Genomic DNA, 57,671 nt, shown 5'->3' with positions numbered 1-57,671 from the left:
CGGACGAGGGATGACGGGATTCGTCTGCTCGACTTCTTTGACCGGAAGGGAGAAGAGAGAAGTGGAGAGAATTCTTCTTACGATGGGCGACATAGTTGAGGTCCGTGAAAAGGACCTCGCAGCTGTAACGGCTTTGAGTGGAAGCGGTCCTGCATTCGTCTTCGTGATAGTGGAATCGCTGATCGATGTTGGTTTGAAGATGGGCCTTTCCTATGATGTCGCTAGAGAGCTAATTTTAGGAACTCTCGGAGGGTCTGTTGAACTCCTCAAAGTTAAAGGCAATCACCCGGGCGAATTCAGACATCTAGTAACTTCCCCAGGAGGAACAACCATCGAGGGAATTTACTCCTTGGAAAGGGAAGGACTTAGGGGAACCATAATGAAAGCGTTGTTTGACACTTACCTAAGAGCAAGAGAGATAAATTCCGAACTGGAGGTGACCGAAGATGGATCTGCTAAGTAAGGGAGAGAGAGTTAGGAATGCCTCCAGAAAACTCAGGCTGATCACCACACAAGAGAAGAACGCTGCAATTTCCATGATTGCTAAAGAGATTGAATTGCATAAGGATGTGATTCTCAGAGCAAATGCTGTCGATGTCTCCAACGCCAGAGAGAAAGGAACGAAGGAATCGCTGATAGACAGGCTAGCGCTTTCTGAAAGTAGAATACAAGCCATGGTTCAGGCTTGTCGCGAAGTTATAGTGCTGCCTGACCCGGTAGGCGAAATAGAGAGTACGCGGCTACAGAAAGACGGCCTTCGAATTTCGAAGGAAAGAGTGCCGATAGGAGCCATCGGAATGATATTCGAGTCAAGGCCCAATGTAACTGTTGATGCATCGATCCTTGCCATAAAATCGGGAAATTCTATCCTTTTGAAGGGAGGAAGCGACGCTATTAACTCGAACAAGGCCATAGTACTGATAATGAAGAAAGCACTTTCTCTGGCCGGGCTTCCGGATGGTTCCATTGAGTTGGTTGAAGATACTTCACGCGAAGTAGTGAAAGAGATGTTGGAGATGAACCAGTACCTTTCTCTTATAATCCCAAGAGGTGGCGCTGCTCTCATCAAGTTCGTTGTTGACAATTCCAGAATCCCGGTTATAGAAACCGGTACTGGTAATTGTCACATCTTCGTCGATTATAGTGCTGATTTGGAAAAATCGGTTTCGATTGTCGATAATGCGAAGACTCAGAGGCCAGGCACCTGCAATGCAGTCGAGACATTACTTGTCCACAGAATGATTGCGGCCGAGTTTATTCCTCGGGTCGCCAGTGTTCTTACCGCAAAGGGAGTAGAGCTCAGAGGTTGCGCAGAATCGATAAAACACTGGAAAATGAATCCTGCGACCGAAGAGGACTACTTCGATGAGTTTCTCGATCTAATACTTGCAATAAAGGTCGTAGAGAACGTAGAAGAAGCTATACAGCACATTGAGAAGTACTCATCGGGACATTCGGAATCGATACTAACAAATGACTACTGCAACTCCAGGCAATTCCTTAGATGCGTAGATTCTGCTGTTGTCTACGTAAACGCTTCAACAAGATTTACGGACGGTGGAGAGTTTGGGTTCGGGAGTGAAATAGGTATCAGCACCCAGAAGCTACATGCACGCGGTCCGTTTGGCCTGAAGGAACTTACAAGCTACAAGTATACGATACTAGGGGATTACCAGGTGAGAAAGTAATGTCAAGAATCGTGTTGAAAGTCGGATCAAACCTCCTGGTAAAAAGAGATGGCGAGATCGACAAGAAGTACATAACAGAGCTAGCAAGGGAAATAGCTATTCTGAAGTCGTCAGGTAATCAGGTTGTTCTTGTCTCTTCAGGGGCTAAAGCAGCGGGCTTCGGTTATCTTGAAGGGAGAAGAACATCTAGCGATTTGTACATGAAGCAGGCTCTTTGTGCTGCGGGTCAGGTTCAGCTAATGAAACTATACGAAAACGTGTTTGATCTTTTTGGCGAGAGAATAGCTCAGATCCTGGTCAACAGAGACGATTTTGGAGACAGGAAGCGATTTCTTAACCTGCGGAATACTCTTATAGGGCTGATAGAATTGGGTCTGATCCCTGTAGTGAATGAGAACGACACAACATCTACCGAAGAGATAATGTTTGGAGACAATGACATTCTCGCCTCGATGTTTGCAATAGGATGGCAGGCCGATCTTCTGATACTGATGTCCACTGTAGAGGGAATCGTAGACGAAAACGGTGAAGTGATTTCGGTGTTTGATACATCTAGGAGACTAAAGAACATAGAGAACTCCTCGTGGGGTACAGGAGGCATTAAGACCAAAATAAGAGCTGGACGGGCCGCATCTGCAAGCGGTATTAGAAGCTGCATCTGTAATGGGAGAGACTTGAATAACATAGAGAGATTTGCAAAGGGTGATGACATTGGAACCGTATTTCCCTCGATAGAATCGCCAGGTGCCCGGAAAACGTGGATTGGATTTCTCTCTACTCCGAAAGGGAGTATTAAGATCAACCGAGGCGCAGAAGGCGCAATTGCAAGAGGAAAGAGTCTCTTGGCCATAGGCGTGGAAGAAGTATCTGGAGACTTTTCTGAAGGCGAGGTGGTTAGTATACTCTCGGTTGATGGGTCGGAAATTGCGAGGGGAATCTCTAACTTCACCTCGCTTGAAGTCGATAAGATAAGGGGAGTTAGAAGCGACAGGATATCATCGATTCTCGGTCACGACTGCGCAAAAGTTGTGGTCCATATTGATAATTCTTACCGTATCTGATAGCTCTGACTGAGCAAAGATTAGCTGCCTTCTACAGAGGGAAGGAAACCGGGATCAGCGAACTATCACTGTAATAGTAAACCGCCTCATGAAATGCTTGACGACAGCTTTCTAGCTTTGTTTTCCGGTCAAGCCGGTGAGAATCTGTGAGAGACGCTTATTTGGCGCTAAGCCGAGAGCAATTGACTTGTTTCTATTGACATCGTTATATACTCTTACTGAAATAGTCGCTGGAGGTGAGATATGTTTGATTTTCCCGAATATGTTTACTCTGATGTTAGGGTAGAGGAAGTCTCGAATAGCAATATAGTTGTTACTCTAGGAAGAACGGATAACATGAAGGAACAGAAATACGTTGCGGCTTTCATCAGGATTTTCGATGGAGAGAGGTGGTATTTCAGTTCTACTACGGACCTGAACTCTGTTCAAGGTGAGATCTACAGGCTAGCAGATCTTGCTAAAAAGAATCCCTCTATCGAAGCGAACCAGATAGTTCAGAAGTTTCAGGTAAACAAGGGTTCGTTTTTGAGATTCGAGAAATCATCGGATATCTCAACTATACCTCTTAAGGAGAAGCACGATATTCTTTCTACCTATTTTCCCATAGTCGAAGAAAGTGGTCTCGTGAGATTTTGGAGGGGCCAATACATAGACCAGAGAGTTGTCAAGAGCTTCTTCTCAAGCAAGGGAGCAGATTTGAAATTCGATTATCAAAGGGTGGGCTTCAGAATGCTCTATCAAATGGCCGATGGAGAAGAGCAGCTTATGGACAGATTCGACCTTGCCGGTAACGAGTTAGAATCGATCAAAGAACTTGCCGAGGACGTCAGGAAGTCAGTTGAAGCTTCTGAATACTTCATAAGAAACGCAAAGTCTGTGATCCCTGGAAGATATCCGGTGGTTCTTTCTCCAGAGGCGGCAGGTGTGTTTGCGCATGAGAGTTTTGGTCATAAGAGTGAATCAGACTTCATGCTCGGAGACGAGACGATGATGAAAGAGTGGAAAATAGGCAGAAAGGTTGGCAGCGAAATCCTTTCAATAGTAGATGATGGAAATAAACCTGGAGTAGGTAACGTTGTTTTCGATGACGAGGGAACAAAAGCTGAAGAAACTTACTTGATAAAAAACGGTTGTCTTTCAGGGAGGCTTCATAGTGCCGAGACTGCTGCCGCTCTAGACGAGGAGTTGACGGGAAACGCCAGGGCCGTGAGCTTTGAGTTCGAACCTGTGGTTAGAATGACGACTACCTACATCCTGCCGGGAAGGCTCTCCTTTGATGAATTACTTTCAGGTATCAAAGAAGGACTCTATGTCGATTCACTAAACCATGGTTCAGGAATGTCTACATTCACTCTCGCTCCCTGCAGAGCTTATATGATCAGAGATGGAAAGATCGCTGAGCCTGTGAAGATTTCTGTTGTGACGGGAAGTGTTTTCCAGACTCTTAACGAAATAGAGGGACTAACCGAGGAATTCAAGCTTCTGTCATTTGCGCTTGGAGGATGTGGAAAGATGGAACAGTACCCTCTTCCCGTTGGATTCGGCGGACCGTACGTGCGTGTACGTTCGTTGAATGCTCACTAGGAGGTGCTGACTATGACTAAAGAGAGACTTGTCGTTCATTATACAGAGAGTGCTGTGAAGATAGTTCAAACTCGGGTTACTTCAGTAAGAAAGAAAGACATTCTTCGAACTTCAATTCGTCTTTACGATGGTAAGTCAATGGGTGTTGCCGGTGCTTTTGGAAATTGCGATGAGCGAGAGCTCATAAAAAAAGCAAGAGAATCTCTCGAGCTTGGAATTCCTTATGCTTGCGAACCTTGCAAAGAACTAAAGAGAGAAGAACAGCACGAATCAGATCTTCAGAACGAGGCGGAGCTTCTGGAAGCTGCAGAAGATATCCTTGAGAGACTGAGAAGAGATCAGCCACAATTCAGTTTCAGTCATTTATTCAAGTCGGCTAAGGTAGAGTCTTTTCTGGAGAATGATCTCGGTCTTGATCTGAGATCGTCTCGAGAATCTCTCAGCATGGAACTAGTCATAAAGGACAAACAGTCATCTAACATTATCGATGCAATGACAGGATACGAAGGAAGAGAGTTCCGAAAGGATTCGTTTGTAGGACTGACTAATATGATTTGTGATGCATACAAGAACCAGCTCCACGACATAGAAGAAGGAGTATATCCGGTAGCTTTCATGTCGGGCGACATGACGTATTACAAGAAACTCTATGAGTCTTTGAATGGGATGCTGTTTGGTTCTGGCGGATCCCTTTTGTCAGGGAAAGTCGGTGAGAAGATCTTTTCCGATAGAGTCACTCTCTTGCAGACGCGTAACGTCGATGATGGTTTCTTCGAACCGTTTTTTGATCTAGAAGGGACTGTAAATCAGTTGGATAGATTTGCTCTTATTGAGAGCGGAGTGCTAAAGTCGCCATATACGGATAAGAAAACGGCTACAACTTTTAATCTACCTCATACTGGTTCTGCAGGTGGAGAGTACGATGGTTTGCCGGAGCTGGGGATACCGAAGCTTAAATTCGCTGAATCACAGGAAACTGCAAAACAGCTTCTCAAAGGTGAGAAGGCTATCTTCATTCTTATTGCCAGTGGAGGAGACTTCACACAGGACGGGCGCTTTGCAACCCCGGTTCAACTTGCCTTCCTGTTTGATGGAGAGAGGTTTGTCGGAAGGCTCCCCGAGCTGAGTTTGAGTTCTCATATGTATGATATGTTTGGCAAGGACTTTCGCGGGGTCTCAAACGACGATTTTCTGGGAGCGGAGAATTCGAAGATGACGATAATAGATATGAAGGTGAGCAAACTGTAGCGTTTTTCTTCCCAATAGTACTGGAGGTGTGATGTGCGCCCGACAGCAATAGTTGGAGCCGGAATGATGGGAAACGTTCATGCTCGGTCATATAGAACGATAGATGAAACGAGTCCCTTATCGATAGTCGATCCAGTTGGAAGCAGAGCGAAGGTTATCTCCGACAAATATCGAGCAATCGCTGCAAGTTTTGATGAAACCCTTGCAGATGACGAAATAGAAATAGTTGATATCTGCACGCCGACTTTCACCCACAGAGATCTTGTAGTCAGAGCTCTCGAGGCGGGCAAGCATGTCTTCTGTGAAAAGCCGGTAGCACTGAAGATTGAAGACGCCGTGGCAATGGACAAGGCGGCCAAAAAAAAGCGGCAGAGTATTTATGGTGGGCCACGTCGTACGCTTCTTTCCGCAGTATGTTAAGGTTAGAGAACTCGCTTCCTCAGGTGACGTTGGCGAAATCGTAATGGCTAGACTTTACAGAGGAGGATCCTTTCCCTCGCACGGTATAGATAACTGGTTTGCAGATATCACCAAAAGCGGCGGGGTCTTCATCGATCTCTCCATACACGATTTTGATTTTCTTAGAAAACTGCTTGGCCCGGTGAGAACCGTCGAAGCGAGGTCCGTAGAACTGAGCTCGACAGTGAAAAAGCCTTCTTTCGATCACGGCATGGCGATTCTGAGGTTCGAGTCCGGCGCACTGGCCCACATCGAAGGCAGCTGGGCCGAACCGGCCGACATGCCGGTTGGATTTGGAACATCTTACGAATTCATCGGCACTAAGGGAATGATCACGAACAGCTACGAGAGAGAAACTACGCTTCGCCTTCAAACCTCAATCGACGGCAAGCCCCTATACTCTCAAGAGAATCCGATCTTGAATGATCCATATACCGAGGAGCTGAAATCGTTCATACTATCGATAGAGGAAGGCAAAGAAGTCCCGGTGAGCTGTGAAGAGGCTACAGAATCGTTGAGAGTTGCACTGGCAGCCAACCTGTCGGCGAGACTGTTGAGACCGGTAGAACTCTCGGAGGTGTCGTGAGACGACGAGAATTTCGATTCTTGGAATAGCTCACATGCATGGCTACAGCTACGTAAAAGCGTTAAAGGGGAAAAGAGATGTTGAGATTGTTGGGATATATGACCACGACAGGTCAAGGATGGCAAGAGCGAGCACTACTCTTGAGGTTAAATCGTACGACCACCCCGAAGAGCTTGTAGCTGCAAGTGACGGAGTAATAGTTGCAAGCGAGAACTCAACTCACAGAGAGTTCGTGGAAATCGCTGCACGATGTGGAAAACATGTATTGTGCGAAAAGCCGATTGCCACATCTGTTGAAGATGCCGAGGCTATGATAGACATTTGTCATATAAATAACGTTAGGCTTCAGATGGCTTTTCCGGTGAGATATAGTGCCTCCGTAAGAAAGGCCAAAGAGTTGATCAAGAATGGTCTTTTGGGTGAAATCGTCAGCCTTGTTGGAACTAACCACGGGAGAATGCCTGGAGGCTGGTTCGTAGATCCCGAACTTAGCGGTGGCGGCGCTGTCATGGACCACACCGTTCACGTTGTTGACACCGTAAGATGGCTCCTCGACTGCGAGTTCAAACAGGTTTACGCCGTATATGACACCCTGATTCACGATACACGTGTCGAAGACTGCGGACTGGAGATGTTCAGACTTTCAACGGGCCAGTACATGACGCTTGACTGCAGCTGGTCGAGACCGAGAATCCATCCTTACTGGGGTGATGTGACTATACACATTGTGGGAACCAGAGGTACTCTCTTTCTGGATATCTTCAACTCTAAGATTGAAGTAAGTTCCAGCGAGAAAGGAAATCGCTGGGAAAACTACGGAGATGATCTCGATCTGCTTTTGACGAGAGAGTTTCTTGAAGTGATTCATTCTGGGAAGGAACCTTTTACTAATGGAGAAGACGGGTTGAGAGCTCTTGAAGTGGTCTCTGCTGCCTACAGGAGCTTTCGGGAAGGAAGGGAGATCGAGATTGTTTGATTCGATCTTCTTTTTTCGCCTTGCTTATTCATAAGGCGTATAATCTAGGTGATATGATAACAGTCATGAGGTGAGTTGTTTGGAGCAGCAGTATGACCGTAGAAAACTTGAACAGGAGTTTGACAGCCTTCCCGAAGCTTCGCCTATAGCAGATATCGACCCATTCAAGGGAGACATAATCGCAATGGTGGGAGCTCTTGCTCTTGATTTTCTTGAGCTTGGAGCGGATGACGTTCTGCTAGATATTGGAACCGGGCGAGGGAGGTGGGCCGTGGCAGCCAGTCCGTACTGCAAAAAAGTAATAGGTATAGACATAAGTAAAAGGATGCTCGAAGACGCAAGAATGAACGTTGCAAGCGCGGGAGCAGAGAACGTAGAGTTCTTTAGAGGATCTTTTGAGGACCCGTGTGAAGAGACTGATATTTCGCAAAAGAATGTGAACAAGATAGTCGCTATATACTCTCTTCACCATCTTACTGATTCTATGAAGGCCGAGGCAATCTCAAAGCTTTCAGCGATGCTTAAACGTCCTGGGCGGATTGTTGTCGGCGACATCATGTGGTTCGATGATCCTGGCAAGTACAGGGACGATTGGGATGAAGTCTATTTTGATGACAGCGAGACAGATCATCCGGCGAGCATCTCGTTCATGCGAGAGATCTTTGAAAAATCTGGTGCAGAAGAAATCGAGATTCTTCAAATTCATCCGTTGGTGGGGTTGATATGCGCCTCCTTTTCCTAGCGGTATCTTCAAGATAAGTATATTCTGAAAGTCTTAAAAAGCCTTGAACCGCGAAGCTTTTATGAAAACTGGAGCTTCGCTTTTTTGTGCCAAGTCGAAGAATTCATGCATAAGAGAAGTCTTGATCAATGAATCCGATTTAGGTGGTATCTTATACCCGGATTCTTACCTCATCGCTGCCCACATCATCATCTTTGGAGTTCAGTCACCTTATTCCTGAGTTCCTGAACTAGTAATCGTTATCAATAGACCTGATGTCGCATTTCTGCGCTATTGATTATAAGTCCCCGCAGAGCTTGAGAGACCGCTTGCGGCTCAAAGACCCGCTTGTCAATAAACGCTGCACGCTGAGCGCTGCGAAAAGCCAAGAAGCAAAAATAGAGACTGACCGGTTTCTGTGGTCTATACCATTCTTCGCCTCTTTTGTTCTGTCATTCTGCAGTGATACTATACAGGATCTGCTTTCTCTCCTTGCTTATGGCATCTCGAATATGGTTTTTCTCGAAACGAGCTCTCGGTGTTGGTCCCTCTTAGTCTTGCACTCGTTCCTTCAGAGACACCCTCCGCCAATGCGTAGTCCTCCCTCAAGGGAGGACTTAGGATCTCAGGATCATCAAGAGCCAAATACAGCATGTATTGTCGAGGGCGAAGGAGCATGATATGATTTCTCACTTACTCCCTAACCTATGGGTAGTGATGAGGACATCGTACGGGTGGAAACTTCTGCAACAAGTACTCTATATTTCTATTCCTTCGTCGTTACTTTCGTTCCGTAGACTCCTGCCCCAGGATCGAAACCCCGGTTTCTCGCTATCTCTTCAACGGACTTCTGAAGAACATTCATCATCGGAATTGGGGCAAGCACTTCGTCTAGACCTTCGGAAACATATATGGACTCTACACTCTCTTTCTTTAAATTCGTTAGCGTTATTAGGTCACACTTGTCTGAAATATCTCTGTGTAGCTCCTGCATCAGGTTTTGGGTTACACCTTCCGGATTCATAGTGAGTACAACCGGTCTGTCAATCAACAGATCAACAGGGCCATGCCTGAAGGCTGCTCCTGCGTAGAAAATCAAGCTAATCTTAGCGACTTCGGCAAACATAAGTCTTGCCATGCTGCCAACTCCGATGCCGTATCCTCTTGCGACAAGAATCTTCTCCCTCTTCTCAGAAAGAAGAGTGGCGAGCCAAGACAAATCAAGAGAAATCGCCTCTTCTATTCTTGAAGGCAGTTCAGAGAAATTCAACGATCTTCCCGTCTTTGAAGCAGCAATCAACAACATTAAGACTACGCTGTTTACGAAAGTCTTGGTAGCACCCATAGATCTTTCATTTCCGGCCTCGAGGAGGAAAACCCTTTCACCTGGAAAAAAATTAGCGGCACTGCTCTGTTCATTGTTCGTGATCAATACCATCACTGGAAGTAGTTCCGTGTTATCTTCAATGAACCTCAGCAGCTCAGCGCTTTCACCAGACTGACTGATCAGGAAGATGGTGGAATACAGTTTGAGGAGCTCCCTGGATGAGTAAGATATAAGTTCGGACATTTCAAGACTTGCGGCGTCTACCCCTGATGATTTTAGAAAGGAAGCTGCCGTCTCCGCCGCATGGAGTGAAGCTCCCATCCCTGTAAAAAGTACCCTCTCGAAATTAAGACTCTTCGCCTTCTTCGAGATAATGTCAGAAGAGGAAAGGAGTCTTCTAACGGCATCTGGTTGCTCTAGCATATCCTGCATGAATTTCGACATGTTTATCATCCTTTCATTGTGGGAATTCTCGATCCTAAAGGACTTGATAATAGCTCACCATTAAGAGTTTATCATCACGGAAGAGTGTTTTGACTAATCGGTGGTATTGGTGCCATAATTAGTGCGGAGGTGAAGCTATGTCGTTACTCACAACAAAAGATGGTACCCGGATATATTACGAAGAACATGGAGATGAGAACAGACCATCGCTTGTCATTCTTAACGGGATAATGATGTCCACGCATTCATGGGCAACTTTTCTGACAGATTTCTCCAAGCATTTCAGACTGATACTCATGGATTTCAGGGATCAGGGACGATCCGAAAGGAAGCAGTCACAATACCATATCTCTGTTCACGTGAATGATCTTGTCGATCTACTTGACTTTCTGAATATCTCTAAAGGAAATATAGTAGGTCTCTCTTATGGTGGACAGGTGGCGGAGATGTTTGCAATAAAGTATCCAGAAAGGGTCAAATCATTGGTCCTCGCGAACACCCCTGCAAGAATCACACCTTACCTTGCTGAGTTGGGCGAAGCGTGGAAGGAAGCCGCAATGCTATACGATGGGGAGAGGTTCTTCAAACTTGCAATTCCGTTTATATACTCCGACTTGTTCTATAACAGAAACCTGAACTGGCTGAAAGAAAGGCAGAAGACCTTTAAGTCAACTCTCAATCGGGAATGGTTTGAAGGTTTCATTAGGCTTGTCTCTTCAAATCCTGATTTCAACGTGCTGGATGAGCTTCACAAGATTGAGTGTCCAACGTTACTTCTTGGTGCTGATAAAGACATTATTACTCCAATTGAAGAGATAGAGATGATTCACGAAAACGTAAAAGGCTCCGAGTTTTTGGTTATTAAAGATGCGGGTCACGGAGCTTTCCTCGAAAAGTCAGGAGAATTCATTACGGCTGTAATAGGCTTTGTTCTAAAGAATTGTTAGTAAACAAGACAATGTAGAAGTTATTCATCTTACTTCGACAATAATCCTCGTTAAACGGCTCAAATCGAACTTAGAATCTCAAAGGGTTTAGTGTATTCTAAAAGTGAGAGATGATTCATCTTTCATTTATGAGAGATGAATCACGCCACGCAAAGTGTGAGGGGTGATCTTGGTGAGTTCAGTTCCGGTAATTGGCATAGCGGGAATCGGGACATACATACCCGACAGTTACATGACGCCCGACCAGATAGCTGAGGCGACTGGAATTCCTCGAGACGTGATAGAACTGAAGTTCGGGGTGAAGAGGAGATTGCTTCCAGGACCAGAAGACACAACGAGCAGCATGGGAATAAGAGCCGCAAAGAAAGCTCTCGAAAACTCCGGTACTCATCCCAAAGATGTCGATTTGATAATCTGGAATGGAGCTCAACACAAGGATTATCCTTGCTGGTTGGCCGGATTAAAGGTGGCCGACGAGATTGGGGCAACAAATGCCTGGTCGTTCGATATGGAAGCCATGTGCGGCTCGATGATGGCTGGCATGGATATCGCAAAGAGTATGATGATAGCGCGAGACGACGTGGAAACAGTGCTCCTTGTAAGCGGCTATAGGAATGTTGATCTGATGAATCTCTCCGAGCCCTCTACTTCTTTTATGCTGGATGTTGGAGCAAGCGGAGCGGCAGTAGTCATGAAGAAAGGGTATAACGAAAATGTCGTTCTCTCTTCCGCATTCAAAGGTGACGGCTCCTTTTCCGAACTTTGTGTCGTCCCGGTAGGCGGAACAAAAAAATGGCCGATGAGCAGAGAAGATGTGTCGGAATACCATTTTCGTGTCCAGGGAGACACGGCAGAATTCAAGAAGCGCCTTGGAGAGACGACAATGCCCAACTTCTATTGGGTTATCAGAGAGTCTCTAAGAAAGAGCGGTTATTCAGAAAGAGACATTGACTATCTGGCGATATTGCATTTCAAGAGATCAGCCCATTTTGCTGTTCTTGAGGAACTCGGACTCAAAGAAGAACAGAGCACATACCTCGATGACTATGGCCATCTTGGACAAAATGATCAAATTCTCTCAATTGAATTGGGTTTGAGAGAAGGAAAGATCAAAGACGGTGATGTGATCGTTATGGTCGGCGCCGGATTAGGCTTCGTCTGGGCCGCAACAACCGTAAAATGGGGCAAAGTTTAGGAGGCGCAAAGGTGAGAATGGAAGGTAAGGTTGTCATCATTACTGGTGGCGCAAGAGGTATTGGTAAAGCAGCAGTTGAGAGATTCACGAGAGAAGGGGCGATAGTCTATGCCTGCGATATGGATATTGAAGGTCTTGAAGGCTTGAAGAATGAATTCGCTGAGCTCCCGGGAAAGGTAATACCAAAGAAGCTGAATGTGACGGATAGAAAGGCAATAGCTGATTTGGTCAACGAAATCAAGAGTGAGTATGGTCACATTGATGGGCTTGTTAACAACGCCGGAATCACTAGGGATGCACTGATCCAGAGAATGACGGAAGAAGATTGGGATCTAGTTATCGACGTGAATCTGAAGGGTGTATTTAACATGACACAGGCCATTGCGCCTGTGATGCTTGATCAAGGTTATGGTGCAATTGTCAACACCTCTTCAGTTGTCGGAGTGTTTGGAAATATCGGTCAGTCAAACTACTCCGCCTCCAAAGGAGGAGTAATAGCCATGACAAAGACATGGGCAAAAGAGCTTTCTCGAAAAGGAGCCAAGATCAGAGTTAATGCTGTCGCTCCAGGTTTCATTAAGACTCCAATGACTGAGAAAATGCCCGAGAAGATAATGACAGCGCTCGAAGAGAGGATACCGTTGAAGAGAATGGGTCTTCCCGAGGAGATTGCAAATGTGTACTTCTTCCTGATTTCTGACGAAGCAAGTTACTTAACCGGTCAGGTTATCGGTGTCGACGGGGGACTCGTGATTTGAAGATCTCTCGAAGTGAGAGAACAAGATTACAGATAAAGCAGGCGGCTGAAGAGCTGTTCAGTCGTCTTGGTTTTGAGATGACGTCTGTTGCCAATATATGTAGGACCTGCGGATTGTCTAATGGAGCCTTTTACAGACATTACGCAGGAAAAGAACAGGTGTTTAAGGAAATTGTGCAGGACATTAAGGCTGAATTCGAGGCCGCAACAACCTCGATAACCGGTCGTGATTCCAGAGAAAGACTCTTCAATCTGTATAGAACTGTCTTCAATATTCTTTGGGGATCGAGGAAGAAATTTATCGCATTCCACGAAGCCGAGTATAGATTTCCCGATGTTGAGAGTTCGGTCGACAAGATCTATAAGGATTCTCTTCTTTCAACTGTCTCTATAGGCAAGTCCACACTTTCAATGCCCGAGTTGTGGTTTCTTGTTGGTAGTTCGAGATTTACTGCTATCTACTGGATTATCTACAACGGAACAAGGGTTCCTGATTCCACTGTAGAGTCGTTGGTTGATTTTACTCTGGGTGGATTTGTTAAATCTGAGCAATTTGACAGAGAAGCACTTGATTTCACTTTTGACAGAACAAAGGCAAGCGGAGGTACCAAGGCGAAAGAAGTCATTCTTCTTGCTGCGGAAAGGCTTATGGGCGAGAAAGGGTATTTCGAGACTTCGATTTACGATATCACGAGTAGGGCAGGTTACGGTCAAGGTACATTCTACTTGCATTTCGAAAGCAAAGAGAAACTCCTTCAGGAGCTTGTTTATCAGGCAAACAGGAATCTCAGGAGAACAATGAGAGACGCCGTTTCCGGCGTTGAAGGAAGACTAAACAGAGAGATCAGGTCTTACAAGGCGTTTCTTCTGTTCATGGATGTTCACAAGGAGCTCTACAACATCGTGAGAGAGTCGGAATTTGTGCAGCCGGAGACAGGCCGCTTCTACTATGAAAGACTCCTCACATCATACATAAGTTCGCTTGAAGAGGCCAGGTTCAAGAATGAGATTAGACAGATTGACTCGCGAGATCTTGGAGTCTTCTTGATGGGGATCGGACATTTCATGGGTCTGGATCTTCTCTTTAGGAATGAAAAGGAATACGAGAAATGGGACGAGCATCTGATAGAACTTGCTTCGCTAATGGCAAAAGGGTACGGAGGTGCTTTTAGTTGAATTGGAAGGATGAATATAAGAAGAAGAGAATTAGCATAGAAGAAGGCCTCAGGAACGTAAGATCTGGTACAAAAATCGTGACCAGCATGGCCGCTATGGAAGCTCGGGGTCTTCTTGAAAATCTCCACAGGGTTGATGGTGTCGAAAACGTAGCCGTAGCAACTTGTTTGAACATTGGCGAGTACCCCTTCTTTGTTAACAGAGAGTACGAAGGAAGATTCCTTAATGAATCATGGTTCCACTCGACGGGTGCTAGGAAGGCAGTTAGCAACGGACTGAGGACTGTAACCTACATTCCGAATAATCTACATACTGCTGGCGTGGAACGTATTATGGCCAACAAACCCGACATATTCTGGGGAGTCGCATCTCCCATGGACAAGAATGGTTACATGACAGTTTCCCTTTCTACCGTTTACGAGAGGGACATGGTTGAGAACGCGAAAATGGTGATCCTGGAAGTAAACGACAGGGCTCCAAGAACCCATGGGGACACACATGTTCACATAAGTGAAGTTGACTATGTGATAGAGAACAGTTTTGATATTCCTGAGCTTCCCGATACCGAACCCTCGGAGACGGAGATGCGAATTGGCGAGCATATATCGTCATTAGTTGTAGATGGCGCCACTCTGCAGATCGGAATCGGCGGTATTCCAAATGCCGTTGCCAAGTTGATGGAAGACAAGCATGAACTTGGAATACATACCGAAATGTTCACGGAGTCCATGATTCATCTCTTCGAAAAGGGAGCGATAACGAATTCGAGAAAGAGTCTCTGGAAAGGAAAGTTCATTGCTACTTTCGCCCTTGGAACGAAGAGAATGTACTCCTTTGTGGAAGACAATCCTGGGGTTCTTTTGCTTAGAGGGAGCTATGTGAACGATCCATACGTCGTTGCGCAAAACGATAACATGGTATCCATAAATACTGCCATATCCGTTGATCTAACAGGACAGGTGTGTTCGGAAGCAATCGGAACAAGGCACTATAGTGGCACAGGAGGACAGCTTGATACTCACAGAGGGGCCTCTATGGCGAAGAACGGAAAGGGGATAATTGCTCTGAGGTCCACCGCCAAGAAGGGAACCGTTTCCACAATCGTTCCTCTTCTCCCTCTGGGTTCTCCGGTAACTGTGCCTAGGCAGGATACTGATTATGTTGTCACTGAGTTTGGAATCGCGAGGTTGAAGGGTCTAAATGTCTTCCAGAGAGTAGAGTCTTTGCTTAACATCTCTCATCCCGATTTTAGATCTGAGTTAAGAAAACAGGCCAGCGAGGTTGGATTGATTTAGGAGGTTTTTGATGAAGAAGGTCTTCATAGTTGGTGCAAAGAGAACAGCAATAGGTACTTTCGGAGGGGCTTTGAAAGATGTTCCGGCGGTCGAGCTTGGTGTTACTGCATCAAAGGCTGCGATAGAACAATCAGAGGTAGACCCCAAGAACATCGAAGAAACCATAATGGGTTGCATATTGACTGCCAATCAAGGTATGGGACCGGGAAGGCAGGTCTCAATCGGAGCAGGCGTACCTATCGAGAGTCCCGGATATCTAGTGAACATGCTATGCGGATCCGGAATGAAATCGACGATGATCGGGGCCCAGGATATCCTTACGGGCGAAGCCGATCTGGTCTTGACAGGTGGTATGGAGAATATGTCTATAGCCCCTTACATGCTGGACAAGGCAAGGTTTGGTTACAGGATGGGCAGCGGCTCCATAACGGATCACATGATAAGAGATGGGCTAACGGATGTTTTTAACGATTATCACATGGGCGTTACTGCGGAAAATCTCGCAGCAAAATACAGCATAAGCAGACAGGAGCAAGACGAATTTGCACTTGAAAGCCAGAAGAGGGCAAAAGAAGCAATCTCCGCAGGAAAGTTCAAGGATGAAATCATTCCCGTTGTCATAAAGCATAGAAAGGGAGACATTGTATTTGATACCGATGAGCATCCTAGAGATACAAGCATGGAGATTTTGGCGAAGCTGAGACCTGCATTCAAGAAGGATGGTTCAGTAACGGCAGGGAATTCATCGGGAATCAATGACGGTGCAAGTGCAACCGTCCTGGCAAGTGAAGAAGCAGTAACGAAGTACGGGCTTAAACCGATTGCAGAGATAGTCTCATTTGCTCAGGCGGGAGTCGATCCAGCATATATGGGATACGGTCCTGTTCCAGCCGTTGAAAAGGCTCTCAATAAAGCTGCGATGACCATCAAGGATGTAGGGCTTATCGAGCTCAATGAGGCTTTCGCTTCTCAGGCGCTTTCCGTGATTAGAGGACTTATGGAGATCTACGGAGTCACAAAGGAATGGCTGATTGAAAGAACCAATGTTAATGGAGGTGCAATTGCTCTTGGTCATCCCATTGGAGCCTCAGGGAACAGAATCATCGTTACGCTCGTCCACGAAATGGAGAAGAGAGATCTCGAATTCGGGCTTGCTTCCCTTTGCATCGGCGGAGGAATGGGAACCGCAGTAGTTGTCAGGAGAGTCTAATTTCTGAATCACAGGTAATGCCGCTTTTTGGGAAAGAGTTTTCTTGTTCCAACGTTCTTTTGAAATCATCTGGAGTACAACCTACGTAGGAGGTGGGAAAGTGAAAAAGGTATTTTTGGTTCTACTTATGGCTGCTGTAACTTCACTAATCGTTTTTGCAGCTACTCCGATCAAGATCGGTGCTGTTCTTCCCTTGGGTGACATCACCGGAGATCAGGCTGCAAAGGCAATGAGACTTGCAGTAAGTGAAATCAACGCAGAAGGCGGTTTACTAGGACGACCTCTGGAGTTGATAGTAATTGATGACGAAATGACACCGGAGAAGGGTGCGGCAGCGATCTCCAGGCTTGCTACCGTTGATAGAGTGGACTTTTTTGTCGGTGGTATGAGCACTGGAGTTCACTTCGCGCAGATTCCTGTTATGAAGAGCTTTCAGAAGGTCACAATCTGGATAGGTGCTGCCGGTTCACAATGTGAGGTTGCAGTCGGTCCGGACGCAGACTGGTATTTCCATCTGCATCCATGGGATTATCAGCAGGGAGCCAGCTACGGCCAGGGTTGGACGGATCTAGCCGAAGCCTATCCTGATATTGAGATCAACAAAGTCTTCCTGGCGTATGAAGAAGGAGCTTTCGGCACCGGTTCTCATGAAGCATATTTGGTCCTTCAGGCACTGGCTGCAGAAGGCCAGGGAGCTTGGGCAGAAGTCATGAGCGACTACATGGGAGTTTCGTTCAAGAGTGCTGCACTTGGCGGAGGAGATTACCGAGCGATGCTTCAGCAGGCGAAGAAATATGACCCGGATCTTTTCGTTTGGGCGGGTTATGACGCGGATGCTCTTCCAATGCTCCAGCAGGCAAAGGAAGTCGGGTTCTCACCAAAGTTCTTTGTTGGAGCACCTCCAGGATGGCCGGCACATTTCGGCGACTCTCCCCTGGCAGAAGGAGTTACCCTATACGGAATGTGGGCTCCAACGATCAACAGAATCAGCCCCGTAGCCGAGCACTTCTGGAATGCCTACATTGAGATGTTCAAGGAAGAGCCGGCAACTTACTTTGCTCCTCTCGGTTACACGAACATTTACTTCCTTGCAGAAGGAATCAAGGCTGCTGGTACTATTGAGAAGTCTGCACTTATCAAGGCCCTAGAGCAGGTGGAATATGCGTCTCCAATCGGTGATGTCTTGAAGATTGCGCCAAGTAACGTCATAAAGCACCAGGGCTTCACTGCTCAGAAGATACTTCAGTGGCAGGGTGGCGAACAGCACGTAATATGGCCTCTAGAGTTAAAGACAGCTGAACCTGAATATCCATTCCCTTCCTGGGATGGGAGATAGTCTGATTTAGGTCGGGCAGCAATGCCCGACCTTATTATCTGAAAAAGTTGCTACCAGGGTGGTGAAAGACTTGGAAAAGATCTCTTTCTTGAGAAAGCATAGAGGCATTTTGATACTTGTCGCGATACTTGTGGTTGTCGCGATCTGGAGGCCGCTAGCCGCGATTTATGGCGTTCAGAGAGGTAGTCTTTATGCACTGATAGGGCTTCCTCTGGCTCTAACTCTCGGAGTAGTCGGAATAATGAACCTTGCCCACGGCGATTTGCTATCGCTGGGAACTTATATTGTTTATCTATTTGCAGTCAATACCGGTATGGATCCTCTTGTTTCGATAATCCCCGTGTTTTTCCTGCTATTCATTCTAGGAGTTGTTATCTATAAGCTTACGGTAACCAGGGTTCTTAAAGCAGGACACCTTAACCAGCTGCTTCTCACTTTCGGGATATCGATGATAGTTCTGGAACTCATGAAGGTTATCTGGACTACCCGGCCAAGAAGCGTCTATGTTGACTATTCTTCGTCCTCAACGACGATTGCCGGCGTTAGATTCGGTACTTACGAGTTGCTTTACGTTGTGTTAGCGTTTGCAGTGCTAATCGCTCTTCAACTCTTTCTAAAAAAGACAAGATTAGGGCAGGCTACCTTTGCAGTCGGTCAGAATCCTCGCGGAGCAAAGATTGTAGGGATAAACACCGATTTCGTCTATCTCTTTGTTTTTGGTTTATCGGTCGCCATACTTGGTATTGCAGCAGGGGTAATGGTGCCGAGATTTGCAATCTTTCCCTCTGTGGGCGCGGCATTCACTATGAAATCATTCAGTCTAGTTGCAATGGCAGGTCTCGGTAACCTAACCGGGATTCTGATAAGTGGTATTGTTCTAGGAGTGGGAGAGGCAATCGTTCAATCGATTCCCGGATATGCCGGTTGGTCTGACATCGTGTTCTTTGGAGTACTGATAGCAGTTATCATGATTAGATCCTTAAGGAGGCAATCACTATGAAGATTATTAAACCGATTCTCCTTCTGATTGTTCTCGCAGCGGCTGTGATGCTGCCACTGCTCACGGAAGCATACTTCATAAGTGTTGCCATAACGATACTTACGTTCATGACTCTTGCATTAAGCTGGGACATGATGTTACGAACGGGTCAATTGTCATTTGGCACAGCAGGCTTCTTTGGTCTGGGAGGATACGCAGGAATCATCGCTGCAGCTGATCTTGGAGTAGATCCTATCACAGGAATCATAATCGGTGGACTTGTCGCCGGAGTTGTATCGCTGGTTCTGGGTATGGCAATCCTCAGACTTAGAGGTCTTTACTTCGCTATTACTACAATGGCTCTAGCGAGCGTTTTTATGGTCATCATCAGGAACCTTCACAAGATCTCGGGTGGTCCGAGCGGTAAAGTCGTTTTGAGCACCCTCTTCAACTACGATTCGAACAAGGTCTACTGGTTTATGCTGGGTGTTGCCTTGATTACAATAGTAATTTCAGAAGTATTCCAAAGAACCAGAATACACTTCGCCATTGACTCTATCAGGGCGGATGAGACCGTTGCTAAATCTCACGGAGTGAACATATACAAGTATTTGATATTCGTCTTTGTTGTAACTTCGATGATTCAGGGTGTGGTCGGCGCGACATACGCTCTGCAGTATGGCTTCGTTTTCCCCGAGAGCAGCTTTTCGGCTCATTATCTTCTCTTGCCGATAGCGATGGCCCTGGTTGGGGGAATCTACTCAACAATAGGTTCAGTAATTGGAGCGATAATTCTTGGGCTATCCTCTGAGTATCTTAAACTGATCATGCCGTACGGCCACCTGATAATCTACGGTGTGATTATTGTTGTGGTAGTCCTCTTCTTACCCAACGGTGTATATGGCGCAATCAAAGATGTTCTTGGTTTCAGAAAACGCCGTCTGGAGGAACGATAACATGAGTATACTCAAAGTTGAAAAAGTAACTAAGCGCTTTGGCGGGCTTGTAGCTGTAGATGATGTCACAATGGAGATTCGGCAGGGCGAGATTCTAGGGCTAATAGGTCCCAATGGCGCAGGAAAGACAACGCTTACAAATGTGATATCGGGACTACATACTGTGAGTGAAGGCAGAATATTCTTTGATGGTACGGATATTACTTTTCTGCCTACTCACAAGAGATGCCATTTGGGTATAGCCAGAACTTTCCAGATTGCGCGCCCCCTTAAGAATCTCACCGTAGCTGAAAATGTTATGGTTGGTGGGCTGTTCGGAAACGGAGAAAAGCTAAAGGATAGTCGAAAGAGCGCAATTAAGCTTTGCGAAACGATCGGTCTTGCTAAACCTAACGAAGTCCTTGATAAGATAACTGTCTTGGATATCAAGAAGATCGAAATCGCCAGAGCTATGGCAACAAAGCCAAAGCTTCTTTTTCTAGACGAGGTTATGTCGGGTTTGAATATGGATGAAACCAGAGAGATGATAGACACTGTAAGAAAGATTAGAGATACAGGTGTGACAATCTGCATAATAGAGCACGTCATGAGTGTAATTAGAGAGATTACTGAGAGAGTTATTGTGCTAGACAGAGGAGCAATTATCGCTGAAGGTCCATATAGTGAGGTTTCACAGCAACACAACGTGATCACCGCTTATTTGGGGGAGGATGCCTGATGCTTGAAGTCAAGAACGTAAACGTCTCATACGGGAGAATTCAGGTTGTAACGGACTTCTCTTTTTCCGTTGGAGAAGAAGCCGTTGGACTTTTCGGCCCCAATGGAGCGGGAAAGACCACCCTGATAAACTCAATCATTGGTTTGGTTAAACCTACGAGCGGAGAAATACTGTTTGAAGGGGAATCTCTCATCCCGTACGAAACCCATACGATAATAAGAAAAGGTATATCTGTAGTGCCTCAGGACGGTGAGCTCTTTCCTATTATGAACGTTCTCGAGAACCTGAAGATTGGAGCTGCCTACATCAAGGAGGCGAGAGATAGAATTGAAGAGAGGCTTGATTTTGTATTCAAGATCTTTCCGATTCTTAAGGAACGCGCTTATCAGCTGGCGGGAACTATGAGCGGAGGTCAGCAGAGAATGCTTGCAGTGGGCCGTGCTCTGATGGCGGTTCCTAGACTTCTGATTCTAGATGAGCCTTCAGTGGGACTCCAACCTTCTCTGGTTTCAGAGCTCTTTGAGAAACTCTTAGCCATAAAATCTGAAGGAGTCTCTATGATTCTCTCTGAGCAAAACGTTAGGCAGGGTCTGAAAGTAATCGACCGGGGTTACGTCATAGAGAACGGAACTCTTGCAATCGAGAGTACTGCGGAAGACCTTATGCATAATGAATATGTCAAGCGCTCTTATCTTGGTTTGTAGGGTAGACTAAGAGGCTTCTTAGAAGTGATTTGAAATGCGAGAGAAGCAGTTGGCAGTGGTTCTGATGACCTACCTGGTCTTCATGACAATCGGTTTTGAGAGAAATGCTTTTGCGCTGGAAGTTGGTGAAAGTGCTTCGATTGTGTTCAAAGATGTTAATACGAAAGATAATGATCGAGAAACCAACTTGCTAGACGGGAGGGAGTTATTCATGAAGAGGCAGATTGCTAAGAAGTACGTTAAAGTTGTCGACAAGAAGATCTTCTATCTTGAAACCGTGGATTCTGAAGGAATTCCAGTGGTCTTTGTCCATGGAAACTTCGCCTCGAGCAAATGGTTCGAGCCTTCTCTAGAGATTCTTCCGCGGAGATTCAAAGGTTATGCAATTGACTTGCCGAATTTCGGAAGGTCGGATAGGCTTGAAGAAGTAAGTATTGAAGATTACGCGAACTATGTTATTGATTTCATACTTGAGATGAAAGTTGACCGAGTAGTATTAGTCGGTCACTCTTTAGGTGGAGCGGTTGCTCAGAGCGTGGTTGTGAAGAGACCCGATCTGATCGACCGGGTTGTTCTTGTCGATCCGGCTCCGCCTGACGGACTTACTACACCTGAAGAGGCCTATCCATATCTTGAGATGTATAAGGGCAACAGAGACCTCCTGAAGAAGGCTCTTGTTGGGGTTATGCCGACAAGAGCGGAGGACGAGTTTCTAGAGGCTCTGGTTGAAGAGGCGCTCCTGATGGACGGAAGGTGTTTTGTCGAAAATGCCAGGGCTCTTGACAGATACGATTTTACTCAAGAGCTAAAAGGGACCGAAGTTCCCTTTCTGATCATCGTGGGAAAGCTAGATCAGATAATCTCAGAAGAGATGGCGAGGAGATTTGAAAGAGTCATTAAGAATGTGCAAGTAAAGGTCCTTGAAGAGTATGGACACAGTATTATCGTTGAGAACACGGAGCTGTTCATGGACTTGTTCATTGATTTCGTTGGTAAATGATTCTCTTTCAAATGATTACGGGGCCTCTGGCCCCGTTTGTTTGGAGTGAAAGTTCATAATCGATATTCATTCGGTCTTTTCCTTGAGTAGTCTGTCTAGTCTATCGCTGGCCAATCTCTTAATTTCGTCGGCCCTAACGGTGTATTTCACATGTTCACCATCATAGACACTCTCCAAAAGCCTTCACTTCTTCAGTTTTTCGAGGTGGTTGCTTAGATCTCCGGCGGAGATCTTCAGTTTCTTTGCAAGCCTAACTGGACGATGTGGCTCTCTGCTCAGTTCTCTCAAAATAGCAAGTCTCTCCTTGCTGGCAAGTGCGTCAGAAAAATCTATACACTCCAACGCTCGTCTTTTTCTCTGAATGGTACTTCTATTCTGTCATAGCCAAGAATGAAAAGATACCTGTCTTTATTGATCATCAAACTTGCCTGGTCGAGACCAAGAAAAGGAGAGACACTTAGTTCTAGAGTAGTGACTGTTTCAAGAACATCAAAAGACTGACAACATTTTGACTCTCAAGGTATGATGTCCCATCCTCTTCAACATGTCTTTCGAGCAATCTCAGATATTTACGGTTAGATTTCCTTACATCATCCCTGATCTTAATGAAAACATTTTCAGGAACCATTCAAATAGATATAAGATGTTATATTCTGCAGCAAACAAATAAGAGATCCTCTTTTGTCTGAGACGGGTTTTCAAGCAGTTCAAAGAGATTTGCTTTCTGAACAGATGGTTTTTTTCTGTGTCTTCATTCTTTCCCTCTGTTAGAATTGTCATGCAATAAGGTTGAATTGTTCTCAAACAGTGAAATAAGAACTATCAGAGGATACCAACAGTGAAACTCTTTCTTTTTTTTGCGGCAATAAATAAATTAGGAAAAGACAAGTTAAGAGTGATATTCCTTAACAACCGCCTGTAAATGCTCCTGTTGAGATTTATTCTAATCTGTATTAGGTAGTAAGCTAGAGTAGAAAGGGGGATTTCGCCTTGGTGGGAAAGAAGCTGGATTCAGAAAACATTGGAAGATCTAATAGAAAGCTGATTCTTCATTTGTTGAGGAAGAGTCCTGTCACAACTAGACGAGACCTTGCAACTGCATCGGGTCTGAACCCCAGTACCATAACAAAAATAATAAAGGACTTTTTGTCTGTTGGGCTCTGTGAAGAAGTAAGTGCGGAAGAGACCGGTCGTATTGGAAGAAAGGCCATCGTTCTTCGCCTCAACAGAAAGGCCTTCATGTCTATTGTAATAGATATTGGCGTCGAAGAGACTACAGTAGGTAAAGGATTCTTCGATGGGTCTGTTTCGGTCATGAGCAAATTCAGAACACCTCCCGATTTCTATGAGTTCATGAAAATCCTTGCCGAGAAGGCTTCGGTAATTTCCAAAAATATCCCTAAGTATAGATTTCTCGGTTACTCCGTATCAGTCCCTGGAATTGTCGATGTTGAGAACTCAAGAATAGTATACGTTCCTCATCTGAACTGGAAGGATCTTGTGCTCAAAGAAAGGCTATCCAGACGCTACCCTGTATTTCTTGACAATGAAGCAAATCTCTCTTTGATTGCAGAGAAGTGGAATAACCCCGCTCTTGCAAATGCAGGAGATATCGTTTTTGTATATGTGTCAGAGGGAATCGGTTGCGGGATAATGTTCGACGGGCAGATTTATAGAGGCCGGGACTACTCTGCGGGCGAATTGGGGCACATGACGGTTCAGACAGATGGGAAGCAATGTTATTGTGGAAACTTTGGTTGCTGGGAGACTATAGCTTCTACCGAAGCAATAGTTGGTCGGGCAGAAGAGATGGGATTTGCTCTGAGAGGAAGTAGTAACAACGAGAAGTATCTAGGTGTGTTGAGTTCGTCAGATCCAGAATATAAGTACCTTCTTGAGGAGGTTGAAAGAAGCCTGGGTGTAGGGATAATCAACATAGTTAATTCACTTGATCCCGAAGTTGTCGTTTTGGGCGGCGTCGCGTCAATGCTTCCCGAAAGATCTTTGCGCAACCTTGTTGATCTGGTCAATTCAAGGGTTCTATACGCCACCGGACAGAACATAAGAGTCATAAGAAGCGTACTTCACGAAAAGGGTAGAGCAAGTTCTAAGATGATTGGGGCGGCTCTTCACATAATTGATAAGAAGACCATCGATTTTGTTTAAAGGAGTACGACTATGAGCATTTTCTTAGGAATAGACATAGGAACAAACTCTGTGAAGGGAATAGCGGTCGACGAAAACGGGAGGATTATCGCTTCTTCCACGGAGGAGATCTCAATGGAGACGCCGAGGCCGGGCTGGGCTCAACAGAACCCCGAGATCTGGTGGAATGCAGCCGAAGTCGTCTTAAAGGATCTAGTTCAAAGCAACAGAGTTATTCCCGATGCGATATCAATCAGCGGACAGATGCATTCATTTGTCGCATTAGATGAAGATGGAGACGTTGTGTATCCGGCGATTCTCTGGTGTGATCAGAGAACTGAAAGACAGTGTGAAACAATTACCGAGTTGTATGGCGGGGAGAAAAAGATCGTTGAGAGATTTGGAAATCCTGTGTTGACAGGGTTCACGCTTCCCAAGATCCTCTGGCTTGCAGAAAACGAGCCCGATAAGTTCAGGAAGATACGTAAGTGGATGTTGCCAAAGGACTACATAGTCTTCAAACTCACGGAAAGATCTGTGACTGATTTCTCAGATGCTTCCGGTACTTCTATGCTCGATCTTGAAGGCGGCTTCGACAGAAGTATTATGAAGATCGTAGGTATTGAGGAGTCAGCAAGTCCGGAGTTGATCGAATCGGCCAAGATAGCGGGAACGGTAACAAGCGCTTCGCTTCCTGAGCTGAGAAACGTTCCCGTTGTAGTAGGTGGTGCCGACAACGCGGCATCGGCTTACGGATGCGGTGTCGAGAATCCGGGTGACGCAATGGTCAGTATCGGTACCTCTGGAACTGTTGTTGCACTGACTAGGAAGGGAAGACCCGACCCCAAAGGTGCGGTTCATCTCTTCCGGCATGTTACCGGCAATGACTTCTATCATATGGCCGTGATCTTGTCCGCGACAAACTCCTTAAACTGGTTCAAAGAGAGGTTTGGTGCGGGCCTCTCTTTCGATGCTTTGGAGAATCTAGTAAAAAATGCGCCAGCGGGTTCGAACGGAGTTGTGTTTCTTCCATACCTGAACGGCGATCGGACTCCTCATCGTGATCCGAATGCAAGAGGTACCATATTCGGCTTGTCATCCTTCCACAGCAAGGGGGATATTTTCAGAAGCATCTACGAGGGTGTGGTTTATGCCTTGAGAGAAGGGGCTGAGCTGATTGAGGGCCTAGGGTCAGACATGAATGATGTGAGAATCGTCGGGGGAGGTTCGAGAAGCGATACTTGGTGCCAGATAGTGGCAGATAACCTTGGGAAGACGATTTGGCTTCCCGAAGTCGATGAAGGTCCCGCGTACGGTTCTGCTCGCCTTGCTTCTAAGGCATTGGGTCTGGATTCTTCATCGTGGATAAAGATGAAGAGAGAATACAGACCAAACGAAAACGCGAAGAGTGTATACGACAGGGTATTCAGGATATACAAGGATCTATATATTAGCATGAAAGAACGTTTCGGAGAGATTAGCCGCTTGCAGCAGGAAATTGTCAACTGAAAGGAGGGACTGCAATGAGCATTTTCGACAAGATAGAGAGAATTCAGTACAAAGGGCCGGATAATCGCGACCCGCTTGCGTTCAGTTTCTACAACCCTGAAGAGACAATCATGGGGACCACTATGAGAGAGTATCTGAGATTTGCTGTGGCTTTCTGGCATACCTTCAAGGGTGATGGACTAGACATGTTCGGTCAGCCGACAGCGAGAAGAAGCTGGGACAGCGTTAAGGATCCTATGACTCTGGCAAAGCTTAAGGTCGATGCAGCGTTTGAGTTCTGCGAAAAGCTAAGCATTGACTACTTCTGTTTTCATGATCGAGATATTGCCCCTGAGGGAAATACTCTGCGGCAGACAAACAACAATCTCGATGAGATAGTGAGACATATTTCCGATCATCTAAAAACAAGCAACGTCGGAATACTTTGGGGAACGGCAAACTTGTTTGCGCACCCGAGATTCATGCATGGGGCTGCCACATCTTGCGATGCGGATGTCTATGCCTATGCTGCTGCTCAGGTGAAGAAAGCGATTGAAGTTACAAAAGAGCTGGGCGGTAAAAACTACGTATTCTGGGGAGGAAGAGAAGGGTATGAGACTCTTCTTAACACCAATATGAGTCTAGAGATAGAAAATCTTGCCAGATTCTTTCACATGGCTGTAGATTATGCGAAGGAAATCGGGTTCGAAGGCCAATTCCTGATAGAACCGAAACCCATGGAACCTACGAAGCACCAGTACGATTTCGACGTGGCAAATGCATTGTCTTTCCTGAGAAAGTACGGTCTTGAAGAGCACTTCAAGTTCAATGTTGAGGCCAATCACGCAACCCTTGCCGGACATGACTTTCAGCATGAACTGAGATTTGCCAGGATCAATGGTCTTCTTGGAAGTGTTGATGCAAACCAGGGAGACTTGCTTCTAGGATGGGATACGGACCAGTTTCCGACAGATGTCTACTCCACAACACTAGGAATGTACGAGATAATCAAGAACGGGGGTCTCAATCCCGGTGGTTTGAACTTCGATGCTAAAGTGAGAAGGGGTTCTTATGAAGAGAAAGATCTCTTTTCAAGCCATATAGCTGGTATGGATACATTCGCTCTGGGACTGAAGGCCGCCGCCAAACTCTTGCAGGAGGGCACGCTGGAAGACCTCTTGAAAGAAAGATACAGAAGCTTCGATTCAGGAATAGGAAAGGAGATTGAAGAAGGTAGAGCCAGCTTCAAGTCGCTTGAAGAATACATCATAGATAAAGAGAGTCCCCTTCCGGAGCCTTCTAGACAGGAGTATCTCGAAAGATTAGTCAACTGGTCGATCGTTTCTGCAGGTAGATAATTGGAGAACTCCTTAGCAATCTTGGAGAGCAGCTGCTTGAGGCTGCTCTCCTTTCGGAATGTAGAGGAACCCGCTGAGTTTCTAGAGATGTCAGTGCGCGTTGCTCTAGATCCGAATTTCAGTTCTATAAAAGGTTCACGCGTGAGAATGATTCGCGGGCGTTGACGTGAATCAGCCGGCGCAAGCAAGCATACACAAAGTACTTTTAAATGCCCACAGATTCTGTCAAAGAGGAAAACCGCAACAGCCACATCTTTTGTGTTTCGATTAGTTCAGCTCTTCTTAGGTTGAAACTCATATCTTCGTCTTTCCGTAATCTCGGCAGATGCGGATCTTCCAACCATTCCAGATCGACGTTGATACAGGCAGTTTAGCAAGCGAAATGCCAACAAAGCTCTCACGAGAAAGTACAGAACAAGCGCCTTGCTTAGGAAGTATAACTGCCTCTTTGTGATAGTTTTGTCATCACACACTCGCGATAACTCCATGCAGAATTTACTTGTGAAGGATTGATTTGCGCTGCTAGAGGTGAGAAGATTTCTCCAGCGTGTCTGGAGGAGGAACGTCATTGATAATCGATCTGTCGTTCAAAGACTTATATGGAAAGGCACTCGAAGTACAGGAGCTATTTGATTCAGTTGAAGAGCTAACAAATCAAATCCGGATCGAAACCGGTTTAAGATGCCCCCCTTCCTGCAGAGAATGCTGTAGAACTCGCGGCGATGCTATTCAGGTAACAATCACCGAATTTCTTCCGCTTTCTTTGAAACTCTGGAATGAGGGTAGAGCCGAGCTGTTTCTTTCGACATTGGAGACCGTTTTGGACGACGATAGTTGTATTCTTTTTGAGAGCTCACCAGAATTGAGCAAGGAAGGCGGATGCACAGAATACAGATACAGGCCACTGCTATGCAGGATGTTTGGTTTTTCAGGTGTAATGGACAAGTTCGGTAAGGTAGTTCCGGCGATATGCAGGCTTTTGAAGACAAACTGTCCAGAATGTGTCAGCAAGCTACTTGAAAGGATTTCTGAAGGGTCGCGAATTCCAGTATTTTCCGAGTTCTCCAGTCGTATTCAGGGAGTTGATCCGTATATGGGAACAAGGACTTATTCAATTAACGTGGCTCTGAGAAGAGCGCTTGAGTATGTGGGCATGAGAGTTGACTACACGACAAAAGGTTTCGACAGAACGGCGTAAGTTCGTATTAGGGTCCCGATTTGAGTATCATAAACTAAGCTCTGGTAGTAGAATTCTTCTAAGAAGTCTTTGCGTTTGAGACTCAAAGAAAGAGGAGGCGCACGTATGAAAAGACTGTTCATTATGTTTGTGATGATTCTTGTTGCTGCTACCCTTTCTGCTCAGCTCGGATTGAGGACCCTTACTCCCGAGCCTACAGAAACCATCGAAGCTACTGATTTGGAGGCGGTTCCTCCCGCTCCGGAAGGGTTGCCTGCTCTTACTCTAAGAACTGTAGATTCACTACTGGTAACCTTCAGAGAAGGGTGGAAAGGCCCGGATGATCCTGCGTGGAAGACCGAGACAATTGGCACTTCGAAAATAATGATACCCGATAGTTACTCGATCTTCCAGGAGAAGATGGGTTTGAACTACGACGCTCAAATCTTCGATGAAGACAACGCTTTGTTCGGTAGGCTCTTCTTCTATCAGCTTGAGTCTTATGAGCGTGAAGAGTTGGTTGAGGCGGTGGTCGCTTCTCTTTATGGCGAGAGCGCTTCGACTGACAGGGCATATGAAGAGACAGTAGAACTTGAGAGCGGGCTCGTTGCTTATCTTGCATCATTAAAGGTGAGACCGGAAGCAGAGTATCCATTCATTGCCGTGTACTATCCATCTGAGGAACTGGATGTGACGGAACCGGGACCGGTAACGATGTTCGTTTTCGAGCTCGCGAATTACCAAGGTTCGGAACTCGAAATGGCGAAGGAAATCATTTCCAAAATCGTTGGAAGCTTTATCGATGTGGAAGAAGAATTGGAAGAAGAAGTAGTTGTTCCTGAATTGGAAAAGAGTGAACATACAGATCTTTTCGTCAAGATGATCGACTCACTTCTCAAAGAAGATGATATTGATATCAATATTGATGACTGGCTAGAGGTTGAAGGCGACTATTTCGGATTCTTGATGCCGCCAGAATTCTCAGTGCAGTTTTACCTTTCCGACTATTTTGAGGTGGCCGATTTAGGATTGCGTGGAACTATTGTCGGCAAGCTTTTTGTCGGTGAGACAGACGAACCTGCAAGTACTGAAGGCGTACTTAGTGAGCTTGTTTATGAGTATCTTGGTGGATTTGGTAATTTCGAGGTAGTTGATAGCTATTCAGGAAATATCGGTCGGGAGTCAACAGTAAACGTTTTCGCTCTGGACTTCTCTGGACAACTCTGCTGGATAGCACTGTTCTCCGAATCGGTTGATGCCGAAGTGTTCGGTCCAGGAGAGTACTTTGCTTTGGTTGGACTGGCCGATTCGCAGGATGCAGAAAACTGGGCTAAATGGTACACCGGAATTCTCGCAACGCTAGACTTCTAGTTCGTTTGCAAATGACGATTCGACAGGCGCACCTGAGAAGGGGCGCCTGTCTTTTTGGTTTACTTTCAAGGGAAGTTAGTCAGTTACTGGTCAGTTTTCTCGGCAGTTTCTTTCTCTTCGGTGTCGAAAAGCCACTGTAGGAATTGTAAAAAACCGCTTCCGGCAGACTTTATAGCGCTCTTAAGAGCATCCGCAGCTGTACTTGCTTCTTTTCCGTAAACTGTAATTCCAGAAGAGTTCTTAGTGTGATCCTCAAAGGATGCTAGGTTCTCTTTCAGATAGTTAGTGAGAGACCTCTCTTCCTGAAGCTCTCTCCTAAGCTGTTCGTTCTCCTCTTGAAGGGTGTGAACTCTTTCTCGAAGTTCGGATACTTCTTCGGAGAGAGAACTTTTGGAGTCCGCTTTTCCTGTAGCCCTGTGCGCGGCTTCAACAACTGTCAGACCTTGCGAAGTGAAACCGGGCATCTTCTTGACGACTTCAACCACTTCCTCATTGACTTCATCAATCAGTCCTTCTTCAATGAGGACCTTAACGTAGTTCCTCACCGTTTCGTATTTTATTCCACTTGCTTCAGAGAGTTCTTTGAAATTCACCTTAGGTCCCCCCAACAGAAGCGTCTTTGTTTTCATACTCAGTATATCAGAATTGGGAAGATAGAGCGGAGTGTTGTTGAGTTTGAGCGTTTGACGATATCCTTTTGCCAGTAATTTGATATGATTAGCATAGGTCAAAGAGCAAAGCGAGGAGAGAAGCATGAAAAAAGCATTACTGATTTTCATTTCAACCTTTGTCGTACTTACTGCACTATCAGCAGTCTTCATGGAAGAGGAATTGACTGCAGAACAATTCGGTTTCGTTGGAGATCTGAAGAGTGTCAGAGTCGAAATCGCCAGGTTAGGTGCCCAGTTACTGGTTTCGGAACCCGAGACGCTTTCTTTTAGCGAGTCGGGTTTGCTGATCGCCAGTGAAAGAAGTAGTATGAAGATCATCTACGTTTATGACGAGTTTGACAGGCTCGTCAGGAAGGAATTCATAGACGATGAAGGTGAGGTCTTCCAGACGGTTGAAGTCATCTATGACGATGAATTCTATGAAGCCATTGCCTTTGACGGCACTGGGAATGAACTTGAGAGAACTCGTTACTGGTTGGATTTGGTCGAAAGAACGCTTTCCTTTTCCATATCAACGGAAACAGGGTCTTCAACTAACACTCTCTACTTCGACGACAGCGGAAGAAAGACAAAGAGTTATTCCATTGTTAGAGAGAGCGTTGAAGACCTTGGTACGGATGTGAATATAGTCGTTGAGAGTAGATTCACTTATGATCTGAACGGATTTCTCAAGAGCGAGACTACCATAGTAAGAATCAGAAAAGAAGGCATGGAACACGCCACTGAATACCGAACGAGGGTTGACATACTTCTGAGAGACGAAAACGGCAACCCCGCCCGTGAGCTTAGAAGAACGGAATTTCAAGATGGCTCCAATCCTCCTGAGGAGTTCATTTACTCAAGAGAGTTCATATACTATTGATTCGGATGATGTGTAACATATGTTACCGATACAGCCCTCACAGCGGATGTAAGATAGTTATGATAGCGAAGGAGGGATTCACTTGTTCTGTTTTCAGTGTTCAGAAACGATGAAGGGAACAGGGTGCACCGTCAAAGGTGTTTGTGGAAAAGAGCCGGAAGTGGCAAATCTTCAAGATCTTCTCATCTGGATTCTAAAAGGAACTTCGTTTTGGGGAGTGAAAGCGAGAGAAGTCGGGATAAACGATTCCGACACAGGCCTCCACATCGCTGAAGGACTGTTCACAACAATAACAAATGTCGACTTCGATTCTGTGAGCCTTGGTAAGAAGATCGATAAGGCTCTGGCCGCAAGAGACAGGATCGAAGTGATGTTCAGAGAATCATTCAAGAGAGTACATGGTAAGGAGTTTGACGGAGAAGTTCCAGAAGCCTGCACCTGGAGAGTCTCCGGTGGGCTTGATGTTTACGAAATGAAAGGTGCCGAAGTTGGCGTTATGGATACAAGAGATGAAGACATCCGCTCACTCAGGGAGCTTCTTACTTACGGACTTAAGGGAATCGCCGCTTACACTGATCACGCGTACATTTTGAAACACTCGGAAAGTTCGATCCTTGATTTTCTTCAGGAAGGAATGGCGGCCTGTCTCGACGATTCGCTAAGTGTCGACGACTATGTGTCCCTTGTTTTAAGAGCAGGAGAGTATGCGGTGAAGGCTATGGCCTTGCTGGATGAAGCGAATACGACAAGCTACGGAAATCCCGAAATAACTTCCGTATATACGGGAAAACTTGAGGGACCTGGAATTCTGGTGAGCGGACATGATCTCCTGGATCTCGAAGAGCTCCTGAAGCAGACCGAAGGAAAGGGAATAAACATCTACACTCATGGCGAAATGCTCCCTGCAAATGCCTATCCGAACCTTAAGAAGTTCAATCACCTAAAGGGGAATTTCGGTACATCCTGGTACAATCAGCAGAAGGAATTTGAAGAGTTTGGAGGTCCTATTCTAATGACCACGAACTGCATTCAGAAACCGAGGGACTCTTACAAGGAGAGAATATTCACAACGGGCCTTGTCGGTTGGCCGGGCGTTGCACATATCCCTAACAGGATGGATGGTAAGCAGAAGGACTTTTCGCGGATCATAGAAGAGGCTCTCAAAATCGGTGATATAGGTGCCAGACCAGGTAAGACTATTGTTGTGGGTCTTGCTCATGATCAGCTTTCCAAAGTGTCGGATAAGATAATCGACGCGGTCAAGTCGGGGGCGATAAAGAAATTCGTGGTAATGGGTGGCTGTGACGGTCACTCGAAAGAACGCGAGTATTATACTGAACTCGCCGAGAAACTGCCTGACAATATGGTTATCCTGACTGCAGGTTGTGCAAAGTACAGATATAATATGCTTGATCTTGGCGATATCGGTGGTATACCGAGAGTTGTAGATGCGGGCCAGTGTAATGACTCGTACTCACTAGTGGTGACGGCTCTCAAGCTCAAAGATGCCTTTGGACTTGATGACATAAACGATCTGCCGATAGAGTACGATATCGCGTGGTATGAGCAGAAGGCGGTTGCCGTTCTTCTCGCACTTCTCTACATGGGAGTGAAGGGAATACGTCTTGGACCGATTCTTCCCGCATTCGTATCACCTAACGTTCTCAAGGTTCTTGTGGATAACTTCGATATAAAACCAATTACGACGGCGGAAGAGGATCTCAAAGCTATTGTTGGTTAGTCTGTGGCAAGATAAAGAAGAACCATCCATAACAAGTCTTGAGTAAGATTAGGCTCAATATCTCCCAAGCCGGGCGCCGCTAAGTGCCCGGCTTTGTCGGATCCAACGAAGTGTGGGACGGAACCGATCACCTTGGTAACTTGGGTCTCCCCCCCGAGCCACTCTTGTCCTATGGAAACATGATGTCAATTAAGGGAGTATGTTTATTATTCCCAGAACAAGCGCTGCAAGCGACGAGATAACAGCTACCGTCAACCAGATATTATTCGTCCTTTTCAGTGATGCGATCTCGCGCGCTGTTTCTTCTCCAACTCGCTTAACTGCCTCTTCAGTTATTTCAGTGATCTCATCCCTGGTAACAATTACCGCCGTCAGTTCCGATGACAGACTCCTGAGTTCCTGCGCGGTTGCGGCTAGCTCTTCCTTCGTTTTGGATAGATCATTCTGGAGCCGTTGAATTGCCTTCAGATTACTATCTATTGCAGCAACCGAGCCATCAAAATTCCCCTTCATACTGTCGAGATCTACGGATACAACTCCCAGAGATTCTTCGAGAAGTTCTATCGAACGATCAAGGTCAACCAAAAGGGTTCTTACGTCCGAGAGCTCAGAGTTTAGTTCTCCAATACTCCCGGTCAACTCATCGTATGCTTCTCCAAAAGCCTCTATAGATACTCCTGCAGGCGGAATCGATTCTCCGAGACTTATCAAATCTGAGTTGAATCTCACGAATCCCCTAGACAAACTGTCGACTATTCCGCGGAGCTCAAGTATCTCGGTTTCGAGTTCAGCGAAGTTTATTGCTCCGGTTCCAAATACACCGATTTCGAGATCTTCAATCTTTTCCTCAAGAACCTCCAAAGTACCTTCGATTGAAGAACGATGTTCCTCGAGAGTATCAATTCTATTAGAGAGAGTTTTGGCAGTTGATTCTGAAGCGGTTAGTCTAGCTCTTATCTCTTCTAGAGCAGCTAGCGACAGTTCAGTAGCCGATACTCTCTCTTCGATATACAAGAGAGTCTCAGATAATGAACTAACTCTTTCCATCTGAGCTAGAGAAATCTCTGAAACGTATTTTGACAATCCATCGAGTTCCAAAGCCACTTCATTCAGAAGCTCACTATTATTCAGGATGGCTTCGGTGTTGGACTCAAACATTGTTTCAACAACCTCAAATCGATTATCCAGAATATCCAACTCGATTACTAGTCTTTCGTGGATTGATTCTATTTCGCCCGAGTGTTTTTCAACAGAGTTTTCCAGCTCTTCAAATCCATATTTCATTGCTGACAAGACTTCGGAGATCTCATCAATTTTCTCGTTTATGGATAGAATAACTGCAGAGTCGGTCTGTTCTGCTGCAGAGGCTCTCACATCCTCAATCGAGTCCTGAAGGCTATTCACTCTGTCGTTAAGATGGCTTTGTGATGCTGCAAGCGTTTCTATTCTAGAAATCTCGTCACTCCATTCTACAAGTGATAAATAGAGTCGTTCGAGCGAATCACTGAGTTCTTCGAACTCAATTCTAAGCACAGGATTATCGACAACCGCATCTTCGAGAGAAACAAGCCTGTTTTCTATCGATACTGCGAATTCTTCAATGTCGAAAGCTCCCCTGTCAACCGCTGCTTTGTATTCTGCCAGCGCGACTTGAGTATCCAGAAATAATGTGTTTAGCCTCCTGAACTGTAGGTTCAGTCCTTCGACGTTGTCCTGAAGGAAGTTGAGTCTGTCGTTAAGATCGGCCATGCCTTCAACTATTGAATCGTAATCATATGTCTCCTGGACGTCAACTACCGGCGTTGTTTCATCAAGGGTTACGGGTGCCATCTCGACTATCTTTCCAGGTTCTGTGGTCTTCACTCTCCACGGGAGAAGAATCTGTTGTATTCTTATGTCCATAAAGTAGTCCTGAACTTCTGATTTTGAAGTCAATACCAGAACTCCACCAGATGGAAGGGAAAAGGGTAACTGCAAGGGCACGGAGAGATCTTCAACTTTGTAGATTTGATAAGGGACTCTCTCTTCGCTTTCGCTGTCAATTATCGCAACGTTGTTCACTTCTAAGTCCATCACTCTCGTAGATCTGATGATTAGTATGCCCAGCAGATTCTGATCGGCGATAACCTTTGATTCGGAGTCGGTAGCAGCATAAGCAGGAACGAATCTCGCATCAAAGCCAGCTCCAGAGAATGAAACGAAGTCATCACTCCTTGACAAGAGACTGTTGAACAACTCATCATATTCTTGGGCCAGGGTAACTACCGAGATCAAGACAATTAGAAAGATAAGAACTTTTTTCATAAGCATACCTCCTGCCAGACGGCCGCTTGGCCAGCGAATTCCTTCAAACAGACTGTACTTCCATTTGCTTCGGGACCCAATGTGTTTCACTTCCCTATAATGTTAAGTATAACAACGTGAGCCATATAATTCAGCACTCTACTAATCGAAACTTCCAAACACACACAGTCTATCAGAGACAAACACCCTAAGAAACAGCTAATTTTCGAGCATATTTCGGTTTGAAGTACTGATATTTTTTCACACGTCACCACTGTCTGCATTTTACCATTGCCACCAAATGATTAACCAAGCCTCTTTCACCTGTGATATACTGTCAGTGAGATTTTCAGCGGAGTGTGTCGCTCTTGAATAAACAACCAGCAGAATTTGCACTAAGCGGCGAACGTATCGTCTGGATTGATGTTGCCAGGGGTTTTCTTATGGCACTGGTGATTATGTATCACACTCTCCCCCCTCAGTTAGTTGCTAATCTAATAAACCCGGCGGCCTGCACCTTCTTCTTTCTTTCCGGTCTTTTCTCAAAGGAACTGCCAATTAGGAAGGGCGTAAAGAAGAGGCTTAAGCAGCTAATGGTGCCTTACTACACAATGGCCGGGTTCAACATACTAATCTGGCTGATCGTCAAACTGCTGGTGACGCGAGAAGAACTAAATTTCTCCATTGGCTCAGTTTTGGTGAATGTTCTGACCGTTCGTACTGCCGTGGGGATAATTCCACTGAACATCATTCCATTATGGTTTGTTCCTGCCGTTTTCGTCACGGAGATCTACTATTCAGTTCTGAAGAAGCTGAATATTCTACCGATTGGAATTGTTCTGGGTTTCGTGTCGATGTTCTTCTTCTACGGGGCTCTGCCCTTCAAAATTGATGTTGCGCTTGCCGTGCTTCCATATTTTGCCGTTGGTAAAGTGGTGAAGTCATTGGGACTTTCTTCAAAAAGAATCCCTGTTCTCCTTACGGTAACTGCATGTGCATTATTCGTTTCAACAGCTGCTTTTTCTAACGAAGTCTATCTGATGGAAGACTACTTCGGCTCGTCACCTCTTCTATACGTAATTGCTGCACTGGTTGGGATAATAGCTGTATGCGGTCTAGCTCAGATTCTTGAGAAGGTCAAGCTTGCGAGGTCTATCCTCTCTCTCTTTGGCAAACATACTCTTTTCATACTAGGTTATCACATAGCCGCAGGTTTTCTCGTCTATCCCATATTCGATGTGTTCGGGAATCCGATTGAGATCATGCAAAGGTTTTGGTATATATACTGGTTTATGAACATGGCTCTGATCTATCTGATGATCAGATTAATCCCCAAACCGGCTATGATGATTATGTCAGGCACCTTCCTCGTGAAACGCAGGAGTCTTTCCACAGAATTAGTTTAGTGAGAATGATGAGATGAATTGCTTCAGAGTATGCGAAGAGTCAGTTTCGACTTGCAATTTTCGAGACTTATTTGATAACACACAGCGGGACGCTGTGCACATCAGATTCCGTTGTAGAAGACGGGAAAGTTCATGTTCCTTTAAGGGCTATTTCCTTTAGTTTGTTCAGTCTGAATGATAACAGATGATCGCTGGGAATGCTTTATAAATTAAAGAGATTCTCCACCAAACGGAATCCACTCGTAGCGAATGACATTCCGGTGACTGTTGTTCTGTTATTCCTAGCCAATAACTAGCCTATTGGAGGTCGAGCTTTCAGAGAATCTGAGAGTGCTGTCAAAGAGAGTCCTGTTTAGAAAAGGTGATTCTAGCTCTTATACTATTTGTTGATCCAACAGTAAAACTTTACTCTGCATATCGCCCTCTGTCCGGTGACTATCAAAAAATGGTATCATCCTATTTGAAGGCGTGTTTCGGGAGGGATTCCTATGACTGCGTTACTGATCATTATTGCTGTTTTGTTAGGCTATGTTGCTTATAGGCTTATCCTGAGAGAGGGGGGTATATTCCTTGGACCTTATGAGTTTAAGTTCAGGAAAGACCCTGGTCCCGACGAGTTTCTACAACGTTTGAAAGAGCTTCAGCAGGGGAAACAAGATTTCGAGAGTAGGTTGGTGTTGAGTGCAGCCACCAGTAAGTTTCCTAATAACATTGAGTTTTTCAGGCTTGCAATGGACAAAGTCTTCACAGATCTCAAGACGGCCCAGACAGAGAAAGAAGTAGAAGAAATATTCACGCGTGGGGAAAGCCTCATAAAGGAATTTGGAGCGGCTTCCGGCACAGACTCCATATCGCTTCTAACTGAGTATTCGAAGCGACTGGTACAGGCACAGGAAGAGTTTTACTCTTTAAGAAAGGAAAGAGATCTTGAGATCGAGAGAAGACAGCGGGAGAGAAATGAAGCGATTTTGAAAGAGCTCGAGAACATTCTGGAAGGTATCAGAGCGTCAAATGATGAGATGGCCATAAGGGATGCTATGAACAATGCCGCAAGACTTGAAACGGGTATGGACCTCTCGCTGGTCGATGAAAGCCAGAATGAAAGATACAGAGATGTGAAAAACGGCTTCTACAAAATGGCTGAAGAAAAGGTTGAGTCTCTGAGAAGTGCAAGGTACTCCAGATACAACAGAAAAGCGATAGAGAGGTTGAAGAAGCTCCTTGATGAGTTCACTGAGAATGAGAAGGAACTTTCCAGAAGCGGGAGTTCACTCCCTGTAACCTTGAAAGAATACATTGGAACACTGAACACCTCTTATTTCGATGGTCCAACTATGCAGTACTTCAATTACGTCTACGGTTATATTTTCTCGTTGATAGATGAAGATCTGAAGTTTGAAGTAACTAGAATCATGGCCGAGACGGAAAAGGATACTCTTGATATATGAGCGGTGAGAAGAGGATTCGGCTCAAGAGTACTGGAATCCAGCCTCGCTTCGATTTCCAGATGGAAAGGAAAGGTCAGATCCCCGAAAAAGACGATCTTAAAGGCGCGCTCGAGATTTTCGACAGCTCTCTTCCTCTTAAGAGAGCAAACGAATATTCAGTTGAGAGCTTGGTCTCGCTGTCAAGTATAAGAAAGATATATGAAAACCTGGAAAAGAAGCTCGAGATGCAGAAGAGAAGTTTGGAGCCTCACAGTGTAGTTATGAAAGAGGAAGAAGTGACTCTCGTTGAGATAATTCTTAAAGAGACTCCGCTGAAGCAATGGTACACGACCGGAAAGACACTTGGAAGTCTGGCTTCGATTGGAGCAAAAGTCGCTCTTCAACTCCTAAAAAACAAGAAGGACGAAAGGATTTTCAATAGGCTCCGCCTGCTTGAAATAGAGGTGATTCATCGAAAACTGGAAGAGAACACCTAACCTTTATTGACTTCTATAAAGCCTTCAATAGCTCTACCAATCTTAAGACGACAGCCTCCTTGTTGAGAGAGAAATACATCATTTGATTCATCTTCTCCACGCTGACCATACCTGCTTCACGTAAGATGTCGATGTGCTCTCCAATCTCGAAATTAGAAAGATCTAACGCTCTTGCGAGCTCATGTCCGGAAGATTGGCCCATCGATAGATGCCTAATTATGGCGAGTCTTTTCTCATGAGCAAGAGCATCAAAAGTATCGGCAGACGTTTCCAGCTGATTCTTGGGAGTGGTCATTACCTCTCTGAAGCGGAATCCCACAGTATACATATCTTCCTTTACAAAAAGTATTGCTGCGTTTGAGACCAGGAATTCGGAGAAGTAGCTGGGACAAATCACAGCTCTTTCGAGTTCTTCATAACTCGTATAGTCGATGTTCTTTATGAGTGTCTTCAGAAACTTAATGCCGGAAGCTTCAATCTCTTTCTTCAGATCAGTTGCTACTTTTGGAAGCGTCCTTTCGAGCTTTGGTTCTATCACAGAAAATGAGTTTTCGTAAAACCACTCAAACAAGTAAATGAAGTCGTCTTTGGCCTTCTCCGGACCAGAAAGCATCTCGAAGAGAACGGCTTTTCTTTCCGGAGAGAATGACATGTCTTTCGAGACAAAGAGAAGCATTTCATTGTCGTTTTCAATTATTCCTTCGAAGGTGTTAATATCTACCGCGCCTTTTCTCGGACCGTAACCGGAATAAATGAAATGAGCAAAACCCTTTCGGGCATTTCTCTTAAGTGTTCAATTAGCTGTCTTGCATTTTTGAGGCTGCTGTGCGTAATATCCGGAAGAAAGCACATTCCAAAAAAAAGTCTCCCAAGCAAAGAACTCCTTTAGCTACTCAAGTATGTCCGGAGTGAGAATACTCTTTGTTTCGGAAACCCAGTTTTGAATATCCCTATTTGGTTCAAACTTGCCCTTATAGAGTGAAGACTCAAACAACTCATGAAATCTCTCGTTGTTATTCAATCTGAACAAACCATGGAGAAGATCGCAGGCTGTGCTGGAGCAAACTTCCACTTTGTTGTCAATCCAGTTCAAAACTTACCACCCCCCAAGACTCACATTAACGCGAATAGTCTATCACTATAAAGCGAAGAACAACATGAATCTCATTGATAAATGGATGTCTCTTTCTGTCCAAGCACTTGCAACACGATTCTATCAGAATGAACTACAGTATGAGCAGACTGACCGCCATGACCGCCATTCCGGCTATTAATCCCGATATGGAGAGATGGTGTTCTCCATACTTCTCTGCCGAAGGAAGGAGTTCATCTAGAGATATGTAAACCATTATCCCTGCAACTCCGGCAAAGACAATCCCGAATGCAATGTCGGTGAAAAGGATATTTATCAGCGCAAATCCGATCAAAGCGCCAGCCGGTTCTGCCAGACCCGAAAGAAATGAATACATGAAAGCCTTCTTCCTGCTTCCCGTTGCGTGATATATCGGAACAGCCACAGCGATCCCTTCAGGGACATTGTGGATTGCTATCGCAACCGCAATAGGTACCCCAAGCGACGGATCCTTCATGGCAGCAAGGAATGTTGCGAGCCCTTCAGGAAAGTTGTGGACAGCAATGGCAAACGCAGTGAAAAGCCCCATTCTCAAGAGAGTTTTGTTTTTGGCTTGCATTTCATCTACGTCTCTCATTTCGTGAGGATTCTCTGCGGAAGGTACAAGGAAGTCGATCAGGGCAATAATGCCTATACCTCCGAAGAAAGCGATTACATTAATCCAGTCGCTTATGCCACTTCCCACAGACTTCTGGAGAGATTCACCGCTCTTTACAAAGATCTCGACGAAGGATACGTATATCATTATACCGGCGGAGAAGCCAAGCGAAACTGAAAGAAACTTTGTGTTGGTTTTTTTTGCGAAAATCGCAAGAATACTGCCGATCCCGGTGGAAAGCCCCGCAAAAACAGTCAAAAAAAACGCTGGCCAGAAATTGTCAAGTTGCATCGTAATCCTCCATATAGTCCGCTAGAAAGATTATACATTTCTTCATTGGTTTGGCAGTCATTCTGCATAGATTTTTGATTAGCGTAAAGGTCTAAAGAAGACGCGCTCTGGGCGCGTCTTTTCAAGATCACTTAACTGACTTCATGCCTTCTTCTATGGCGCGGATATTCAAATCTACGAGTGCTGCTTTTCTTCCTGTTAGCTTTTTCTCCAGTGCCTTTCTTACTCCATCGAGAGTGACCGTTCCGGCCCTGCCAAGGTATGCACCAAGAACTACCATATTTGCAACCTTGAGATTACCGAGCTTCTCAGCGACCGAGTTTGCATCGATCTTGACGACAGAAATATCGTTTCTACTCGTATCTCTATCAACAACAGATGTGTTTATCACCATGAGTCCGCCAGGTTGAATCTCCTTCTCGAACTTCAGAAGAGAAGGGATGTTCATTACTATCAACTCGTTTGGAGTATTCGTAATAGGTGAGCCAATCGGCTCATCGCTAACGACAACCGTGCAGTTCGCAGTCCCGCCTCGCATTTCAGGACCATATGACGGTAGCCAGGTAGTGTGCTTGTTGTCGAACATTCCCGCCGTTGCAAGAATCTGTCCTATCAGCATCACTCCCTGTCCCCCAAATCCCGCAGCAACCAAGAGATGCTCACTCATTTGAAATCACCGACCTTGTCGACAAATACCCCGACGGGATACTCTTTCTTCATGTTTTCATTTAGCCAGTTGATTGACTCCACCGGGTTGAGGCCCCAGTTTGTCGGGCAAGTCGAAAGAACCTCGACCAATGAGAAGCCCAGCCCTTTTTGTTGTGCGACAAAGGCCTTCTTTATTGAAGCCTTTGCCTTCCTAACTTCCTGAGGAGAACTCACAGCCACTCTTTCCAGATAGACAATTCCGGCGGTTTCTTTCAGCAATTCCGAAACATGAATCGGAAACCCTTCCGTCTCTGCTTTTCTCCCATACGGAGAAGTAGTGGTTTTCATTCCAAGCAAGGTCGTCGGTGCCATCTGGCCGCCTGTCATACCGTAGATCGCGTTGTTGACGAAGATCGTGGTGATCTTCTCGCCTCTATTTGCGGCATGAATTATCTCGGCGGTTCCTATGGCTGCGAGGTCTCCATCTCCCTGATACGTGAATACGATTCTATCAGGCATCGCTCTCTTCATTCCCGTAGCTACTGCTGGAGCCCTTCCGTGCGGGGCAACGGTACCGTCCACATCAAAGAACTGATAGGCGAAGACTGAGCATCCAACGGGAGCAACCATTAGCGTCTTTCCTTGAATGTCGAGTTCATCAATTACTTCTGCTATGAGTCTATGGATAATGCCGTGGTGACAACCAGGGCAATACGAGAATTCGTTTCTAGCAAGTGACTTTGGTCTCTTGTAAGTAGCCTGTTCCATACAATCACCTCATCCTATAAGTCTGACGAGTTCTCTTAACACTTCGTCAGGCGTTGGAACCATTCCTCCGGTTCTTCCATAGAAATGAACCGGAAGAGTTGCTTCGACTGCAAGGCGAACGTCCTCGACCATCTGCCCCATAGACATTTCCACATCCAGACAGAATTTCTTTCCTCTTGCCGCCTCTTTTAACTCTGCGTATGGAAACGGCCACAACGAGATTGGTCTGAACAATCCAACCTTGATTCCCTGTTTCCTTGCCATTTTCACTACACTGCCTAGAATTCTTCCCATCGTTCCATAGCCGACTAGAACGTAATCTGCATCATCAAGATCATGAGACTCATATCTGACTTCCTTTGCTTTTATCTCATCGTATCCCTTGTGGACAACGATATTCATCTCTTCAAGTCTTACAGGATCGATATCAAAGGAAGTTACCTTATGAGGTTCCCTTCCTTCTGTTCCCCTCAATGCCCAACTGGAATGGTCGTTGATTCCATCAAGTTTGACAAACTCGGGGAAGACAACAGGCTCCATCATTTGACCAAGCATTCCATCTGCAAGAATCATTACCGGAACTCTGTAATTGTCAGCTAAATCAAAAGCAGACTCCATAAGATCTACCGCTTCCTGGATGCTGCCGGGCGCTAGAACTATCAAATGATAGTCACCATGCCCCCCGCCCTTCGTTGACTGGAAGTAGTCACTCTGTGCTGGCTGAATATCTCCCAGTCCAGGTCCCCCTCGTACAACGTTCACAAAAACCGTAGGAAGCCTTGCTCCAGCAATATAAGATACCCCCTCTTGCATGAGGCTGTAGCCGGGACTCGAAGTTGAAGTCATAACTCTGTGACCAGTGCTTGCGGCTCCGTAAACCATATTCACCGCCGCTACTTCGCTCTCGGACTGAAGAAATACGCCGCTTACTTCAGGCATTCGCCGAGCCATATACTCTGTAAACTCCGATTGAGGAGTAATCGGATAACCAAAATACAACCTACAGCCGGCCCTTATTGCAGCTTCAGCCATTGCTTCGTTACCTTTAACCATCATTTTTTCGGCCATCTAATTTTCCCCCCTATACTTCTGCTGTCTCTTTGAAGACAGTTATTGCGGTATCGGGACACATCATGTAGCAGAATCCGCAGCCAATGCAATTCTCGAGATCATGCTGCTGTGCCGGATGATAGCCCTTGGAGTTGAACTTCTCAGAGAAGCTCAGCACTTTCTTAGGGCAGAAGTTGATGCATAGACCGCAGCCCTTGCATCGCTCTTCGTCTACTTTCACGAAGTCTTTACTCATTTTCTACCTCCCATGAATTCTTCATATACTTCTCAATCCAAAACTGATCGAACATCCCACTTCCATTTCTCGTTCCGTTCATCAGAACAGTGAAAGCCACAGGTGTTGAGACCCTTTCGGATAATAGCTTAACGAACTTCTCTCCTTCGATAATATTCTCGTCTGTCGTCTCAGATCCAATATTTGAGTTGTTGACCAAATAGTTGATCTTCATTCTAGACTTCTCTTGAAGTCTCAGGAAGTGAGAAGCCGCGTTTTCGACTGTGTCGTTGAACGGCCTGAAGGGATTTATGACATAGTAAGTCTCACAGTCCTCTTTCGGTAGTCTCGTGCTCAGTGAAGAGAGTACTATTGCTCCGTCATCGTTCCCTCCAACGTCGAGGATGACCCTGTAATCCGGATTCTCAACGTGACCGAATACCTCTGCCGGAATTATCGGCAAGTCGGCATGGGCCAGCGTGCCTTTGGGAGCTACGATTTTAACCCCGAACTTAGAAAAGCTCTCTCTCATATCGCGGGATCTATAGTATGGACTTATAGTATCGATGTCGGCGAGGGCCACCCTTTCTCCTCTATCGGCAAGCAGTCTAGCGACATTCAAAGATACTTCGGTCTTGCCGCTGCCAAACATACCCATGAAGATAAGCACTTTCTTAGAAAACTTCATTCTGCTCTCCTGTACTCTTTTGCCATTTCATTTCCTTCAAGGACTCTCAAACAGGCAACGGCAAGGGACAGCTCCTCATTTCCTCCAGGAACAACATCTATTGGCGCGAGAAAGGACAGCTTCTCGGTCAGCCATGGGACCATGAACCTTCTGTCATAGGCTATTCCTCCAGTAATTATGATAGAGTCGATATCACCGCTCAAGGCAGCAGCCATTCTTCCGGCCCACTTAACTATCTGATAGGCCATCGCTCTGTATGCAAGTTCTGCCTTCTTATCACCATCAACAATCGCCTGCTGGATCTTCTGGCAATCGTTAGTTCCGGTGTAGGCAAATAGTCCGCCCTTTCCCTTGATAAGCTTTTTTACTTCTTCTTTTGAGTATCGCCCTGAATAGCATAGCTTTATAAGACCTGTAATCGGAAGTGTTCCGGCTCGCTCAGGACTGAAAGGGCCGTCCCCGTTCAAAGCATTGTTCACATCGACAACCCTTCCTCTCCTGTGAGCCCCAATGGAAATCCCTCCACCCATGTGGATGACAACGAAGTTCATTTCATCGTACTTCTTTCCATATCTCGAAGCCACATCTCTCGCCACTGCCTTCTGATTAAGAGCATGGAAAATCGACCTTCTCGAATAGTCCGGATGACCTGTGAGTTTGGCGACGGGTTCCATTTCATCAACGACTACTGGATCTGCAATGAATGCCGGGATTTCCCTGCCACTTTCTCTAGAGAGTTCATTAGCGATTATGGCTCCTAGATTAGAGGCGTGCTCACCATACTTGGCAGATCTGAGATCATCTATCATTGCTTCACTAACCGCGTATGTGCCGCCTTCGAGAGGTCGGAGCATACCGCCTCTTCCGATTATTGCGTCTATTTCACTGAGAGGGTGTCCTGCTGACTCCAGAAAGTCGACTATCAATTTCTTTCGGAACATTCGCTGTTCATATAGTGAAGAAAATCTGCTCAAATCGTCGGACGAGTGTCTTATGGTATGTTCACTTATCATCTCCAGGTTTCTGAAGAGTGCGAGTTTTGTTGAAGTAGATCCTGGGTTTATAACGAGTATGACAGGCATCATATCACTCCTGCAAGAAGAACATTCAAAGCGATGGATTGGAGTTTTGTCCTGGCGGAATCGGCTCTAGAGGTAAGTACTATTGGTGCTTTACCTCCAACTATGGTACTGGCAAGCTGACTGTCGCAGAGGAATGCCATGGTCTTGTAGAATATATTCCCTGCTTCAATGTCAGGCATAACTAGAATATCTGCGTCTCCAGCTACAGAACTTGAAATACCCTTGTGCTCGGCAGCTTCACGAGATACTGCATTATCAAGAGCAAGGGGCCCATCTACCTCAACATGACCAAACTGACCTCTCTTAGCCATCTGTGAAAGTACCGCCGCATCGAGAGTTGCGGACATCTTCTGATTTACGACCTCTATAGCGGCAATAACTGCCACCTTTGGCTTGTCGATCTCCAGAACCTTTGCAACTGAGGCAGAGTTGACTATCGAATCTCCCTTTTGACCCAAATCAGGGGCAATAACCATCCCGGCATCAGTAACGAGAAGAAGTTTATGGTATCTCTTTGTCTCGAATATAGTGACCAAATTCATCGTTCTTCCTGTCTTGAGACCATAATCATCCTTCAAGAATACATTAAGGAGTTCGCCGGTTTTTACGTTTCCTTTCATCAGGATTTCGGCTTCCTTGAACGAAACAGCTCTTACGGCCTTCTCGATCGATTCTATCTTTGAAGAACAGTCAACTACAGAAAGCTTCTCGTGAAAGCCGATCTCCTCACTGATAGCTTCAATCTTGTTCTTGTCGCCGAACAATATGAACGATGCAATGCCCTCGTCTGCGGCCTCTTTCGCTGCTGAAAGTACCACAGGATCTTCAGCAGCAGCAACAGCGATTACTCCAGGATTCATCTTTGCACGGTCGATTAGCTGTGCAAGACTTGTGATCATGTTGCCACCTCCGGATCAAACTCCTTCGCAGTTTCTATTCCTCTAAGAACTCTCTGTGCGCCAAGAGCGAGAGAAAGAAGCTCGTTCTCTCCAGGCTCGATGACGACCAGAGCGAATTTCCCAACGTAACTCTTTATCTTCTGAACGAACTGGGAGTTGTATGCCATACCGCCTGTCAGAACGATTGCGTCTATTGAGCCGCCTGCTAGCGCGACCATGCCGCCAATTTCCTTACCTATTTGATAAGCCATTGCATCAACGACAAGAGCTGCCTCGGGATCACTCTCTGACATCTCCAGGGCCTTTCTAAGGTCGTCTGTACCTAGATATGCCCGTAACCCTCCTGATTTCAGGTATCTATCTAAGAGTTCCTTCTCGGTGTATCTCCCGGCGAAACACATCTCAGCTAGATCGGCGACCGGGAGCTCTCCCGTTCTAGTTGGACTGAAAGGGCCTTCGTCAGTAGCGTTATTGACGTCGACCACTCTGCCCTTTAGCTGTAGCCCGACCGAAATGCCCCCTCCCAGGTGAGCGATCACCAGGTTCAGGTTATCGACATCTCTACCCAGATCTGCAGCAACCTGTCTTGCGGCGGCCTTCATGTTCAGCGCGTGAAGTCTCGAGATTCTCGGCAGTTGAGGAAGACCTGATAATCGTGCCTCTTCACAGAATTCGTCTACAGAGATCGGGTCCGTTACAAAGACCGGGACTCTTCCTTCTGAGAGGCGAAAACCTATGGGAGCAGCGAGATTAGAGGGATGTTCTACTTCAGCATGGTGCAGAAGAAAGTCAACCATTCTCTCGTTCACTCTGTATGTTCCGCTTTCAAGCGGGGGCAAGATTCCTCCCCTACAGGCTATTGAGTCAAAATCAAGCTCGATCCCTTCGTTTCGCAAGAAGGACTTGATCTCTTCTACCCTTTCCTGAATATCATCATCAACTTCCTTCATCATAGGGACATGCTGAATAGATCCCCTGGCGATCTCGGTATCGTCATTGTAGACAGCGATCTTAGTTGAAGTGGAGCCGGGATTTATGGCCAAGATCTTCATTTAATCACTCCCTCAGAGTAGCTTTTTCTCTTTGCCGTACTCCACAATTACCTTCTTGAGTCTCTTGACTCCTTCGATGATATCCTCTTTAGGAGGCAGACAGAATGAAAGCCTCATTGAGTTCTGACAGGTGTTGTCGAGTGAAAAGGCCTGACCTGGAACGAAAAGTATGTTCTCGGCCTTGCCTAGCTCTAGCATTTCTCCTGTATCGAAACCTTCAGGAAGAGTGAACCATATAAAGAGGCCGCCTTCGGGTTTTGTCCAGTAAAAGCCGTTCATGTCACCAAAGTTTCTGTCGAGTTCAGTTAGCATCAGATCCTTCTTTTCTCGGTAAAGCGCAATCGTTGGTTTTATCTGGGCAAGGAGGTTATGCCTCTGAAGATATCTTGCGGCGATACGCTGTGTGAGGCTTGGCGTACAGAGGTCTGAAGCCTGCTTTGCCATTACCATCTTTCTTATTATGTTCTTATTGCCGATCACTATACCGAGCCTAAGCCCAGGCGACAGGATTTTGCTGAATGTTCTCAACAACAGGACTCTTTCTTGCCCGCCAATCTTGAAGATCGGATCGATCGCTTCTCCTTCGTATCTTAGGTCACCGTAAGGATCGTCTTCAACTATGAGAACATCGTACTTTTCTGCAATCTCAACGAGTCTCTTTCTCTTTTCGTAACTCATTGTTACGCCGCCTGGATTGTGGAAATTCGAGATTGTGTAGATGAACTTCACTTTGTCGAGTTCTCCGCGAGTTTCGATTTCTTTGAGCTTGTCTTCAACTATATCAAGATCCACACCGTCTTCTTGAAGGGTCATGTATTCGTACCCGTTCGACCTTAGAGAAAAGGCACTCGCAGCTCCCAAATATACCGGCTTCGACACGAAGTAAATGCTGTCGTCATCCAAAAAGATCTTACCGACAAGATCTAGCGCACTTTGGGATCCTACTGTGACCAAAAGATTATCGATGTCAAGACCCTCAATGCCGTACTCCCTATTAAGAAGGGAGATGTACTCTTCCCTAAGTATAGGATCACCTTCAGTCTGACCGTACTGAAGTGTGAACTTGTACTCCTTTTCCAGTATTTCCTTTGATATTTCAGCCATCTCTGAACGTGGAAAAGTGTCCGGGTCGGGAACGCCTCCGCCAAAAGAAATCATACCCGGGTTCGAGGTCACCTTAAGCAGTTCCCTGATGATGTTCGATTTCATTCTGAGTGCGATCTTTGAAAACTTTTCTGTCACGATTTACACCCCCTGGTAGTTATCGTAGTAATCATCACAGTAATTCAGTTAGCAATAGCATGCCAAGAGATAACAATTGTATAAATCGCTTATAGAAGGCTAAATACAGAAGCTTCCGTGCTTTTGGCTTCCGTTCGGTGCACACTTTTGCATGCAACATATTGCATACGTGCAGTCGTGTGCATGACGATGGAGGTATTTCCACCTGAAAGAAATGTATACGAGAATTAGACTTTCAGATTCTCTTGAATCCTATTTCAATCAGTTCTTCAAGGTTTATTTCACCGGAGAGCCTCGAACATCTCGAGTCAACAGAAGCTCTTGCAACGGCAAGTGCAACCTTTCTTGCGACTCCCGGTTCAAACGGCCTTGGCAAAATGTAGTCCCTGGAAAGCTTTTCTTCAGGCACGGCCGACGCAAGGGCGTCGGTTGCTGCCAACTTCATAGCTTCGTTTATCTCTCTTGATCGTGTGTCAAGAGCGCCTCTAAAGATGCCCGGGAAAGCTAGAACATTGTTTATCTGGTTTGGGAAGTCTGATCTGCCGGTGGCGACAATTGATGCACCTGCGCTGCGGGCAAGATCCGGCATAATCTCCGGTACGGGATTGGCCAGAGCGAAGATGATCGGTTCGGGAGCCATTTTGCGCACCATTTCAGGTAAAAGAAGCCCGGCAACAGAAGTGCCAATGAAGAGATCGGCTCCCTTCACAGCGTCCTCCAGATTTCCGCTGAGATTGTCGGGGTTAATCTCCTTTACGATCTCTGAATGAAATTCGTTTAGGAGAGTAGCTGGCTGATTCCTGTTTAGTATTCCATTTCTATCGACTGCAACAATATTCCTTGCACCTGCCGCCAGCAGCATTTTGATTGTTGCGCCTCCGGCCGCACCAACGCCAACCGTTACAATCTTTAGATTCTCAATCTTCTTTCCAGCGATCTTCAGCGCATTTCTCAGCGCAGCAACGGCGACAATCGCTGCACCGTGTTGATCGTCATGAAAGACTGGAATATCAAGCATCTTCTGAAGTTCGCTTTCAATGAAGAAGCATTTTGGTGAGGAGATGTCTTCAAGATTTATGCCTCCAAAGGTTGGGGCAATTGCCTTCACGAACGAGATAATCTCCTCTGAACTATGGACATTTATACAGAGGGGAAAGGCATCCACATTTGCGAATTCCTTGAACAGGACGGCTTTCCCCTCCATAACGGGAAGTCCAGCTTCGGGGCCTATATCCCCTAGTCCAAGTACTGCCGTTCCGTCTGAGACTACTGCAACGTAATTCCATTTGTTTGTGTAGTCGTAGGCAAGTTCCTTATCGCTCTCAATCACTCTGCATACATCGGCTACCCCAGGAGTGTAAGCAAGCGAAAGAGCCTCCATGCTATCCACTCTCACTTTGCTTCTTACTTCCAACTTTCCCCGTAGATCCTTGTGAAGTTTCAATGCCTTTTCATTCACACAATCACCTTCTATTCAAAGTAAAAAAATCCGAACCGTTAACATCAGTTGCTACAATCAACGGAAAGTCTCTGACATCAATCTCGAATATTGCTTCAGTGCCTAGATCTTCGTAAGCGATGACCCTCATAGACTCGATCCTTTGCGCAAGCGAAGCGGCCGCTCCGCTTGGAGCGATCAAATAGACTCTTCTAAATTCCTTACACAGATTTGCTGCCAGATCCGATCTTTTTCCCTTCCCGATGGTTGCCAGAACGCCCTTTTCGAAAAGCATTTCCAAAAAACCATCCATCCTGAGAGAAGTAGTAGGGCCGATTGCTCCGCAACTTTCTTCAACTAGCTTGGCCGGACCGGCATAGAATACAATTGCCCCTTCAAGCTCAACAGGGAAAGGCTCGCCTTCTTCGTACAACTTCTTGAGGCGCATCTGAGCTGCGTCTCTCATTACTATGAGTTTGCCTGTAAAGCTGATTTCTTGACCGGGGGACAAATCATCTATCTTCAAAGGTAACTACCCCCTTTCTACAGAGATAACAATCAACAGCCAATGAAACTGGAAGAATCGCAATGTGACAAGGCGCAGTTTCAATGCTAACCGAGTAAGCGGTCATCCCCTCTCCCAGTCCTTGATAACCGATATGGAGGGAATTGATCTTATTCAGAAGTTTCTTCTCAAGTAAGGCGTAGTCAACGTCGGGATTCTTTGAATCCAACTCTCTAGTCAGAGCAAGCTTGGCAAGGAGCATTGATTTCTCTGAGCTTCCCCCGATGCCTATTCCGACCCTGAGTGGAGGACAACCCCTGGCTCCTCCTTCAGAAATTGAATTGGCAATTGTTTCTATGAACTCTTCTTGAGATGTTGTCGGGTTGAGCATGAACAGTCTCGAGAGATTCTCGCTGCCTCCTCCTTTTACGAGGAAACGTATCTCTAATTCTCTTCCGGAAACCATGAAAGTATGCACGACCGAAGGTGTATTGTCTCCGGTATTTTCTCTGTGTATTAGGGGGTCCTTCACAATTGAGTATCGATAGGGATTTTTTGAATACGCTCTCCTGACAGCCGTATCGAGGGTGTCTGATAAGGGTTCCTCAAGAGATACCTCCTGACCGATGAAGACAAAGAATTCAATGAAACCTGTGTCCTGGCACAGGGGAAGCTCCAGCTTTTCTGCAAGTAACGAGTTCTCATTCAGAATAGATGAGAAAGGACCGGTGTAGAGTTTTAGATAAGATTTGATCTTATCATCCATTATTGTGTTTGCCTTTACTAATGCGGTCTCGACCTTTCCCGCTATCGAAGATGCTTTTATCAAGAATTCACCTCATTATCTGTGAAAAGCTTATGATGAGCAACGTCATATTCATTTATAACACTTTGCACACCCGATTGCCCTAATGATCATTTCTCCAAATCGGAAGCATGAAGGAAGTCAGTATTCTCAGCTCGTAACGAAAGCTCAGAAACAGCAAAAGAAAATACTTCAGAAAAGCCTTAGATAGAATACTAACTTGGGCTTCTCCACTTAACTGCAAAGCTATTAAATTTTCACGATCTAGATTCTCCAGCTGTTATGAAATCAATATATGGAAAGACGTAATGCATCATGATTAAATCTACTCAATAGAGAAAGGTTCCATAGTACAACTAAATAGTGTACAATAAGATTGGAGGTGAAAGAATGAGTATTTACGATTTTGAACTGACTACAATAGACGGGTGGAACAAGACCATGGAGGACTTCAAAGGCAAGGTGCTATTGATAGTTAATACGGCTAGCAAATGCGGATACACATCTCAGTACGATGGTCTGCAGAAGCTTCATGATGATTTCAAAGACAGAGACTTTGCCGTTCTTGGTTTTCCATCGAATGACTTTCTTCGCCAAGAGCCTGGCAGTGAAGAAGAAATCAAGGCGTTCTGTGATGCGAATTTCGGTATTACTTTTCCCATGTTCTCGAAAATACATGTTAAGGGAAAAGAGATACACCCTCTTTATGAATTTCTTGTTTCTGGCGGTGGGAAGAAGGAGTTTTCAGGAAAAGTGAAATGGAACTTCACGAAGTTCTTGATTAACAGAGAGGGTGAGATAATTGGAAGATTTGAGCCGAAGGAGGAACCCGAGTCATTTCGTTCTGCAATTGAGGAGGCGGTTAAGTGACCAAGAAAGAAGAGGTTGCGATTCCAAGAGAAGACGAGCTACTTAGGCTTGACAATCAGCTTTGTTTTGCATTGTATTCCAGTTCAAGGGGCATCACAAGGCTCTACAGACCAGTGCTTTCAAAGTTCGGGTTGACCTACCCTCAATACCTTGTAATGCTTGTTCTGTGGGAGAGAGAGCCACTTACAGTTAAAGATCTCGGGGAGAAGTTGTTTCTTGATTCGGGAACCTTAACTCCCCTTCTTAAGAGGATGGAAAGACAAAGCCTTCTTACGAGAGAAAGATCGCAGGGTGATGAGAGACAGGTACTCATAAGTCTAACAGAGAAAGGGAAAGGGCTTAAGGATAAGGCGATTGATATTCCGATGAAGATTGCTGAACAGGTGAATATCTCTCAGAGAGAATACATTTCTCTTATGTCGTCGCTCAAAAAGCTTCTGAAGAAGATCGATATGAGCGAATCAAATGGGTCCTCAAGTTAGCAGAATCACAAAATGACACTGCTACAGCTTGTCACGATATACATTGCGGGCGCCGCAGCTGGTTTTATGAATGTTATGGCGGGAGGGGGCTCAATGGTCACTCTCCCGGTACTTATGTGGGTCGGGTTGCCGCCGCACGTTGCCAATGCCACCAACAGACTGGGCGTGATATTTGAAAGCGGTATAGGAGTAAAGACCTTTCGATCCGGCGGTATGAGGTTTGACAAGTCCATACTTCCGGCGATAGTGTCTGCAACGATAGGTTCAATCATAGGTTCCATGTTTGTCTCGACAATACCGAAGGATGTGCTGGAGAAAGTGATCGCGGTAGCTCTCCTGGCAGTAGTTTTGCTTATGTTACTGAAACCGAAGCGGCTCACTTTTTCGAGACCCTCTGGAGTCCTCTCTACTCTAATCTTTTTCGGTGTGGGCTTCTACGGGGGATTTTTACAGGCGGGAGTTGGTTTCTTCCTTATTGGAGCGATTACCTTTTCGTATGGCTTTGATCTTGTGAGGACGAATTTCACGAAGATTGTTATCGTCTTTATCTACACTGCTTTTGCTCTGGTTATTTTTATCCTTAATGGGATGATTTACTGGTTTCCCGGCCTGGTTCTCGCGGCAGGAAATGTTGTCGGGGCATATTTTGCTGCCAGGCTATCGATAAGAAAGGGCAGCGGTTTTGTGAGATGGATTTTGCTGATAATTGTGGTCGCAAACGCCATTAAGTATCTCTTCTTCTAGAGGAGTGTGACAGATTTTCGATGAGAGAGCTTCTGAGTTTTCTGAAGAGGACAGGTTATCTGACCGACCCTAGACTGGAGTCGGCCTTTATGGAACTTGACAGGAAGGATTTCGTCTCACCCGAAGTAGCGGATGAGGCTTATACAGACAAAGCTCTAGTAAGTCTTGCAAGCTCAGGAAAGATTTGCTCCACTTCTACTCAGCCATCTCTTTTGATAAGCATGATAGAAGAATTGAAACTGAACGAAGACAACAAGGTCCTGGATATTGGGACGGGAACCGGTTTCTGTGCTTGTCTGCTTGGAAAAATGCTGACTAAGGGAAGCGTAGTATCAGTGGAGACCGCCAGAACGGTTGCATCTATAGCCTCGGAAAACGTGCGACGCTACCGCCTGAGCAATGTGAGGATAGTGATCGGTGACGGTAGATATGGCTTCAAAGAAGAAGCTCCATACGATGCTATGATCTCCACCGTAGCCTTACCGGGAATAACCGTGGAGCTGTTCAATCAGATGAAAATCGGAGCGAGATCGATCGTTCCGATACACAGAAGCTATATGAACACACCTGTCTTCTTATTCGAAAAAATAGATGGGACAACTTTGAGAGCTACTTTGAAAACAGGAGCGGTCTTCATGGTAGTGGAAGACTCCAGACCGGACCCTCTTTACACTGATAACAAGTTCTCACTTGAGCTTCGAGAGGGGAGATTTCGAAAGCGCTAGCTTAGCCTTTGGCGACCTTCCAGAAAATCTCAACACCCTTCTCTATAACGGAATCAGCAGGCAAAAACCTTGAATTATGGAGTCCATGATGTTCTCCTCTTCCTGTACCCAACCAGAAAAGCAGCGAAGGGTATTTCATAGCGATCACTCCAAAATCCTCTCCCACGTATTTCATTTCGACCGGGTTTACATCGACCAGGGCGCACAGTTTATCGTAAAGATCACCGTCTACATGAACCTGTGGATACTTCGAACCGATCTCCTGAGAGAACTTTAGACCTCTTTCAGTAGCGACTTCTCTCCCAAGCTCTTCGAGTTCCATGATTGCTTCCTCTGAAAGCTCAAAAGCTTTAGTTCTTACAGTTCCCGAAAGAGTGCAGGAGTCTGCCACCACATTTCTAACTCTGCCCCCCTGTATGAGTCCAAATCTGAGTACGGAATCTCCTCTATCTACCGAATAGACCCTTTGAAGAAAATCCATAGCTCCCTCAATAGCGTCTCTTCCCTGCTTATAGAAAGCAACATGTGCCGACCTTCCCTTGAAAGTGCAGTCCGTTTCGAAGGCCGAGGCAAAGAGAACACCGGCTCTTGTGTAAACAGATCCTTCAGGGAATTCATCATTTACGTGCAGTGCCCAGGCTTCAGTTATTTCGTATTGCTCCAATTTCGATAAGCATTTCGCAGCACCGCCCCCGCCTTCTTCAGCCGGCTGGAAAAGAAAGAGAAAATTTCTATTGAGATCGCATGTTACTATTCTCTCTATAAGTCCAATTAGAATTGTCATATGAACATCATGGCCGCATGCATGCATAAAACCTTCATGTGCAGATTTGAATGGAGCATCTGTTTCTTCAAAAACAGGAAGAGCATCCATATCGGATCGAAATAGAACGAAAGGGCCTTCAACCTTTTTCCATTTTGCCAGAAGTCCGGTGCCCGCAACCTTTTCGTAGGAAACAGATAATCGATCCAGGAGACTCATAATGTACGCTTGAGTCTTGAACTCATTGAATCCAATCTCCGGAATCTCATGTAAGTCATGCCTAATTCTCGATAAATCCATGCTCTCCTCCTTCAAATCGCTTCTTTTGACGTAAAGATAGAAAAGATCTTGCCATCGGAAGCTTGCTCACTAGAACCTCGTCATTATCACGAAGCATCAGAATTTTCACTTTTCAATTTGCCTCGGTCTGTTCATTCGTTCGCAGAGAGAGAGTAAACTGAAGCAAGAGGAGTGAGGTTAGAGGTATGAAAGACAAGTTCTACCAGAGTTTCTCATACGTCACCTTTGACTTTTTGAATACCTTTCCTGGAGAGACAGAACTCCATCATCCTCCTAACGCTTTCCTGACCCCAATCTCTATCTGCGACCGCGTTCTGATTAAGTTATACTGAACACCATTTAACAGCCCGCTCGTTGATTTATTATAAACAAAAGGGCGCCTGAAGACGCCTTTTGATCGAATCCTCAATCAATTAAGGGCGTAGTCCCAGAGAGTGATTGTAATAGAGTCATCGGCGTAATCGTCGCCCATGAAGGTTTCAAGAGCGAAAGGAATGTTTTGATCAATTATCCAGTACCTCGACAACTCTCCGTCCTCGTTGTGTAAAGCGACTTTTGTTCCATTAAACGTTCCATTCTTTCCTTCTACGGAGTATATTCCCTCAGACTTGAGAGTGCCAAAACCATAAAGTTTCGTATTCATCTGTTTTTCCAGGTCAATTGCGTCATAAATGAATGATAGCATTGGATTGAGGAAGATGTACATCATCATTGAGAACTGCTGGTCGAACATCATGTCTGAGGTGGGCTCAGTGTCGAGGGGTAAGAAGTAGATAGTATCGTAATTCAGGATGAAGTGGTTTTCATCGCGATCGACTGTCACCCCGTATATCATTTCCTTGTGCTCTCCATTCTCGAAGTACGAAATCTTATTGTAGACGTACTTCACGTTAGAGTAATCCTGCAGTGGCACCCAAGATGCAAAAACGCTCGCAGCCAGAACCAGCACTAAAATAACCGCAACTTTCTTCACATCGTCACCTTCAAAACTTGGTACCAACATACAACTTTCTGTGACGAGAAAACTCAAATTGAGAGGCTCATGTGGTCTGGATTGGGTATAATTAGCCGAGGTGATCATTTTGAAAAGAGCACTAATAACCGGAGCGTCATCGGGAATAGGCGAGGTGTTTTCCTATGAGCTTGCAAAGCGTGGGTACGAAACGATCCTTGTAGCCAGACGAATAGAAAGATTGCAGACGATTTCCGATCAAATTGAGGGAGATCTAGGAGCTAGATCTATTCCGCTGAAAGGTGATTTGACGGATGAGAACGACCTGGTCGAAGTTTCGAAACTTCTGAAAGACGTAGATCTTCTTATTAACAACGCAGGGTTCGGACTAATTGGTTCCTTTGAGGATATTGAAGCGGATAGAGAAATGCAGATGATCAAGCTGAATATCGGAGCTCTTTACTTCTTGACGAAGAAATATGCGCTCATGCGCAACAGCATTGGCGGAGGAATTATAAACGTCGCTTCTACTGCCGCCTATTTGCCTGTACCGGGAATGGCGGTCTATGCTGCAACAAAGGCCTTTGTACTTAGCTTCAGCGAAGCCGTTAGCGAAGAACTCCAACCCAAAGGCTTCAAAGTAATGGTTCTATCTCCTGGGCCGACTAGAACAGAGTTTTTCGATGTAGCTTCGGGAGGAAGGAAGCAGCTGCCCGGGTCCATGTCCCCCGAAGAAGTTGTGAAAAAGGCACTTGATGCATTTAAAAAAGGAAAGAGAAGCGTGGTAAGCGGGTTGATCAACAAAATAATCGCTTCCGGATCAAGGTTAGTACCGAGAGCAATAGCAATGAAAGCCGCGAGAAGAGTATTTGAATAATAGTGGACTGAAAGGCTGCTATAGAACTCTGAGCAACTTCGTAATTTCCAATGACCTCTGGTCTCAACACACTACTGAATTTCTGCAACGAATATTCATTCAGTTAGGCGAAACTCTTCGATTGTGAGTGAAAAGGGAAGATAAAGCCAAGAGGATTGACCTTCGAGCGATCTCCAGATTCTCAGGAGATTTTAAGTTACACAGGTTAACATCTATTCAAGATCCAAAAAACGGAGGTAGAAAATAATGAAGAGAGTATTATATGCAATAGCGATAGTTTTGATTTTCAGTTCAATGACACTGGCCAGCAGCTTAATGACTGAGGAAGATGGAATTGCTTTCATGAGAGAAGAAGAAAAACTAGCTCACGACGTCTATACCGTACTCTATGAAATATGGGGATTGAATGTCTTCAGTAACATAGCTAGAAGCGAACAGACTCATACAGAAGCAGTTCTTTCTCTGATCGGTGATTTTGGCATGGTAGATCCCGTGGGCGAAAATGAGGTTGGAGTCTTCACCAATGCGACGCTTCAGGAGCTTTATGATGAACTCATCGAGAGTGGAAGTAAGTCTCTTCTGGATGCGGTAAAAGTTGGTCTTCTGATAGAAGAGATAGATATTAAGGACTTGGAAGAATTGCTTGAGGGAGACATCGACTCGAGGACTGCGACGGTATACGAGAATCTGCTTAGAGGTTCTGAGAACCACCTCAGGGCATTCCTCAGGCAG

At 45.6% G+C, this 57,671-nt stretch carries 58 protein-coding genes (2 of these 58 cut by a window edge); 37 read left to right on the top strand and 21 right to left on the bottom strand.

What is annotated here, in order from left to right:
- The 9 genes from proC to Q502_RS07470 form a co-directional block, all read left to right on the top strand.
- Window positions 1-463, top strand: the 3' portion of a protein-coding gene (gene proC / locus Q502_RS07505; RefSeq protein ID WP_099828673.1) for a pyrroline-5-carboxylate reductase. The gene continues 368 nt to the left of window position 1, outside the view; the window shows 463 of its 831 coding nt (coding positions 369-831); the start codon falls outside the window, past its left edge; the stop codon is at window positions 461-463.
- On the top strand, window positions 447-1,688 hold the full coding sequence (locus Q502_RS07500) for a glutamate-5-semialdehyde dehydrogenase (RefSeq protein WP_099828672.1): 1,242 nt from the start codon (window positions 447-449) through the stop codon (window positions 1,686-1,688). The genes proC and Q502_RS07500 overlap by 17 nt, the downstream gene beginning before the upstream one ends.
- Entirely contained in the window at window positions 1,688-2,749 is a 1,062-nt protein-coding gene (proB, locus tag Q502_RS07495) for a glutamate 5-kinase (protein ID WP_099828671.1), read from the top strand. The genes Q502_RS07500 and proB overlap by 1 nt, the downstream gene beginning before the upstream one ends.
- A 243-nt stretch (window positions 2,750-2,992) precedes the next feature.
- The gene (locus Q502_RS07490; RefSeq protein ID WP_099828670.1) at window positions 2,993-4,333 is read left to right on the top strand and encodes a TldD/PmbA family protein; all 1,341 of its coding nucleotides are present in this window, start codon (window positions 2,993-2,995) and stop codon (window positions 4,331-4,333) included.
- A gap of 12 nt (window positions 4,334-4,345) precedes the next feature.
- Window positions 4,346-5,581, top strand: coding sequence for a metallopeptidase TldD-related protein (locus Q502_RS07485; protein ID WP_099828669.1), 1,236 nt, complete (start codon window positions 4,346-4,348; stop codon window positions 5,579-5,581).
- A gap of 33 nt (window positions 5,582-5,614) precedes the next feature.
- Window positions 5,615-6,001: a Gfo/Idh/MocA family protein gene (locus Q502_RS14665; RefSeq protein ID WP_243392198.1), complete on the top strand. Its 387-nt coding sequence runs from the start codon at window positions 5,615-5,617 to the stop codon at window positions 5,999-6,001.
- Entirely contained in the window at window positions 5,964-6,626 is a 663-nt protein-coding gene (locus tag Q502_RS07480; protein WP_243392197.1) for a Gfo/Idh/MocA family protein, read from the top strand. Before Q502_RS14665 ends, Q502_RS07480 begins: the two co-directional genes overlap by 38 nt.
- A gap of 10 nt (window positions 6,627-6,636) precedes the next feature.
- On the top strand, window positions 6,637-7,602 hold the full coding sequence (locus Q502_RS07475; RefSeq protein ID WP_258394193.1) for a Gfo/Idh/MocA family protein: 966 nt from the start codon (window positions 6,637-6,639) through the stop codon (window positions 7,600-7,602).
- A 79-nt stretch (window positions 7,603-7,681) separates the two neighbouring features.
- Window positions 7,682-8,344, top strand: coding sequence for a class I SAM-dependent methyltransferase (locus tag Q502_RS07470; protein ID WP_099828667.1), 663 nt, complete (start codon window positions 7,682-7,684; stop codon window positions 8,342-8,344).
- 745 nt (window positions 8,345-9,089) lie between these two features.
- Here the strand turns inward: Q502_RS07470 and Q502_RS07465 are convergent.
- Complete coding sequence (locus Q502_RS07465) at window positions 9,090-10,094, bottom strand: SIS domain-containing protein (protein ID WP_099828666.1); 1,005 nt, start codon at window positions 10,092-10,094, stop codon at window positions 9,090-9,092.
- Between the two features lie 137 nt (window positions 10,095-10,231).
- On the opposite strand from Q502_RS07465, the gene Q502_RS07460 reads away from it, so the two are divergent.
- The 12 genes from Q502_RS07460 (at window position 10,232) to Q502_RS07405 (ending at window position 22,367) form a co-directional block, all read left to right on the top strand.
- Window positions 10,232-11,041 (top strand): alpha/beta fold hydrolase, encoded by an 810-nt coding sequence (locus Q502_RS07460; RefSeq protein WP_099828665.1) that lies wholly within the window; start codon window positions 10,232-10,234, stop codon window positions 11,039-11,041.
- 172 nt (window positions 11,042-11,213) lie between these two features.
- On the top strand, window positions 11,214-12,236 hold the full coding sequence (locus tag Q502_RS07455; RefSeq protein WP_099828736.1) for a 3-oxoacyl-ACP synthase: 1,023 nt from the start codon (window positions 11,214-11,216) through the stop codon (window positions 12,234-12,236).
- A gap of 11 nt (window positions 12,237-12,247) precedes the next feature.
- Window positions 12,248-12,994, top strand: coding sequence for a 3-oxoacyl-[acyl-carrier-protein] reductase (gene fabG, locus Q502_RS07450; RefSeq protein WP_099828664.1), 747 nt, complete (start codon window positions 12,248-12,250; stop codon window positions 12,992-12,994).
- Window positions 12,991-14,169 (top strand): TetR/AcrR family transcriptional regulator, encoded by a 1,179-nt coding sequence (locus Q502_RS07445; protein WP_099828663.1) that lies wholly within the window; start codon window positions 12,991-12,993, stop codon window positions 14,167-14,169. Before fabG ends, Q502_RS07445 begins: the two co-directional genes overlap by 4 nt.
- The gene (locus Q502_RS07440; protein WP_099828662.1) at window positions 14,166-15,464 is read left to right on the top strand and encodes an acetyl-CoA hydrolase/transferase family protein; all 1,299 of its coding nucleotides are present in this window, start codon (window positions 14,166-14,168) and stop codon (window positions 15,462-15,464) included. The genes Q502_RS07445 and Q502_RS07440 overlap by 4 nt, the downstream gene beginning before the upstream one ends.
- A gap of 10 nt (window positions 15,465-15,474) precedes the next feature.
- A complete protein-coding gene (locus tag Q502_RS07435; RefSeq protein WP_099828661.1) occupies window positions 15,475-16,674 on the top strand; it encodes an acetyl-CoA C-acetyltransferase in 1,200 nt (399 codons plus the stop codon).
- A gap of 100 nt (window positions 16,675-16,774) precedes the next feature.
- Window positions 16,775-18,010 carry an ABC transporter substrate-binding protein gene (locus Q502_RS07430; RefSeq protein ID WP_099828660.1) on the top strand — a complete coding sequence of 412 codons (1,236 nt, stop codon included), beginning with the start codon at window positions 16,775-16,777 and terminating at the stop codon, window positions 18,008-18,010.
- 70 nt (window positions 18,011-18,080) lie between these two features.
- On the top strand, window positions 18,081-19,010 hold the full coding sequence (locus Q502_RS07425) for a branched-chain amino acid ABC transporter permease (protein WP_099828659.1): 930 nt from the start codon (window positions 18,081-18,083) through the stop codon (window positions 19,008-19,010).
- Window positions 19,007-19,945, top strand: coding sequence for a branched-chain amino acid ABC transporter permease (locus Q502_RS07420; protein WP_099828658.1), 939 nt, complete (start codon window positions 19,007-19,009; stop codon window positions 19,943-19,945). The genes Q502_RS07425 and Q502_RS07420 overlap by 4 nt, the downstream gene beginning before the upstream one ends.
- 1 nt (window position 19,946) lies before the next feature.
- Window positions 19,947-20,663 (top strand): ABC transporter ATP-binding protein, encoded by a 717-nt coding sequence (locus Q502_RS07415; protein WP_165775319.1) that lies wholly within the window; start codon window positions 19,947-19,949, stop codon window positions 20,661-20,663.
- Window positions 20,663-21,367, top strand: a complete 705-nt coding sequence (locus tag Q502_RS07410) for an ABC transporter ATP-binding protein (RefSeq protein ID WP_099828656.1) — start codon at window positions 20,663-20,665, stop codon at window positions 21,365-21,367. Before Q502_RS07415 ends, Q502_RS07410 begins: the two co-directional genes overlap by 1 nt.
- Before the next feature lie 34 nt (window positions 21,368-21,401).
- On the top strand, window positions 21,402-22,367 hold the full coding sequence (locus tag Q502_RS07405; protein ID WP_258001835.1) for an alpha/beta fold hydrolase: 966 nt from the start codon (window positions 21,402-21,404) through the stop codon (window positions 22,365-22,367).
- 183 nt (window positions 22,368-22,550) lie between these two features.
- On the opposite strand, the gene Q502_RS14660 is transcribed toward Q502_RS07405, so the two are convergent.
- Window positions 22,551-22,655 (bottom strand): ArsR family transcriptional regulator, encoded by a 105-nt coding sequence (locus tag Q502_RS14660; RefSeq protein ID WP_243392196.1) that lies wholly within the window; start codon window positions 22,653-22,655, stop codon window positions 22,551-22,553.
- 705 nt (window positions 22,656-23,360) lie between these two features.
- Here Q502_RS14660 and Q502_RS07395 point away from each other — a divergent pair.
- The 5 genes from Q502_RS07395 to Q502_RS07375 all read left to right on the top strand — a co-directional run bounded on the left by Q502_RS07395 (window position 23,361) and on the right by Q502_RS07375 (window position 29,906).
- A complete protein-coding gene (locus Q502_RS07395) occupies window positions 23,361-24,533 on the top strand; it encodes an ROK family transcriptional regulator (RefSeq protein WP_243392206.1) in 1,173 nt (390 codons plus the stop codon).
- A gap of 12 nt (window positions 24,534-24,545) precedes the next feature.
- Window positions 24,546-26,021, top strand: coding sequence for a xylulokinase (gene xylB / locus Q502_RS07390; RefSeq protein ID WP_099828654.1), 1,476 nt, complete (start codon window positions 24,546-24,548; stop codon window positions 26,019-26,021).
- 14 nt (window positions 26,022-26,035) lie between these two features.
- Window positions 26,036-27,358: a xylose isomerase gene (gene xylA / locus Q502_RS07385; RefSeq protein ID WP_099828653.1), complete on the top strand. Its 1,323-nt coding sequence runs from the start codon at window positions 26,036-26,038 to the stop codon at window positions 27,356-27,358.
- 568 nt (window positions 27,359-27,926) lie between these two features.
- Window positions 27,927-28,556, top strand: a complete 630-nt coding sequence (locus Q502_RS07380; RefSeq protein ID WP_165775318.1) for a YkgJ family cysteine cluster protein — start codon at window positions 27,927-27,929, stop codon at window positions 28,554-28,556.
- 105 nt (window positions 28,557-28,661) lie between these two features.
- The gene (locus Q502_RS07375) at window positions 28,662-29,906 is read left to right on the top strand and encodes a hypothetical protein (RefSeq protein WP_099828652.1); all 1,245 of its coding nucleotides are present in this window, start codon (window positions 28,662-28,664) and stop codon (window positions 29,904-29,906) included.
- Window positions 29,907-29,989: 83 nt separating this feature from the next.
- Here Q502_RS07375 and Q502_RS07370 read toward each other — a convergent pair whose 3' ends face one another.
- Window positions 29,990-30,499, bottom strand: a complete 510-nt coding sequence (locus tag Q502_RS07370; RefSeq protein ID WP_243392195.1) for a winged helix-turn-helix domain-containing protein — start codon at window positions 30,497-30,499, stop codon at window positions 29,990-29,992.
- Between the two features lie 160 nt (window positions 30,500-30,659).
- On the opposite strand from Q502_RS07370, the gene Q502_RS07365 reads away from it, so the two are divergent.
- A complete protein-coding gene (locus tag Q502_RS07365; protein ID WP_099828651.1) occupies window positions 30,660-31,439 on the top strand; it encodes a hypothetical protein in 780 nt (259 codons plus the stop codon).
- 82 nt (window positions 31,440-31,521) lie between these two features.
- On the top strand, window positions 31,522-33,180 hold the full coding sequence (hcp, locus tag Q502_RS07360) for a hydroxylamine reductase (protein WP_099828650.1): 1,659 nt from the start codon (window positions 31,522-31,524) through the stop codon (window positions 33,178-33,180).
- A gap of 189 nt (window positions 33,181-33,369) precedes the next feature.
- On the opposite strand, the gene Q502_RS07355 is transcribed toward hcp, so the two are convergent.
- On the bottom strand, window positions 33,370-35,484 hold the full coding sequence (locus tag Q502_RS07355) for a hypothetical protein (RefSeq protein WP_099828649.1): 2,115 nt from the start codon (window positions 35,482-35,484) through the stop codon (window positions 33,370-33,372).
- Window positions 35,485-35,831: 347 nt separating this feature from the next.
- On the opposite strand from Q502_RS07355, the gene Q502_RS07350 reads away from it, so the two are divergent.
- From Q502_RS07350 to Q502_RS07340, 3 genes are all read left to right on the top strand, one after another.
- Window positions 35,832-36,869, top strand: a complete 1,038-nt coding sequence (locus tag Q502_RS07350) for an acyltransferase family protein (protein ID WP_243392194.1) — start codon at window positions 35,832-35,834, stop codon at window positions 36,867-36,869.
- Window positions 36,870-37,357: 488 nt separating this feature from the next.
- Window positions 37,358-38,317, top strand: a complete 960-nt coding sequence (locus tag Q502_RS07345) for a hypothetical protein (protein WP_099828648.1) — start codon at window positions 37,358-37,360, stop codon at window positions 38,315-38,317.
- The gene (locus tag Q502_RS07340; protein ID WP_099828647.1) at window positions 38,314-38,793 is read left to right on the top strand and encodes a hypothetical protein; all 480 of its coding nucleotides are present in this window, start codon (window positions 38,314-38,316) and stop codon (window positions 38,791-38,793) included. Before Q502_RS07345 ends, Q502_RS07340 begins: the two co-directional genes overlap by 4 nt.
- A gap of 13 nt (window positions 38,794-38,806) precedes the next feature.
- On the opposite strand, the gene Q502_RS14655 is transcribed toward Q502_RS07340, so the two are convergent.
- The 15 genes from Q502_RS14655 to Q502_RS07270 form a co-directional block, all read right to left on the bottom strand.
- Window positions 38,807-39,469, bottom strand: a complete 663-nt coding sequence (locus Q502_RS14655; protein ID WP_243392192.1) for a helix-turn-helix transcriptional regulator — start codon at window positions 39,467-39,469, stop codon at window positions 38,807-38,809.
- A gap of 213 nt (window positions 39,470-39,682) precedes the next feature.
- Entirely contained in the window at window positions 39,683-39,886 is a 204-nt protein-coding gene (locus Q502_RS14650) for a hypothetical protein (RefSeq protein WP_243392191.1), read from the bottom strand.
- A 133-nt stretch (window positions 39,887-40,019) separates the two neighbouring features.
- On the bottom strand, window positions 40,020-40,814 hold the full coding sequence (gene zupT / locus Q502_RS07330) for a zinc transporter ZupT (RefSeq protein WP_099828646.1): 795 nt from the start codon (window positions 40,812-40,814) through the stop codon (window positions 40,020-40,022).
- Window positions 40,815-40,941: 127 nt separating this feature from the next.
- Window positions 40,942-41,481 (bottom strand): 2-oxoacid:acceptor oxidoreductase family protein, encoded by a 540-nt coding sequence (locus tag Q502_RS07325; protein ID WP_099828645.1) that lies wholly within the window; start codon window positions 41,479-41,481, stop codon window positions 40,942-40,944.
- Window positions 41,478-42,230 carry a thiamine pyrophosphate-dependent enzyme gene (locus tag Q502_RS07320; protein ID WP_099828644.1) on the bottom strand — a complete coding sequence of 251 codons (753 nt, stop codon included), beginning with the start codon at window positions 42,228-42,230 and terminating at the stop codon, window positions 41,478-41,480. Before Q502_RS07320 ends, Q502_RS07325 begins: the two co-directional genes overlap by 4 nt.
- 9 nt (window positions 42,231-42,239) lie before the next feature.
- Window positions 42,240-43,298, bottom strand: a complete 1,059-nt coding sequence (locus Q502_RS07315; RefSeq protein WP_099828643.1) for a 3-methyl-2-oxobutanoate dehydrogenase subunit VorB — start codon at window positions 43,296-43,298, stop codon at window positions 42,240-42,242.
- Window positions 43,299-43,311: 13 nt separating this feature from the next.
- The gene (locus Q502_RS07310; RefSeq protein ID WP_099828642.1) at window positions 43,312-43,536 is read right to left on the bottom strand and encodes a ferredoxin family protein; all 225 of its coding nucleotides are present in this window, start codon (window positions 43,534-43,536) and stop codon (window positions 43,312-43,314) included.
- Window positions 43,529-44,203, bottom strand: a complete 675-nt coding sequence (locus Q502_RS07305; RefSeq protein WP_099828641.1) for a cobalamin biosynthesis protein CobQ — start codon at window positions 44,201-44,203, stop codon at window positions 43,529-43,531. Before Q502_RS07305 ends, Q502_RS07310 begins: the two co-directional genes overlap by 8 nt.
- Window positions 44,200-45,285: a butyrate kinase gene (gene buk, locus Q502_RS07300; RefSeq protein ID WP_099828640.1), complete on the bottom strand. Its 1,086-nt coding sequence runs from the start codon at window positions 45,283-45,285 to the stop codon at window positions 44,200-44,202. The genes Q502_RS07305 and buk (Q502_RS07300) overlap by 4 nt, the downstream gene beginning before the upstream one ends.
- The gene (locus Q502_RS07295; RefSeq protein ID WP_099828639.1) at window positions 45,285-46,184 is read right to left on the bottom strand and encodes a bifunctional enoyl-CoA hydratase/phosphate acetyltransferase; all 900 of its coding nucleotides are present in this window, start codon (window positions 46,182-46,184) and stop codon (window positions 45,285-45,287) included. Before Q502_RS07295 ends, buk (Q502_RS07300) begins: the two co-directional genes overlap by 1 nt.
- A complete protein-coding gene (buk, locus tag Q502_RS07290) occupies window positions 46,181-47,236 on the bottom strand; it encodes a butyrate kinase (RefSeq protein ID WP_099828638.1) in 1,056 nt (351 codons plus the stop codon). Before buk (Q502_RS07290) ends, Q502_RS07295 begins: the two co-directional genes overlap by 4 nt.
- A gap of 12 nt (window positions 47,237-47,248) precedes the next feature.
- On the bottom strand, window positions 47,249-48,478 hold the full coding sequence (locus tag Q502_RS07285) for a PLP-dependent aminotransferase family protein (protein WP_099828637.1): 1,230 nt from the start codon (window positions 48,476-48,478) through the stop codon (window positions 47,249-47,251).
- Window positions 48,479-48,713: 235 nt separating this feature from the next.
- Window positions 48,714-49,937: an NADP-dependent malic enzyme gene (locus Q502_RS07280; RefSeq protein WP_099828636.1), complete on the bottom strand. Its 1,224-nt coding sequence runs from the start codon at window positions 49,935-49,937 to the stop codon at window positions 48,714-48,716.
- A 4-nt stretch (window positions 49,938-49,941) separates the two neighbouring features.
- A complete protein-coding gene (locus Q502_RS07275) occupies window positions 49,942-50,442 on the bottom strand; it encodes a FumA C-terminus/TtdB family hydratase beta subunit (RefSeq protein WP_099828635.1) in 501 nt (166 codons plus the stop codon).
- Window positions 50,429-51,250 (bottom strand): fumarate hydratase, encoded by an 822-nt coding sequence (locus Q502_RS07270; protein WP_207759727.1) that lies wholly within the window; start codon window positions 51,248-51,250, stop codon window positions 50,429-50,431. The genes Q502_RS07275 and Q502_RS07270 overlap by 14 nt, the downstream gene beginning before the upstream one ends.
- 366 nt (window positions 51,251-51,616) lie before the next feature.
- On the opposite strand from Q502_RS07270, the gene Q502_RS07265 reads away from it, so the two are divergent.
- From Q502_RS07265 to Q502_RS07250, 4 genes are read left to right on the top strand one after another with little or no spacing between them, the layout of a single operon-like run.
- Window positions 51,617-52,096 (top strand): glutathione peroxidase, encoded by a 480-nt coding sequence (locus Q502_RS07265; RefSeq protein WP_099828634.1) that lies wholly within the window; start codon window positions 51,617-51,619, stop codon window positions 52,094-52,096.
- Entirely contained in the window at window positions 52,093-52,578 is a 486-nt protein-coding gene (locus tag Q502_RS07260) for a MarR family winged helix-turn-helix transcriptional regulator (RefSeq protein WP_279300408.1), read from the top strand. Before Q502_RS07265 ends, Q502_RS07260 begins: the two co-directional genes overlap by 4 nt.
- A gap of 12 nt (window positions 52,579-52,590) precedes the next feature.
- On the top strand, window positions 52,591-53,322 hold the full coding sequence (locus tag Q502_RS07255) for a sulfite exporter TauE/SafE family protein (RefSeq protein WP_099828633.1): 732 nt from the start codon (window positions 52,591-52,593) through the stop codon (window positions 53,320-53,322).
- Window positions 53,323-53,342: 20 nt separating this feature from the next.
- Window positions 53,343-54,047 carry a protein-L-isoaspartate O-methyltransferase gene (locus Q502_RS07250; RefSeq protein ID WP_099828632.1) on the top strand — a complete coding sequence of 235 codons (705 nt, stop codon included), beginning with the start codon at window positions 53,343-53,345 and terminating at the stop codon, window positions 54,045-54,047.
- Window position 54,048: 1 nt separating this feature from the next.
- Here the strand turns inward: Q502_RS07250 and Q502_RS07245 are convergent, their stop codons facing one another.
- Window positions 54,049-55,110 (bottom strand): amidohydrolase, encoded by a 1,062-nt coding sequence (locus Q502_RS07245; RefSeq protein ID WP_243392190.1) that lies wholly within the window; start codon window positions 55,108-55,110, stop codon window positions 54,049-54,051.
- Window positions 55,111-55,519: 409 nt separating this feature from the next.
- The gene (locus tag Q502_RS07240) at window positions 55,520-56,083 is read right to left on the bottom strand and encodes a hypothetical protein (protein ID WP_099828630.1); all 564 of its coding nucleotides are present in this window, start codon (window positions 56,081-56,083) and stop codon (window positions 55,520-55,522) included.
- A gap of 100 nt (window positions 56,084-56,183) precedes the next feature.
- Between Q502_RS07240 and Q502_RS07235 the strand changes: the two genes are divergently transcribed.
- Together Q502_RS07235 and Q502_RS07230 are read left to right on the top strand one after the other, a co-directional pair.
- Window positions 56,184-56,939, top strand: a complete 756-nt coding sequence (locus Q502_RS07235; protein ID WP_243392189.1) for an SDR family oxidoreductase — start codon at window positions 56,184-56,186, stop codon at window positions 56,937-56,939.
- Window positions 56,940-57,185: 246 nt separating this feature from the next.
- A protein-coding gene (locus Q502_RS07230; protein WP_099828628.1) for a DUF2202 domain-containing protein crosses the window boundary here: on the top strand, window positions 57,186-57,671 show its 5' portion. Its footprint extends 78 nt past the window's final position; only the first 486 of its 564 coding nucleotides appear in the window; it begins with the start codon at window positions 57,186-57,188; its stop codon lies beyond the right edge, outside the window.

The organism is Mesotoga sp. Brook.08.YT.4.2.5.2., from assembly GCF_003351125.1.
GTDB lineage: Bacteria > Thermotogota > Thermotogae > Petrotogales > Kosmotogaceae > Mesotoga.
This window is presented reverse-complemented; position numbering and strand designations above follow the sequence as displayed.

Bases quoted from the DNA above. Each gene is read 5' to 3' on its own strand.
- buk (WP_099828640.1), bottom strand. From the start codon at position 45,285: ATGCCTGTCATACTCGTTATAAACCCAGGATCTACTTCAACAAAACTC.
- buk (WP_099828638.1), bottom strand. From the start codon at position 47,236: ATGAAGATCTTGGCCATAAATCCCGGCTCCACTTCAACTAAGATCGCT.
- Q502_RS07315 (WP_099828643.1), bottom strand. From the start codon at position 43,298: ATGGCCGAAAAAATGATGGTTAAAGGTAACGAAGCAATGGCTGAAGCT.
- Q502_RS07485 (WP_099828669.1), top strand. From the start codon at position 4,346: ATGACTAAAGAGAGACTTGTCGTTCATTATACAGAGAGTGCTGTGAAG.
- Q502_RS07310 (WP_099828642.1), bottom strand. From the start codon at position 43,536: ATGAGTAAAGACTTCGTGAAAGTAGACGAAGAGCGATGCAAGGGCTGC.
- Q502_RS07265 (WP_099828634.1), top strand. From the start codon at position 51,617: ATGAGTATTTACGATTTTGAACTGACTACAATAGACGGGTGGAACAAG.
- Q502_RS07375 (WP_099828652.1), top strand. From the start codon at position 28,662: ATGAAAAGACTGTTCATTATGTTTGTGATGATTCTTGTTGCTGCTACC.
- Q502_RS07305 (WP_099828641.1), bottom strand. From the start codon at position 44,203: ATGAAGTTTTCTAAGAAAGTGCTTATCTTCATGGGTATGTTTGGCAGC.
- Q502_RS07365 (WP_099828651.1), top strand. From the start codon at position 30,660: ATGAAAAAAGCATTACTGATTTTCATTTCAACCTTTGTCGTACTTACT.
- Q502_RS14655 (WP_243392192.1), bottom strand. From the start codon at position 39,469: ATGCTTCTCTTTGTCTCGAAAGACATGTCATTCTCTCCGGAAAGAAAA.
- Q502_RS07250 (WP_099828632.1), top strand. From the start codon at position 53,343: ATGAGAGAGCTTCTGAGTTTTCTGAAGAGGACAGGTTATCTGACCGAC.
- Q502_RS07460 (WP_099828665.1), top strand. From the start codon at position 10,232: ATGTCGTTACTCACAACAAAAGATGGTACCCGGATATATTACGAAGAA.
- Q502_RS07325 (WP_099828645.1), bottom strand. From the start codon at position 41,481: ATGAGTGAGCATCTCTTGGTTGCTGCGGGATTTGGGGGACAGGGAGTG.
- Q502_RS07415 (WP_165775319.1), top strand. From the start codon at position 19,947: ATGAGTATACTCAAAGTTGAAAAAGTAACTAAGCGCTTTGGCGGGCTT.
- Q502_RS07410 (WP_099828656.1), top strand. From the start codon at position 20,663: ATGCTTGAAGTCAAGAACGTAAACGTCTCATACGGGAGAATTCAGGTT.
- Q502_RS07345 (WP_099828648.1), top strand. From the start codon at position 37,358: ATGACTGCGTTACTGATCATTATTGCTGTTTTGTTAGGCTATGTTGCT.
- proB (WP_099828671.1), top strand. From the start codon at position 1,688: ATGTCAAGAATCGTGTTGAAAGTCGGATCAAACCTCCTGGTAAAAAGA.
- xylB (WP_099828654.1), top strand. From the start codon at position 24,546: ATGAGCATTTTCTTAGGAATAGACATAGGAACAAACTCTGTGAAGGGA.
- Q502_RS07340 (WP_099828647.1), top strand. From the start codon at position 38,314: ATGAGCGGTGAGAAGAGGATTCGGCTCAAGAGTACTGGAATCCAGCCT.
- zupT (WP_099828646.1), bottom strand. From the start codon at position 40,814: ATGCAACTTGACAATTTCTGGCCAGCGTTTTTTTTGACTGTTTTTGCG.
- xylA (WP_099828653.1), top strand. From the start codon at position 26,036: ATGAGCATTTTCGACAAGATAGAGAGAATTCAGTACAAAGGGCCGGAT.
- Q502_RS07255 (WP_099828633.1), top strand. From the start codon at position 52,591: ATGACACTGCTACAGCTTGTCACGATATACATTGCGGGCGCCGCAGCT.
- Q502_RS07490 (WP_099828670.1), top strand. From the start codon at position 2,993: ATGTTTGATTTTCCCGAATATGTTTACTCTGATGTTAGGGTAGAGGAA.
- Q502_RS07405 (WP_258001835.1), top strand. From the start codon at position 21,402: ATGCGAGAGAAGCAGTTGGCAGTGGTTCTGATGACCTACCTGGTCTTC.
- Q502_RS07465 (WP_099828666.1), bottom strand. From the start codon at position 10,094: ATGTCGAAATTCATGCAGGATATGCTAGAGCAACCAGATGCCGTTAGA.
- Q502_RS07500 (WP_099828672.1), top strand. From the start codon at position 447: ATGGATCTGCTAAGTAAGGGAGAGAGAGTTAGGAATGCCTCCAGAAAA.
- Q502_RS07320 (WP_099828644.1), bottom strand. From the start codon at position 42,230: ATGGAACAGGCTACTTACAAGAGACCAAAGTCACTTGCTAGAAACGAA.
- Q502_RS07355 (WP_099828649.1), bottom strand. From the start codon at position 35,484: ATGAAAAAAGTTCTTATCTTTCTAATTGTCTTGATCTCGGTAGTTACC.
- Q502_RS07420 (WP_099828658.1), top strand. From the start codon at position 19,007: ATGAAGATTATTAAACCGATTCTCCTTCTGATTGTTCTCGCAGCGGCT.
- Q502_RS07435 (WP_099828661.1), top strand. From the start codon at position 15,475: ATGAAGAAGGTCTTCATAGTTGGTGCAAAGAGAACAGCAATAGGTACT.
- Q502_RS07295 (WP_099828639.1), bottom strand. From the start codon at position 46,184: ATGATCACAAGTCTTGCACAGCTAATCGACCGTGCAAAGATGAATCCT.
- Q502_RS07245 (WP_243392190.1), bottom strand. From the start codon at position 55,110: ATGGATTTATCGAGAATTAGGCATGACTTACATGAGATTCCGGAGATT.